We start from the raw sequence: 44,498 nt of genomic DNA, 5'->3' as shown, positions 1-44,498 counted from the left end.
GACCCGGCTGGCGCACGCGGTGTGGGTGCGCGCGTCCGGCCCGGTGCAGGCGGCCGAGGCGCTGACCGCGGTGGCTGCCGGCTCGGACCACCCGGACGTGCGGATGCTCGACGCGGACGACCCGGTGCCGACGCCGAAGGGCCGGGTGGTGGCCCCGCTGCCGACCTACCCGTGGCAGCGGCGCACCCACGTGGTGGACCGCCCGGACTGAACCGCCCGGCGCCCCGGCCGCCGGATCAACCGGTCGGCTGACCGGTGGGTCAGCTACCGGCCCGGACGGCGTGCTCGGCGCGCAGGGCGGCCCGGGTGGCCCGCGACGGCAGCGCGAAGTGCAGGGTGGACGCGGCCACCAGGGTGCCCCGGCGGTCACTGGCCCGGGCGTCGACCACCGCCGACCGGCTGGCCAGTTTGATCACCTCGGCGGTGACCCGCAGCTCACCGGGCTCGGCGGGTTCGAGGAAGCTGATGCTGCTGTGCGCCAGCACCATCGCCGGTGTCGGGCCGAGCAGCACGGTGACCGCGACGAAGCCGGTCAGGTCCATCGCCCAGAACATGGCCGGCCCGGAGATCGTGCCGTCGAGGCGGAGTTCGAGGCAGTCGGGGCCGGTCACCGAGACGACCCGGTCGTCGTCGACCGACTCCAGGCGCAGGCGCTCGGCGCCGGAGATGACCTCGGCGAGCCAGGCCCGCGCCTCATCGACCGACATCACAGCTCGGCTAGGCATGGACGCCACTATAGGCGATGACCGGGTAGCGCTCCGTCCCTGAACGATCACCCCGTCCCTGCCCGCCGGGCCTGGCAGACGTCCACGTCGGACGCAGCCGCCGGGCCGCCCGGATCGGACGGCCCGGCGGGCGGCGGTCACTCCAGCACGAACGTGGCCTCGGCGTTGCCGGTGGCGTCGGTGACGGTCCGCAGGTAGAGCAGGCCGTTGCTGTGCCGCAGGTACTGGCCGGGATAGTTGACCGCCTCGTACGACACCCCGGCGGCGTTGGACAGGCCGGGCCGCTGCACGAAGCTGGCGTCGGCGCGGTACGTCGACGAGGCGTCGTCCCGCTCGACCCACACCTCCCAGTTGCGGTGCCGCAGGTGGTAGCCGGGGAAGTTGGTGGACTCCAGGGAGACCGTGTTGCCGCCGGCCAGGCCGGGCACCAGGCGGAACTGCGAGTCGGCGAGGTTGGTCACGTTCGCCTCCAGCCGGGCCCGGTACTCCCAGTGGCGGACGAACCGGTCGGGCTGGTTGTCCGACCGCAGCCGGACCGGGGTGGCCCCGTCGGGCACCGGGATGCCGAAGTTCGGGGTGCCGTCGGCGTTCCAGTAGACCTTCTGGATGCGGGTGCGCCGGTTGGGGTCGCGCAGCGGGTCACCGCTGATGTCCCGGTAGTTGCGGTCGTGGTAGACGAGGATGTCGCTCTGCCCGTCCTCGGAGACGGTGAACGAGTTGTGGCCCGGCCCCCACTGGCCGGTCGCGGCGTTGCTGGTGAAGACCGGCTGTGGCGACTTGACCCAGGACGACGGGTTGAGCAGGTCGCTGCCGGCCGAGGCGGTGAGCAGGCCGAGGCAGTAGTTGGCGTCGGTGGCGCTGGCCGAGTAGGTGAGGAAGATCCGGCCGTTGCGTTGCAGCACGGTCGGTCCCTCGTTGACCTTCACCCCGCCGCGCATCTCCCAGTCCAGGGTGGGTACGGCGATCCGGGTGGGGGAGCCGCTGAGCGTCCACGGGTTGGCCATCCGGGCGATGTAGAGGTTGGAGTTCGTGGCGATGCCCGGCTCGGCCTGGGCCCAGATCAGGTAGCGCACCCCGTTGGTGACGAACGTCGACGCGTCCAGCGCGAAGGTCTCCCAGGGGGTACGGATCTGCCCCTTCTCGGCCCAGCTCGCGGTCAGCGGGTTCGCCCCGGTGCCCTCCAGCACGTACATCCGGATCGCCCAGACGTTGTCGGTGGCCCCGGCGGCGAAGTAGACGTACCAGCGGCCGTCGATGAAGTGGATCTCCGGGGCCCAGATGTGCGCGCCCATGATGCCGCTGGTGTGCCGCCGCCAGATGACGGTCTCCGGGGCGGTGGACAGGCCCTGGAGGGTGGTGGCCCGGCGCAGCACGATCCGGTCGTACTCGGGGGCGGTGGCGGTCATGTAGTAGTAGCCGTCGGTGTGCCGGACGATGTGCGGGTCGGCCCGCTGCGCGACGAGGGGGTTGCTGGCCCGCAGGGCGGGGGCGGCTCCGGCCGGGGCGGCGGCGCTCAGCAGGCTGGTCAGCAGGGCCAGCACGAGCAGCGCCGCCGTCCGGGTGCGCCCGGGGCGGTGGCCGGACGGCGGGGCGGTGCGGGGTGCGGTGGCGGGCGGGACCGGATGCGGCGGGAGCGCCGACCGGGGGTGGGGTGAGGCGGACATGCGGTGCTCCTGTCGGGGGCGGGGATACGCCTCGCCGGCCGACCACGGGGGTGGTCGGCCGGCGAGGAGGGACGGGCCCTACGACTTGGCCAGGTCGAACTTCCGGACGGTCACCGCGCCACCGAGGGAGCTGGTGGCGTAGTTGAACATGGCGAACCGGTAGCCCATGAAGAACTGCCAGGCGTTGTTGAGGGTGAACGCGGGGCCGAGCGAGGTGAAGTTCACCCCGTCGGTGCTGTACGAGAAGCGGGCCTGCCGGCCGGAGCCGGGACTGATGTCCGCGTTGATCCGCAACCAGATCCTGCCGCCGGAGATGCCGGCCCCGGCGACCTCGGTGCCGGTGCTTGTGGTGTTCCAGTTGCTGTCCATGGTCAGGTTGTTGACCACGGCGACCCGGGTCGCGCCGTTGTCCCGGCGGACGCCGATCCAGGCCGACTGGTCGCGCAGCATCGCCAGGCCGCTGCGGTCACCGTCGCGCATGGTGGAGTAGTCGAGTTCGATGGTGGCGGTGGACCGGGGGCCCTGGATGCGGTGGGTCAGCGTGTTGCGCGCGGAGTACAGGTCGTTGGTCACGGTCGCGGTCGACAGTCGCAGCCCGTTGTTGACCGACCACTTCGAGTTGTCCGGGTTGTGGTTCCACTCGTACTGCGGGCCGAGGGTGGTGCCGGCGAAGGTGTCGGTGCCGATCATGGGTTTGACCTGGCGTGGCGGCCGGGGCACGTTCGGGTACGGGTACGAGCCGCCCCAGGTGTTGTTGACCAGTTGCAGGACGGGCCAGCCGCTGGAGTTCCAGGTGACCGGGGCGAGCACCGGCACCCGGCCGCCGGGGTAGGCGTCCTGGAAGCCCATGTAGTACCAGTCGCCGTTCTGCGTCTGCACCAGGCCACCCTGGTGCGGCACGCCGCCGCCGGAGATCGGTCCGGGCAGGTTGAGCAGCACCTGTTGCATGGTGTACGGCCCGAACGGGCTGGACGCCTTGAGGATGTACTGACCGTTGGCCGGCCGGGTGAGGAAGATGTAGTAGCTGCCGTTGCGCTTGTAGAACCGGGCCCCCTCCAGGGTGCCCACGCTCGACGGGGTGGTGAACACCTGCTGCGAGCGGACCTGGGTCTTCCCGTCGGCGGAGAGCTGGGCGACGCTGATGTTCGTGTTGCCGTACGCGACGTACATCGTGTCGTCGTCGTCGACCAGCAGGCCGGCGTCGTAGTAGCAGCCGTTGATGGTGGTGTGCCGGCTCCAGGGGCCCTCGGCCGACGACGCGGTGTAGATGTAGGTCTTGTCGAAGTCGATGCAGCCGCCCCAGTAGAACGTCTTGTTGCTCTTGCGGTAGCCCAGGAACGACGCCCAGATGCCCCGGACGTAGCCGCGCCCGCCGGTCATGTCGTACTTCTGGCCGAAGTCCAGTCGGGGCACCGAGTGGCCGGCGAACTCCCAGTTGACCAGGTCGTAGGAGCGCAGCACGGGGGCGCCGGGGGAGTAGTGCATGGTCGACGCCGAGTAGTAGTAGGTGTCGTCGACCCGCAGGATGTCGATGTCGGCGAAGTCCTGCCAGATCACCGGGTTGCTGAAGGTGGACGACGGCGGCCACGGGCCCGTCGTGGGTGGCGGGGTGGTCGGCGGCGGCGTTGTGGGCGGTGGGGTGGTCGGCGGGGGTGTGGTGGGCGGTGGGGTGGTCGGTGGCGGGGTGGTCGGTGGTGGCGTGGTGGGCGGCGGGGTGGTGGTGCCGCCGGTGCAGGCGGTGCCGTTGAGGCTGAAGCTCGTCGGCTTCGGGTTGCTGCCGTTCCACGAGCCGTTGAAGCCGAACGACACGGTGGCGCCGGTGCCGATCGTGGCGTTGTAGCTGACGTTGCGGGCGGTGACCTGGGCGCCGGACTGGGTGACGGTGGCGTTCCACGCCTGGGTGACCTGCTGCCCGGCCCCGTACGACCAGGTCAGGGTCCAGCCGTCGACCGGGTCGCCCAGGTTGGTGACGGCGACGTTCGCGCCGAAGCCGCCGCCCCACTCGGACGAGACGGTGTAGTCGACCGCGCAGCCGGCCGCCGCGGCCTGGGCCGGTAGGGCGACCGCCGTTCCGGCGGCGATCAGGCCGGCGGCCAGGAACACCCGGCCCGGCAACGTTCTGGTGAGTCGCATTCGGTACTCCTACTGGGGGTGGCGGGAGTCGGTGGTGGGAAGACGTCCGGCACCGGTGCGCACGCACACCGGTGCCGGACGGGTGGGTCAGGCGACCGTGCAGGCGGTGCCGTTGAGCGCGAACCCGGCCGGTCGGGCCGTGTTGCCGGTGTGTTCGGCCTGGAAGCCGACGTCGACCGAGGTGTTCGGCGCGATCGTGCCGTTGTAGGAGACGTTGCGGGCGGTGACCGCCCCGCTGGTCGGCGTGTAGGTGGCGTTCCAGCCGCTGGTGATGGTCTGCCCGCCGGGCAGGGTGAACGCCAGCGACCAGCCGTTGACCGCCGTGCTGCTGGTGTTGGTGATGCTGATCGAGGCGGTCAGGCCGGAGTTCCAGGCGTTGACCGTGTACGCGACCCGGCAGCCCGCCGACGGCGGCGGCGTGGTGGGCGGGGGCGTGGTGGGTGGCGGCGTGGTCGGCGGTGGGGTGGTCGGCGGCGGCGTGGTGGGCGGGGCGGTGGTCGGCGGGGTGGTCGGCGTGTTGCCGCCGAGGCTGCCGGGCACCGCCCGCAGGGCGTTGTACCAGGTGGTGGCCATCTTGCGGTAGCCGGTGGCGTTGGGGTGGATGCCGTCGGCCAGGTCGGCCGTGCCCACCGCGCTGAACATGTCCACCAGGTGCACCCGCTTGCCGGCGTTGACCTTGCTCTGCACGATTCCGGGGATCGCCGCGTTGAACGTGCGGACCGCCGACTCGGTGCCGTTGCGCGGGATGATCGTGGCGACGAAGACGTCCGCGTTCGGCGCGGTGCTGGTGATCTTGTCGATCAGGGTGGAGAGCCGGGTCGGCGCGCCGGAGGCGTTGTACATGTCGTTGGTGCCGATGTGCAGCAGCACCGTGCGCGGGGTGGTGTTGCGCAGCCAGTTCACCACGTTGGCGTCGATCTGGGCGATGGTCCAGCCGGAGTGGCCCTCGTGGTCGTGGTCGCCCAGGTTGGACGGCCCGTTGAACATCGAACCGACGAAGTCGACCCGGTAGCCGTCGGCGACCATCCGCTGCCACAGCTCGATGCGGTAGCCGCCGGGGACGTTGAAGCCGTCGGTGATCGAGTCGCCGAGGGGCATCACCCGTACCCCGCCGTTGGACTCGGCGCTGGCGGGTGCGGTCACCACCGACCCGGTGGCGACCGCGGCCACCAGGGCGGCGGTGGCCAGGCCCAGCAGGCGCAGGCCGCGCCGCATGGTGGGCCGGCGGCGGCCGGCGGGTGCGGGGCGGGCGGGGTGGGGGCGGTCGGACGGGGGTGGCCCGGCGTTCGGGCAGCTCGTGCCGCTCATGGAAACTCCCTGGGGTGGCGCGCGGAGCGCGGTGCGGACGTGCAGCACGGCGACCGTCCCGGGATGTCGCCGTCTCGTCCGGCTCGTGGACAAGGGGGTGTGCCGGCACGGGCCCGGACGTCGCCGCGCGCACGGACCGACCGCCGTGTCCCCGGCGGGTTCCCCTGGAGCTGACGGGCGGAGGTGCGCCACGCGCGTCGACCGGGAACCCGGACCGCGTCACCGGCGGTGGACGCCGTGTGTGCCGGTGGCCACCGACCCCCGCAGGGGGACGAACTCCCGCAGGTGGACGAACCGGTGACCACGGCCGGAGCGTGCCCTGCGCTCCTGCCGCGATGCACCATATCGTGTTATCGCTAACATCGGCAACAGATCGGTGCGCGACGATGCCCGGGTGACCTACCGGCCGGCTCCCCGACGACGCCGGGTGGCGTGGACCGCCCTTCCGCCGGGCGGCGTCGCGTCCGCCGGCCGCGTCGGCGGCCCCGTCCCCGGCACGTCGGTCACCGCCCGCCGGTCACCGGGTCCCGTGGTCGGTGGCCGGGCGCAGCACCGGGTCGAGCCAGCGCAGTTGCCGCTCGACCTGCCACGCCTCGCCGCCCTCGTGACCGTTGAACGGGTAGGTGTGCAGCGTGCGCGGGGGAGTTCCGGGCCGGCCGTTGGCCGCGCCGTACTGGTTGTAGGCGGCGAAGCCGGTGCTCGGCGGGCAGACGTCGTCGCGCAGGCCGATGCCGAAGTGCGCGGGTGCGGTGGCCCGCCGGGCGAAGGTCACCCCGTCGACATAGGACAGCGTGTGCCGGACGGCCTCCTCGACCTGCCGGTGCACCGCCAGGTACCGGGCGATCTCGCCGTACGGGGCGGCGTCGGTCAGCTCGATCCCGCGCTGGACGTCACAGAGGAACGGCGCGGTGCTCAGCAGCGCCGCGAGGTCGTCGCACAGGCCGGCGACGGCCAGGGCGAGCCCGCCGCCCTGGCTGTTGCCGACGGCGGCCACCCGGGCCGGGTCCACCCCGGGCAGCGCGCGGACGGCGTCGACCGCGCGGACCGCGTCGGTGATCAGCCGGCGGTAGTGGTAGTCGTGCGGGGCGAGGATGCCCCAGGTGGCGGGCCACGGGCCGCCGGCCGCGCCGTGCGGGTCGGGGGTGTCGCCCGCGCCGTGCAGCCCGGACTGGCCCCGGTTGTCCATCAGCAGGTGCGCGTACCCGGCCGCCGGCCAGGTGAGCCGCTCGTGCGGCAGGCCCCGGCCACGCCCGTAGCCGGCGTACTCGACCACGGCGGGCAGCGCGGTGTCGACCCCGGCCGGGCGGGTGTACCAGGCCCGCACCGGGTCACCGGCGAAACCGGCGAAGGTGACGTCCCAGGTGTCGACCAGTCGCAGGTCGGTGCGGTGCGGGCGGACGTCGACCAGCACCGGCCGGTCCCGCGCCGCGCCGAGTGTGTCCCGCCAGAACCGGTCGAAGTCGGCCGGTTCGACGACGGTCGGCGTGTACCGCCGCAGGTCCTCGTTGGATGTCATGGGTTCCTCGGCTGCTCAGGGACGGGTGGTGGCGGGCGGGGCGGTGCTCTCCCGGACGACCAGCTCGGTCACCAGGTCGATCCGGCTGGTCGCCACCGTCGCGCCCCGGGCCAGCTCCAGCAGCATCTGGGTGGCGGTGCCGGCCATGTCCCGCAGGGGCTGGTGCACGGTGGTCAGCGGCGGGTCGGTCCAGCCGGCGACCGGCAGGTCGTCGTACCCGATCACCGAGAGGTCGTCGGGGACCCGCAGGCCGAGCCGCCGGGCGGCCCGGAGCACGCCGATGGCCTGCAGGTCGGAGCCGGCGAAGATCGCGGTCGGCCGGTCGGGCCCGGCGAGCAGTTCCAGGCCGTGGGTGTGCCCGCCGTCGACGTAGAAGCTGCCGTAGCGCACCAGGTCGGCGTCCACGGGCAGGCCGATCTCGTCGTGCGCGGAGCGGAAGCCGGCGGCGCGGGCCTGGCTGCACAGCACGTCGCGGGGCCCGGAGATGACGGCGATCCGGCGGTGCCCCAGCTCCAGCAGGTGCCGGGTGGCCAGCAGGCCGCCGTTCCAGTTGTTGGAGCCGACCGTCGGCACCGACGCCGAGGTGGCGCTGTCGGTGTCGACGACCACGAACGGGATGCGGTGTTCGGCCAGCATGAGCTGCTGCGGCGGGGTCGGGTGGCAGAGCACGAAGAGCAGGCCCAGCGGACGCCGGGCGACCAGGGCGTCCAGCCGGCGGGGCGCGGGCCGGTGTGCCCCGTCGAGCTGGGAGATGGCGATGCCCAGCCCGGCGGCGGAGGCCACCGCCTCGACCCCGCTCATGATCTCCATCGCCCAGCCGGAGTTGAACTCGTGGAAGACCAGGTCGATCTGGTCGATCCCGGGCGACTGCCGGCGGATGCGGCGGCGGTACCGGTGGCGTTCCAGGCTCTCCTCGACCCGCGCCCGGGTCTCGGCGGCGACGTCCGCCCGCCCGTTGAGCACCTTCGAGACGGTCGCCACGGAGACGCCGACCTCCTCGGCGATGGTGGCGATCGTGGCCGAGGCCTGTGGGGTGAGCGGGCGGGACGCGGTCATCGAAGCCTCACCAGGCACGTCCGAAAGTTTCGGAGAACTCTAGCACGTTCGGTTCGAAACCGGGATTCGACAGTGCCCGAGGATTTTGACGGGGGTGAATGTCCTTTCCGGGAGTAGTGCGGTCACATATCCCAATTGAGGCCCTTGACATGCGCCGGCAATGCCTCCTAAGTTGCCCGAAAAAGGTAACGCGCTGTTTACGAAATTTTCGATCCCCCCGCCGTCGCGTGCTGCCTGTCCCGGCGGGCGCGGGAGGGGGAGTGTCGAAGGTGAGGGGTGTGGCATGAGAAGTCAGGTGCCCGTCGACGACGGCCCGGCACCCCGCGGAACCCAACCGTGGCGGGACCCCCGACGCTCACCCGCGCAACGGGCCGACGCACTGGTCCCGCTCATGTCGCTGGAGGAGAAGATCGCCCAGCTCGTCGGCGTCTGGGTCGGCGCGGAAGCCTCCGGCGAGGGGGTCGCCCCGCACCAGGCCGACATGATCGACGGCGCGCCACCGTGGAGCACGATCATCCGGCACGGGCTCGGCCAGCTGACCCGCCCGTTCGGCACCGCACCCGTCGACCCCGTGGTCGGGGCCCGCTCGCTGGCCGCCTCCCAGGCGCAGATCGCCGCCGCGAGCCGGTTCGGCATCCCCGCCCAGGTGCACGAGGAGTGCCTCACCGGCTTCGCCGCCTGGCGGGCCACGGTCTACCCCACCCCGCTGGGCTGGGGCGCCTCATTCGACCCGGAACTGGTCGAGGAGATGGCCGGCCGGATCGGACGCTCGATGCGGGCCGCCGGGGTCCACCAGGGACTCGCCCCGGTGCTCGACGTCACCCGCGACTACCGCTGGGGGCGCACCGAGGAGACCATCGGCGAGGACCCGTACCTGGTCGGGACCACCGGGGCGGCGTACGTGCGGGGCCTGGAACGCGCCGGCATCGTCGCCACCCTCAAACACTTCGCCGGTTACTCCGTCTCCCGGGGCGGCCGCAACCTCGCCCCGGTGTCGATGGGCCCCCGGGAACTGGCCGACGTCATCCTGCCGCCGTTCGAGATGGCCCTGCGCCTCGGCGGGGCCCGCTCGGTGATGAACTCGTACGCCGAGATCGACGGCCTGCCCGCCGCGGCCGACGAGGGGCTGCTGACCGGGCTGCTGCGCGACGAGTGGGGCTTCACCGGCACCGTCGTCGCCGACTACTTCGCGGTGCGCTTCCTGGAGACCCTGCACGGGGTGGCCGCCGACGCCGCCGACGCCGCCCGGCTCGCCCTGCACGCCGGCATCGACGTGGAACTGCCCACCGTGGACGCGTTCGGCGAACCGCTGGTCGCCGCCGTGCGGGCCGGCGAGATCGACGAGGCGCTGATCGACCGGGCGCTGCGCCGGGTGCTGATCCAGAAGATCGAACTCGGGCTGCTCGACGAGGACTGGCAGGAACTGCCCGAGGACGCGGCGGACCTGCGGCTCGACGACGAGACCAGCCGCGACGTCGCCCTGCGGCTGGCCCGCGAGTCGGTGGTGCTGCTGCGCAACGACGGCGTGCTGCCACTGGCCCCCGGCCGGCGGGTCGCCCTGGTCGGTCCGGTCGCCGACGACCCGATGGCCCTGCTCGGCTGCTACTCCTTCCCCAACCACGTCGGGGTCCGCCACCCCGAGCACGGGCTGGGTCTGGAGATCCCCTCGCTGCGCGACGAACTCACCCGGCTGGTTCCCGGCCTCGTGCACGAGCCGGGCTGCGCGATCACCGGCGACGACACCTCGGGCATCGCGGCGGCGGTCACCGCCGCCACGCAGGCCGACGTCTGCGTGCTCGCCGTCGGCGACCGCGCCGGCATGTTCGGCCGGGGCACCTCCGGCGAGGGCTGCGACGCGCCCGACCTGCGGCTGCCCGGCGTCCAGGCCGACCTGGTCCGGGCCGTGCTCGACACCGGCACCCCGGTGGTGCTGGTGCTGATGACCGGCCGGCCCTACGCGCTCGGCCCCGACCACGAGCGTGCCGCGGCCGTCGTCCAGGCGTTCTTCCTCGGCCAGCGCGGCGGGCAGGCGCTCGCCGAGGTGCTCACCGGCGCGGTGAACCCGTCCGGCCGGCTGCCGGTCAGCGTCCCGCGTGACGCCGGTGGCCTGCCCGGCACCTACCTGACCCCGCCGCTGGGCCGTCGCTCCGAGGTGTCCTCGATCGACCCCACCCCGGCGTACCCGTTCGGCCACGGGCTGGGCTACACCACCTTCACCTGGTCCGACCCGGTGGCCTCGGGCGCGGGGGAGACCGGCGGACCGCCGGCCTGGCCGGTCGACGGCGAGACGACGGTACGGATCACCGTGCGCAACACCGGCGACCGGCCCGGCACCGAGGTGGTGCAGCTCTACCTGCACGACCCGGTGGCGCAGACCACCCGACCCGTGGTCCGGCTGGTCGGCTACGCCCGGGTGCCGCTGGACCCCGGCACGGCGGCGCGGGTCAGCTTCACCGTGCCCGCCGACGTCGCCTCGTTCACCGGGCGCGACGGCCGGCGCATCGTCGAACCCGGCGACGTCGAGCTGCGCTTCGGTCGCTCCAGCGGCGACACCGCGGCGACCCTGCCGCTGCGCCTGACCGGCGGGCAACGGCAGGTCGGCGCACGACGACACCTGCTCACGGCGGTACGGGTCGAGTCCGCCGGCACCGACCCGCAGGCCGGATAGGAGGCCGAGGATGACATCCCCGACGCTACGGCCGCCACCGGCCCCGGCGACGCCCGCCCCGGTCCGGCGTCGCCGGCACCCCTGGCGACGGGCCCTGCGCCGGGACTGGCAGCTCTACTCGCTGGCCGTCCTGCCGCTGCTGTTCTTCCTGGTCTTCCGCTACCTGCCGATGATCGGCAACGTGATCGCGTTCCGCCGGTTCAGCCCCGGCGGCAGCATCCTCGGCGAGTACTGGGTGGGCCTGCGGTATTTCCGGCTGTTCCTGGCCGACCCCACCTTCTGGCAGGTGTTCACCAACACCCTGGTGCTGGGCACGCTGACCCTGCTGTTCTGCTTCCCGCTGCCGATCGTGCTGGCGCTGCTGCTCAACGAGGTCCGGGCCCGCCGGCTCAAGCGGTTCGTCCAGTCGGTGTCCTACCTGCCGCACTTCCTGTCCATCGTGATCGTGGCGGCGATGGTGATGCAGCTGCTGTCGATGGACGGCTCGGTCAACCAGGTGATCCGGGGGGTGGGCGGGGAGGCCGTGCCGTTCCTGCAACAGCCCGGCTGGTTCCGCGCCGTCTACGTCTCCTCGGAGGTCTGGCAGACCGTCGGCTGGGGGACGATCCTCTACCTGGCGGCGCTCACCACCATCGACGAGAACCTCTACGAGGCGGCCCGGATCGACGGGGCCAACCGGTGGCGGCAGACCTGGCATGTCACGCTGCCCGGGATCAGGCCGACGATGGTGACCCTGCTGATCCTCAACATCGGCACCTTCATGGCGGTCGGGTTCGAGAAGATCCTGCTGCTGTACAACCCGCTGACCTACCCGACCGCCGACGTGATCTCCACGTACCTGTTCCGGATGGGCTTCGAGTCCAGCAACTTCAGCTATGCCGCCGCGATCGGCCTGTTCGAGGCGGTGATCGGGTTGGTCCTGGTGCTGGGCGCCAACACCATCTCCCGCCGTACGGTGGGGACGAGCCTGTGGTGACCGTGGCCCCCGGCACGGCCGGCCCGAAGACCCCGGCGCCCCGCCCCGCGTCCCGCCGCCGCCGGGGCATCCGCCCGACCCGGGGCTACCGGATCTTCCAGGCGGTCAACGCGGTGGTGCTGACCCTCGTGGTGGTCGTGACGCTCTACCCGTTCGTCAACATCGTGGCCCGGTCGCTCAGCGACGAGGCGCCGATCATCGCCGGGAAGGTCAACCTCGTCCCGCAGGGCTTCAACCTCACCGCCTACCGGCTGGTGATGTCCGACCCGATGTTCTGGACGAACTACCGCAACACCGTGGTCTACACCGTCGTCGCCACCGCGATCTCGATCGTGCTGACCACCTGCTACGCGTACGTGTTGTCCAAGCACCAGCTCAAGGGGCGGGGGGTGCTCGTCGGGATCGCCGTGTTCACCATGTTCTTCTCCGGCGGGCTGATCCCCAACTACGTGCTGGTCACCAGCCTGGGCATGAAGAACAGCATCTGGGCGGTGGTCCTGCCCAACGCGATCAACGTGTTCAACCTGCTGGTGATGAAGGCGTTCTTCGAGAGCCTGCCGGTGGAGTTGGAGGAGGCCGCCGCCGTCGACGGGCTCAGCACGTACGGCACCCTGCTGCGGATCGTGCTGCCGCTGTCCAAGGCGATCATCGCCACGATGGTGCTGTTCTACGCGGTGTCCTTCTGGAACTCCTGGTTCACCGCGTTCCTCTACCTCGACCAGCAGGAGTTGTTCCCGGTCACGGTCTACCTGCGCAACCTCATCGCCGGGGCGACCGGGGCGCAGTCCGCCGGCGGGGTCGCCGAGTCCGACGCGGTGCAGGCGGCGGCCACCATCCAGTCCGTGACCATCGTGCTCACCACCCTGCCGATCCTCGCGGTCTACCCCTTCATCCAGCGGTTCTTCGTGTCCGGCGTGATGCTCGGCGCGGTCAAGGGGTAGCCCGGCCGACCGCTCCACCCACTGCACCCCACACCCCACCTGACCGAAAGGACGAGCCATGTTCCACAGGACGTGGCGCCGCGTGGCGATAGCCGCTGCCGGGCTGCTCACCCTCACCCTCGTCGGGGCCTGCTCCGACGACGCCCCGGACGCCAAGAACCTCGACGGCAACCGGGCCGGCGCGATGGCCGACTACGCTCTCGGGACGCAGTTCAAGGCCACCGAGCCGCTCTCCTTCTCCATCCTCTACAACAACCACCCGAACTACCCGCTCAAGGACGACTGGCTGTTCTGGTCGGAGCTGACCAAGCGGACCAACGTCAAGCTCGAACCGGTGGCCGTGCCGCTGAGCGACTACGAGCAGAAGCGCAGCCTGCTGATCGGTGCCGGCGACGCCCCGCTGATCATCCCGAAGACGTACCACCCGGCGGAGAACGCCTTCGTCTCCTCCGGCGCGATCCTCCCGGTGAGCGACTACCTGGACCTGATGCCCAACCTCAAGGACAAGATCGCCAAGTGGAACCTCCAACCGGAGTTCGACACGCTGCGGCAGTCCGACGGCAAGTTCTACCTGCTCCCGGGCCTGCACGAGAAGCCGTGGGCGGAGTACTCGATCGCGGTGCGCACCGACATCCTCCAGCAGCTCAACCTCCAGATCCCCAAGACCTGGGACGAGCTGTACACCGTGCTCAAGGCGATGAAGGCGCGTTACCCCGACTCGTACCCGTACTCGGACCGGTGGAGCAAGCCGAACCCGGGCGGTGAGCTGCTGAGCATCGTCGGCGCCGCGCACGGCATCCGGACCGGCTGGAGCTGGAACCCCGCCACCTGGGACCCGGCGGCGAAGAAGTTCGTCTACACCGGCGCCACCGAGCAGTACAAGCAGGTGATCGTGTACCTCAACAAGCTGGTGGCCGAGAAGCTGCTCGACCCGGAGAGTTTCACCCAGACCGACGAGCAGGCCCGGCAGAAGCTCGCCAACGGCAAGTCCTTCGTCATCGGCAGCAACGCCCAGAGCCTGGTCAACGACTACCGCCCCGACCTGGCCAAGACCCTGCCGAACGCCAAGCTGACCAAGATCCCGCTGCTGGTCGGCCCGGCCGGCGAGATCAACCCGGCCAGCCGGCTGGAGAACGGCATCATGATCTCCAAGAAGGCCCGGGACAGCAAGAACTTCGTGGCGATGATGCAGTTCATCGACTGGCTGTACTACTCCGAGGCCGGCGAGGAATTCGCCAAGTGGGGCGTCGAGGGCACCACCTACACCAAGGACGCCGCCGGCAAGTACACCCTCAACCCCGACGTCGACATGATCGGGCTCAACCCCAAGGGCAGCAAGCACCTGCAGAAGGACTTCGGCTTCGGCAACGGGGTGTTCTCCTACGGCGGCAAGCTCGACCTGGTGCAGTCGTTCTTCTCCCCGGAGGAGATGGAGTTCCAGAAGGTGATGAACGCCCGGACGCCGTTGCCGGTCGACCCGCCGGCCCCGCTCACCGACTCCGAGCGGGAGCAGGCGTCGCTCTGGGAGACCCCGCTGAAGGACCACGTCGTCCAGAACACGCTGAAGTTCATCCTCGGCCAGCGGCCCCTCACCGAGTGGGACGCCTACGTCGGTGAGCTGAAGGCCAAGAACGCCGACCAGTACATCGGCCTGGTCAACAAGGCACACGAGCGGTTCGAGAAGGACAACGGCTGACCGACCCGGCCCGGCGAGCACCGGAGGACACCACGATGCGGATCACCGTTCCCGCCCGACCCGTGGGGCGGCTCACCGACGCCTGGCGGCAGTGCGTCGGCACCGGACGGTTCGAGTTGGCCCTGCGCCGCGACTACCAGGACTCGCTGGCCCTGATCCAGCAGGACATCGGGTTCCGGCACATCCGGGGGCACGGCCTGCTCAGCGACGGCGTCGGCGTGCACCGCCCCTACCGGCACGGCGACGAACGCCGGGTGCACCACTCCTTCACGTACGTCGACCAGGTCGTCGACGCCTACCTCGGGCTGGGCATCCGACCCTTCGTGGAGCTGGGCTTCATGCCCGAGGGGCTGGCCTCCGGCGAGCAGACGGTGTTCTGGTGGCAGGGCAACGTCACCCCGCCCCGCTGCTGGTCGGAGTGGGCCGACCTGGTCCGCGCCACGGTGGCCCACCTGGTCGACCGGTACGGCCTCGACGAGGTGCGCGGCTGGCCGATCGAGGTGTGGAACGAGCCGAACCTGCCGGACTTCTGGCAGGGCGCCGACCGCGACGCCTACCACCGCCTCTACGAGGTGACCGCGCACGCGGTCAAGGAGGTCGACGCCGGGTTGCAGGTCGGCGGCCCGGCCATCTCGCCCGGCGCGGACGACTGGTGGGAGCCCTTCGCCGACTTCGTCACCACGCACGACGTGCCTGTCGACTTCGTCAGCCGGCACGCCTACACCTCCGGCCCCGCCCAGCACGTGCCGTTCGGCACCCACCAGACGCTGTCCCCGGCGTCGTCTCTGCTGGAACAGTTCGCCGCCCCGCGCCGGCACCTGTACGGCACCGCGCTGGCCGACCTGCCGGTGCACATCACCGAGTTCAACTCCTCCTACCGGCCGGACAACCCGATCCACGACACGGCCTTCCACGCGGCCTACCTCGCGCCGGTGCTGGCGGCCGGCGGCGACCTGGTCGACTCCTTCTCGTACTGGACGTTCAGCGACGTGTTCGAGGAGGTGGGGGTGCCGACCGCGCTGTTCCACGGCGGGTTCGGCCTGCTCACCCACCGCCAGATCAAGAAGCCCACCTACCACCTGTACGCGTTCCTGGCCCGGCTCGGTGGCGACGTGCTCGCCCGGGGCGCGGACCACCTGGTCACCCGGCACCCCGACGGCCGCGTCGCCATCCTGGCCTGGGCCCCGGTGGACGTGACCGGCCTGCACCCGGTGCCCGACCGGCACCCGCTGGCCCTGTCGGTGCCGGTGGCGTCCGCCACGACGACGGGCGGGGAGGTCACCTCGGCCTTCCTGCTGCGCTCCTCGGTCAGCGAGGACGCCGGCAACGCCTGGACGGCCTGGAGCGAGATGGGGCGCCCCCGGTCCCCCCGCCCCGGGCAGCTCGACAGCCTGCGGGAGGCCGCCGAGCCGGCCCGCTCCCACCGCGCCCTGCCGATCACCGCCGGCCGGGTCGACCTCGACCTCGACCTGGCCCGGCACGAGGTCACCCTCGTCGAACTGGCGGCGGTACGCGACGAGACCCCGCCGTGGTGGGACGGCACCCGGCTGCTCGGCGGCCCTCCGTCGGCCGACCGGGACGAGCGGTCGTGAGCGCGCAGACCTGGCGGGAGGTCGGCGACGGCCCGTTGTCGCGGGCCGCCGCCACGGTGTACACCGTGCTCGTCGTCGGTTTCCTGCTGGTCCTCACCACCCTTCCCGGCCTGGTCCCGGTGCTCCTGCTCGGCCGCGACGCCAGCAACCTGCCGCTGGTGGCGCTCTGCCTGCTCCCGGTCGGTCCCGCCGTCTCCGCCGCCCTGTACGCCCTGCACCACCAGCGCCCCGACCTGACCGACCTGCGGCCCGCCGCCCGGTTCCGGCAGGGCTACCGGGCCAACCTCGCGCAGGTGCTCCGGATCTGGGTGCCGCTGCTGCTCTGGCTGACCGTCATCGCGGTCAACCTCACCCACCTGTCCGTCGCGGGCGTCCCCACCGGCTGGGCGGTGCCGCTGCTCGTGATCGGGGTCGCGGTCACCCTGGTCGGCGGCAACGCGCTGGTGATCGCCTCGCTGTTCACCTTCCGCACCCGCGACGTGCTCCGGCTGGCGCTGTACTTCCTGGTCCGCACGCCCGCCGTCACCATCGGCACCGCCCTGCTGCTGGCCGCCGCCGGGGCGCTCACCGTGCTCGTCTCCGAGGCGCTGCCGGTGCTGCTGGCCGGCCCGTTCGTCCTGGCGTACCTGCGGATCACCACCCCGATGACCGACCTCGTGCGGAAGGACTTCACCGGATGACCAGCCCCGCCACCGCCCCGGCCACCGGCACCGCCCCGGCCACCGGCACCGCCCCGGCCACCGCCACCGGGGCGGGGGAACCGCCGCCGCACCCGGCGTGGCTGCCGCCGGAGGCGTTCCGGGCGCTCGGCGCGCGTCGGGTGCTGGTGCACGGCGACGGCCCGCTCGTCGACACGGTCCACGACGAGGTGGCCCGCGCCTGCGCCCGGCACGGCGGGCGGGTGGAGCGGACCGCCGCCGGGACCGCGACGGCCGGGCCGGTCGACCTGGTGCTGGCCCTGCGTGGCGGGGGACCGCTGCCCCCGGCGGTGCCGCAGGCCGCGGACTCCGACGGCGGGCCGCTGGGCGACGAGGGTTTCCGGTCGGCCCGGGTCGACGACGTCACGGTGCTGCTGGCCGACGCGCCGGCCGGGCTGCTCTACGGGCTGTTCCACCTGGTCCGCCTCGGCGAGGCCGCGTTCACCGGGGAACAGCCGGCGCGTACCCACCGGCCCGCGCTGCGCCGCCGGATGCTCGACCACTGGGACAACGTGGCGGTGCACCCGGTGATGGGGCAGGTGGAGCGGGGCTACGCCGGTGGGTCGATCTTCTGGCGGGACGGCGGGCCGCGCGGCGACCGGGACCGGCTGCGGGCGTACGGGCGGCTGCTCGCCTCGACGGGGGTCAACGCGATCTCGGTGAACAACGTCAACGTCGGCCCCACCGAGGCGCTGCTGCTGACCGACCGGCTCGACGACGTGGCCGGCATCGCCGACCTGCTGCGCCCGTACGGCGTGCGGGTGCACCTGTCGGTGACCTTCGCCGCCCCCGTCGTCCTCGGCGGCCTGCCCACCGCCGACCCGCTCGACGAGCAGGTGCGCGACTGGTGGGAAACCACCACCCGCCGGGTCTACGCGCGCATCCCCGACTTCGGCGGGTACGTGGTGAAGGCCGACTCGGAGGGGCAGCCCGGCCCGTTCAGCTACGGCCGCGACCACGCCGACGGGGCGAACCTGCTGGCCGCCGCGCTCGCCCCGCACGGGGGAGTGGTGCACTGGCGGGCGTTCGTCTACGACCACCGGCAGGACTGGCGGGACCGGACGACCGACCGGGCCCGCGCCGCGTACGACCACTTCGCCCCGCTGGACGGGCGGTTCGCCGACAACGTCGTCCTCCAGGTGAAGTTCGGCCCGGTCGACTTCCAGCCCCGCGAGCCGGTCTCGCCGGTGATCGCCGCCATGCCGGCCACCCGGCTGGCGGTGGAGTTGCAGGTGACCCAGGAGTACACCGGCCAGCAGTGGCACGCCTGCTACCTGGCCCCCTGGTGGCACGAGGTGCTGGCGTTCCGGCCGTGGGGGCCGGCCGAACGCAGCGTCGCCGACGTGCTGGCCGACGTGCCCGGCCCGGGACCCCGCCGGGGCGGCGACCTGGTGGCCGTGGCCAACGTGGGCGACGACCCGTTCTGGTGCGGGCACCCGCTGGCCCAGGCCAACCTGTACGCCTTCGGCCGGCTGGCCTGGGACCCCCAGCTCGACCCGGCGGCGCTCCTCGACGAGTGGATCGACCTGACCTTCCCGGCGTCGACCCTCGGCGACCCGGCGCTGGTCCGCGAGACGCTGCACGCGGTGCTGGACGACTCGTGGCGCACCTACGAGCGGTACACCGCCCCGCTGGGCGTCGGCTTCATGGTGAACCCGGCCGGCCACTACGGGCCCGGCGTCGACGGCTACGAGTACAGCCGGTGGGGCACCTACCACTTCGCCGACCGCGACGGCGTCGGGGTGGACCGGACCCGGGCGACCGGCACCGGCTTCGCCGGCCAGTACCCGCCGCCCTGGTCGCAGCTGTACGAGTCGCTGGAGCGGTGCCCGGACGAGCTGCTGCTCTTCTTCCACCACGTGCCGTACTCCCACGTGCTGCACAGCGGCGTCACGGTCATCCAGCACATCTACGACACCCACTTCGCCGGGGTGGCGGAGGTGGAGGCGATGCGGGAGCGGTGGGCCGGGCTGGCCGGGATGATCGACCCGGCGGTGCACGACCGGGTCACCGAACGCCTCGCCGAGCAGCTGCGCTGCGCGACCGAGTGGCGGGACCAGGTCAACACGTACTTCTTCCGCAAGTCCGGGGTGCCCGACGCCCGGGGCCGCCGCATCCACTGACTCCCCGTGCCCGACCCGCCCCGGGGTGGCCGACGTCGGCCGGCGGGACCTGGCACGATCACGGGATGACCGGCAGATCCGCCCCCGACCAGCAGCTACGTGACCTGGCCCGGCTGCGCCGGGTGCGGGACCGGATCGACCGCGAGTACGCCCAACCGCTGGACGTCGAGGCGCTCGCCCGGGGCGTGCACATGTCGGCCGGTCACCTGAGCCGGCAGTTCCGCCGCGCCTACGGCGAGTCACCGTACTCCTATCTGATGACCCGGCGGATCGAGCGGGCGATGGCACTGCTGCGCCGGGGCGACCTCAGCGTCACCGAGGTCTGCTTCGCGGTCGGCTGCTCGTCGCTGGGCACCTTCAGCACCCGCTTCGCCGAGCTGGTCGGCATGCCACCGAGCAGCTACCGGGCGCTGGCGGCGCAGGGGTCGGCGCAGTTGCCGCCGTGCCTGACCAGACAGGTGACCCGGCCGGTCAGGAATCGAGAAGCACCCGCCCCGGTCATCACCTAGCGTGATCGGCATGGATCTCACCATCGACACCTGCGTCCTGCCGCACGACGACCCGGACGCCTCGCTGGCCTTCTACCGCGACATCCTCGGCTTCGAGGTCCGCAACGACGTGGGGACGGGACGGATGCGCTGGATCACCGTCGGCCCGCCCGGCCAGCCCGGCACGTCCGTCCTGCTGGCCCCGCCGGCGGTCGACCCGGGGGTCACCGACGAGGAACGCCGCACCATCGCCGAGATGATGGCCAAGGGCACCTACGGCTGGCTCATGCTGGCCACCGGCGACCTCGACGGCACCTTCGAGAAGGTGCAGGCCGGCGCCGCCGAGGTCGTGCAGGAGCCGATCGACCAGCCGTACGGGGTACGCGACTGCGCCTTCCGCGACCCGGCCGGCAACCTGATCCGGGTCAAGGAGCTGCGCTGACCCCCGGGCGGCCCGGTGTCGCCCCGGCTCACCAGGGGTGGACGGTGCCGTCCTCCAGCCGGTTGACCGGCAGGTACGCCGGGGCGTACGGGTAGCGGGCCGCAGCCTGTTCGTCGATGTCCACGCCGAGGCCGGGGGTCTCCGCCGGGTGCAGGTAGCCGTCGGCGTAGTGGTAGCCGTGCGGGAAGACCTCGTCGGTGGCGTCGGTGTGCCGCATGTACTCCTGGAGGCCGAAGTTGGGGATGGCGATGTCCAGGTGCAGGGCGGCGGCCATGCAGACGGGCGAGAGGTCGGTGGCCCCGTGCGAGCCGCTGCGCACGTGGTGCAGCGCCGCCAGGTCGAAGATGCGCCGCAGGTGGGTGATGCCACCGGCGTGCACCACCGTGGTGCGGATGTAGTCGATGAGCTGTTCCCGGATGAGCTGGGCGGCGTCCCAGATGGTGTTGAACACCTCGCCGACGGCGACCGGGGTGGTGGTGTGCTGGCGGATCAGCCGGAACCCCTCCGGCAGTTCGGCGGGGACCGGGTCCTCCATCCAGGTCAGCGCGTACGGCTCCAGGCTCCTGCCGAGCCGGGCGGCCTCGATCGGGCTGAGCCGGTGGTGCACGTCGTGCAGCAGCCGCAGGGTGGGGCCGAACTCGTCGCGTACCCGGGCGAAGACCGTCGGGACGTGCGCCAGGTAGCGCGCGGTGGACCAGGTGGCCTCGCTGGGCAGGGCCGCGTCGGCCGGCTCGTAGAACAGCTTGTCGGCGCTGACCCCGTAGGTCTTCGGCAGGCCGGGCACGCCGCACTGCACCCGGACCGCCCGGTAGCCGAGGTCCACGTAGCGGGCGACCTCGACCAGCACGTCCTCGACGGTCTCGCCGTTGGCGTGCCCGTAGACGGTGACCCCGTCCCGGGACCGGCCGCCGAGCAGCTGGTAGACCGGCAGGCCGGCGACCTTGCCCTTGATGTCCCACAGGGCGGTGTCCACGGCGGCGATCGCGCTCATCGTCACCGGCCCGCGTCGCCAGTAGGCGCCCTGGTAGAGGTACTGCCAGGTGTCCTCGATCCGGGCCGGGTCGCGCCCGATCAGCAGGGGCACGACGTGGTCGCGCAGGTAGGACGCGACGGCCAGCTCCCGGCCGTTGAGGGTGGCGTCCCCGACGCCGGTGACCCCCTCGTCGGTGACGATCTTCAGGGTGACGAAGTTGCGACCCGGACAGGTCACGATGACCCGGGCGTCGACGATCCTCATGCGGCCTCCTCCGGGTGGCGACGAAGGCCGTGTGGTCCGTCTCGGGCGGACGAGGGCCGTGGTCCGTCGCGCGGGCACGGCAGGTGGACGCGACGACGCCGGTGGGACCGGTCGTCGCCCGTCCGGCCCGGCTCCGGGCCCGCCGCGCGGTCGCCCCGAAGTCTGGAACCGTCCGCGCAGGCGTGTCAAGGGCCGGCCCGGCCGAACGGATGTGACCGCTCACCTGTTCGGCGTATGTCGGCTGCTCGATGGCTGGTCGGAGCGGTGATCGTGGATGCCGTGCCGGGGCCGCTCAGGATGGTTACGGCAGTGTTACATGGATGCGCCTTGACGGATTCCATGTGAGCGCTAACACTTGCCCCCAACGATTGAACGGAGAACGGCATGGATGCAGGCGCGAGGCCGCAGGACCGGTACGTCGTCGGCGTCGACTACGGCACGCTGTCGGGTCGGGCGCTGGTGGTGCGGGTCGGCGACGGCGCCGAGCTGGGCACGGCGGTGCACGAGTACCGCCACGGCGTGATGGACACGACGCTCGCCGTCGACGGCCGGACCCTGCCGGCCGACTGGGCGCTGCAGGACCCGGACGACTACCGCGAGGTGCTGCGCCGGGCGGTGCCCGCCGCGCTCGCCGAGAGCGGCGTCGACCCGGCCCAGGTGGTCGCCATCGGCATCGACTTCACCGCCTGCACCGTGCTGCCCACCCTGGCCGACGGCACCCCGCTGTGCGAGCTGCCCGACCTGCGTACCCGCCCGCACGCCTGGGTGAAGCTGTGGAAGCACCACGCCGCCCAACCGCAGGCCGACCGGATCAACGCGCTGGCCCACTCCCGGGGCGAGTCCTGGATCGGCCGCTACGGCGGCAAGATCTCCGCCGAGTGGCAGTACGCCAAGGGGCTGCAACTGCTGGAGGAGGACCCGGAGGTCTACGCCCGCGCCGAGCGCTGGATCGAGGCCGCCGACTGGATCGTCTGGCAGCTGTGCGGCGTCGAGACCCGCAACGTCTGCACCGCCGGCTACAAGGGGCTGCTCCAGGACGGCCACTACCCGTCCCCGGCGTACCTGTCCGCGTTGAACCCCGGCTTCGCCGACTTCGTCGCCAAGATCGACGGGCCGCTGGCGCAGCTCGGCGCACGGGCCGGCGGGCTCACCGCGCAGGCCGCCGCCTGGACCGGGCTGCCGGAGGGGATCGCGGTCGCCGTCGGCAACGTCGACGCCCACGTCACCGCCGCCGCCGCGCAGGCGCTGACCCCCGGCCGGCTGGTCGCCATCATGGGCACCTCCACCTGCCACGTGGTCAACGGTACCGAGCGGGCCGAGGTGGCCGGCATGTGCGGCGTGGTCGACGGCGGGATCAGCGCCGGCTCCTGGGGCTACGAGGCCGGCCAGAGCGGCGTCGGCGACATCTTCGGCTGGTACGTCAAGCACGCCGCCCCCGCCGGATTCGCCTCCCACGAGGAGCTCACCGAGGCCGCCGCCGCGCAGCCCGTCGGCGCCCACGGCCTGGTCGCCCTGGACTGGTGGAACGGCAACCGCTCGCTGCTGGTCAACCACGACCTCAGCGGGGTGCTCGTCGGCCTCACCCTGGCCACCCGGCCGCCGGACGTCTACCGGGCGCTGCTGGAGTCCACCGCGTACGGCACCCGCATGATCATCGAGGCTTTCGCCGAGGCGGGCGTCCCGGTCGACGAGCTGATCGTGGCCGGCGGGCTGACCGGCAACAGCCTGCTGATGCAGATCTACGCCGACGTGACCCGCCGTCCGCTGGGCATCATCGGCTCGGCGCAGGGCCCGGCCCTGGGCTCGGCGATCCACGCGGCGGTCGCGGCCGGCGCGTACCCCGACGTGCTGACCGCCTCGACGGCGATGGGCCGGGTCGACCGTGAGGTCTACCGGCCCGACCCGGAGCGCGCCGACGCCTACGACGCGCTCTACGCCGAGTACCGCCGGCTGCACGACCACTTCGGCCGGGGCGGCGACGACGTGCTGCTGCGGCTGCGGGCGATCCGCAACGCCGCCCGCCGTCCGGCCGTCGCCGAACCGACCACCGACCCCCTGGAGGTGCCGGCATGACCCTCGACCTCGACGCCGAGGTGGCCCGGCTACGCGCGCAGGTGGCCACCCTGCACGGCGAGCTGGTGCGCTACAACCTGGTGGCCTGGACGGCCGGCAACGTCTCGGCCCGGGTGCCCGGCCGGGAGCTGATGGTGATCAAGCCGAGCGGGGTGTCCTACGACGACCTGCGGCCCGACAACATGATCGTCTGCGACCTCGACGGGGTCGTGGTCGACGGTGACCTCTCGCCGTCCAGCGACACCGCCGCCCACGCCTACGTCTACCGGGCGATGCCCGAGGTCGGCGGCGTGGTGCACACCCACAGCGGGTACGCCACCGCCTGGGCCGCCTGCGGCGAGGCGATCCCGTGCAACCTCACCGCCCAGGCCGACGAGTTCGGCGGCGAGATCCCGGTCGGTCCGTTCGCGCTCATCGGCGGGGACGACATCGGCAAGGGCATCGTGGCGACCCTGTCCGGGCACCGCTCACCGGCGGTGCTGATGCGCAACCACGGCGTGTTCACCATCGGCCGGGACGCCCGCGCGGCGGTGAAGGCCGCCGTGATGTGCGAGGACGTGGCCCGCACCGCCCACCTGGCCCGGACGCTCGGCACCCCGGTGCCGATGGCCCAGGCCGACATCGACTCCCTCTACGACCGCTACCAGAACGTCTACGGGCAGTCGGGGCCGTAACGCCCGACCGCCCGTCCTCGCCACCGGCCCGCCCCGGCGGACCGGTCGATCCACCGCAACCCGATGCACCACCCCTGGAAGGTCCGTCCGTCCGGCGTGCCGAGCCGGCCGGCCCTTCCGCGCACGCACCATCCCCCACCTCATCCCCGTACAAGGAGTCTTCACATGGCGAAGACCGGCATTACCCTCACCCGGCGCGGCCTCGGCGCGATGCTCGCCGTCGGTCTGCTGGCCGGCGGACTCGCCGGCTGCGGCAACAGCGACACCGGCGGTGACAGCGACGGCAGCAGCGGCGGTGGCAACAGCAAGCTGGTCATCGGCTTCTCGCAGGTCGGTGCGGAGAGCGGCTGGCGCACGGCGAACACCAACTCGATCAAGGAGTCGGCCGCCGAGGCCGGCTACGACCTGAAGTTCGACGACGCGCAGGGCAAGCAGGAGAACCAGATCAAGGCGATCCGCAACTTCATCCAGCAGAAGGTCGACGTGATCGCCTTCTCGCCGGTGGTGGAGTCGGGTTGGGACACCGTGCTCAAGGAGGCCAAGGACGCCAAGATCCCGGTGATCCTGACCGACCGGGCCGTGGACTCGGCCGACAAGAGCCTCTACAAGACCTTCATCGGCTCGGACTTCGTCAAGGAGGGCCGGCTCGCCGGCGAGTGGCTGGTCAAGGAGAAGTCGGCCGCGAGCGGTCCGGTTAACATCGTCGAGCTGCAGGGCACCACCGGTTCGGCCCCGGCCAACGACCGCAAGAAGGGCTTCGCCGAGGCGATCGCCGCCAACCCCAACCTGAAGGTCGTCGCCTCGCAGAGCGGTGACTTCACCCGGGCCGGCGGCAAGCAGGTCATGGAGCAGTTCCTCAAGGCCAACCCGAAGATCGACGTGCTCTTCGCGCACAACGACGACATGGGCCTGGGCGCGCTGGAGGCGATCACCGCGGCGGGCAAGACGCCCGGCAAGGACATCACCATCATCACCATCGACGCGGTCAAGGACGGCATGCAGGCGCTGGCCGACGGCAAGTTCAACTTCATCGCGGAGTGCAGCCCGCTGCTCGGCCCGCAGCTGATGGACCTGGCCAAGAAGGTCAAGGCCGGCGAGGAGGTCCCGGCCCGGGTCGAGACCGAGGAGACCACCTTCACCCAGGAGCAGGCCAAGGCGGCCCTGCCCAACCGGAAGTACTGATCCGACCGGAGGCCGCCGCGTTCGGCGCGGCGGCCTCCGCTTCCGAGGAAAGGTTCGGTGGGATGTCGGAGAGGCATCCGGTCCTGACGATGACCGCGATCAGCAAGATCTTCCCCGGGGTCCGCGCCCTCGACGGCGTCGACCTCCGGCTCTTTCCCGGTGAGGTGCACGCCCTGATGGGCGAGAACGGCGCCGGGAAGTCAACCCTCATCAAAGTGCTGACCGGCGTCTACGGCACCGATTCCGGCACCATCACCCTCGACGGCGCCGAGGTCTCCTTCTCCGGCCCGATGCAGGCCACCGCCGCCGGGGTGAGCACCGTCTACCAGGAGGTCAACCTCCTGCCCAACCTGTCGGTGGCGGAGAACATCTACATCGGCCGGGAGCCGCGCCGCCTCGGCGCGGTCAACTGGCGCGAGATGCGTCGCCGGGCCAAGGACCTGCTCGCCCGTATCGACCTGCACATCGACGTCACCGAACTGCTCGGCAACTACTCGCTGGCCGTGCAGCAGATGGTCGCCATCGCCCGCGCCGTCGACATCCGGGCCCGGGTGCTGATCCTCGACGAGCCCACCTCCAGCCTGGACGCCGACGAGGTGGCCCAGCTGATGCGGATCATGCGGCAGCTGCGCGACGACGGCATCGCGATCATCTTCGTGACCCACTTCCTCGACCAGGTCTACGCCATCGCCGACCGGATCACCGTGCTGCGCAACGGCCGGCTCGTCGGCGAGTACCTGACCAGCGAACTGCCGCAGATCGCGCTGGTGGAGAAGATGATCGGCAAGGAGCTGGACGCCCTGGAACGCCTCGACGAGGCGACCAGTGGCGAGGACCGGGCGGCCCTGGAGTCGGGCACCCCGCTGGTGGCGGCCGACGGGCTCGGCCGGTCCGGTTCCGTCGCCCCGTTCAGCCTCACCATCCACCAGGGCGAGGTGGTCGGCCTGGCCGGGCTGCTCGGCTCGGGGCGTACCGAGGTGGCCCGCCTGTTCTTCGGCGCGGACCGCGCCGACGCCGGCCGGCTCGCCGTGGACGGCACCCCGGTGACGATCCGCAACCCGGTGGCCGCCATCGACCGGGACATCGCGTTCTGCTCCGAGAACCGCCGCACCGAGGGACTGGTCGGCGAGCTGTCGGTGCGGGAGAACATCATCCTGGCCATGCAGGCGGCCCGGGGCTGGCTGCGCCCGCTGCCCCGCCGCCGGCAGGACGAACTGGTCCAGCACTGGATCAAGGCGTTGAGCATCCGGCCGGCCGACCCGGAGATGCCGGTACGCAACCTGTCCGGCGGCAACCAGCAGAAGGTGCTGCTGGCCCGCTGGCTGATCACCGAGCCCCGGCTGCTGATCCTCGACGAACCGACCCGGGGCATCGACATCGGCGCCAAGACCGAGATCCAGCGCCTGGTCGCGCAGCTCTCCGACGGCGGGATGGCGGTGCTGTTCATCTCCGCCGAGCTGGAGGAGGTGCTCCGGCTCAGCCACAAGGTCGCCGTCATGCGGGACCGGCAGCTGGTCACCGAACTCACCAACGACGACACCCTCGATGCCGCCCGCGTCATGCAGGTCATCGCCAGCGGCAGCTCCCAGGAAGGGTCGGTGCCGGCATGAGCACCGTACGAACCCGCGTCGCGGGGGTCACCGGCCACCGGCTGTTCTGGCCGCTCGTGGTGCTGGTGCTGCTGCTGGTGGCGAACGCGATCTACCGGCCGAGTTTCCTGTCGGTGGAGCTGAAGAACGGCCACCTCTACGGCAGCCTGATCGACATCGTCCGGCTCAGCGCGCCGCTGATCCTGGTCGCCCTGGGCATGTCCCTGGTCATCGCCACCGGCGGCATCGACCTGTCGGTGGGCGCGGTGGCGGCGGTCGCCGGCGCGGTCGCCTGCCTCTACATCAGTGAGCAGCCCGACCAGAACAGCCTGGGCGTGGTGCTCACCGCGGTGGCGCTCGGCTTCGGGGTGGCCCTGCTGCTCGGGGCCTGGAACGGCATCCTGGTCGCCGGCATCGGCATCCAACCGATCATCGCCACGCTGATCCTGATGGTGGCCGGCCGGGGGCTGGCCCAGCTGATCGCCGAGGGGCAGATCATCACCATCAACAGCGGGCCGTACAAGGTGATCGGGGTGGGGCACCTGCTGACCCTGCCGTTCGCCATCGTCATCGCGCTCGCGGTGACCGTGCTGGTGGCGGTGCTGACCCGGCGTACCGCGCTCGGCATGATCATCGAGTCGGTCGGCGGGAACGCCGAGGCCAGCCGGCTGGCCGGCATCCGCTCCCGCCGGATCACCTTCCTGGTGTACGTGGTGAGCGCCGCCTGCGCCGCCATCGCCGGGTTCATGATGACGGCGAACGTCTCCAGCGCCGACGGCAACGCGGTCGGTCTCTGGGTCGAGCTGGACGCCATCCTGGCCGTGGTCATCGGCGGCACCGCGCTGGCCGGCGGCCGGTTCTACCTCGGTGGCACCGTGGTCGGCGCGCTGCTCATCCAGACCCTGACCACCTCGGTCTACGCCATGAACATCGACCCGCAGACGTCCCTGCTGTTCAAGGCGGTCGTGGTGATCGTGGTCTGTCTCATCCAGGCCCCGGCCTTCCGGGCGCGGTTCCGCCGTCGGCGCAGCGTCCCGGTGACTCCGGTGGAGCCGGTCGGCACAGAGAAGGAGCAGGTTCCGGCATGACCACGACCCCGTTGGCCGCCCGTCCGGGGCGTGCCTGGTGGCGGGTGCCACCCCGGCACGTACCGGTGCTCGCCACCGCAGCCCTGCTGCTGGTGATGTACGCCATCGGCGTCTCCCAGTACCGCGCGTTCTCCAACATCCAGGTCGTCTTCAACGTCTTCATCGACAACGGCTTCCTGCTGGTCGTCGCGGTCGGGATGACCTTCGTGATCCTCACCGGCGGAATCGACCTGTCGGTCGGGTCGGTGGTGGCGATGACCGCGATGGTGTCGGCGTCGCTGCTCGGCAACGGGCTGCACCCCGCCGTGGTGCTGGTGATCGCGCTGCTGATCGGCCCGATCCTCGGGTTCGCGATGGGCTGTGTGATCCACTTCTTCGACATCCAACCCTTCATCGTCACCCTCGCCGGGATGTTCTTCGCCCGGGGCGTGTGCACCTGGATCAGCACCACCTCGATCCCGATCACCGACGGCTTCTGGACCAGCACCGCCCAGCACCGCATCCACCTCGGCGAGAACTTCGTCTCGGTCGGCGCGCTGATCGCCGTCGCGGTGGTGGCCGTGGCGGCGGCCGTGCTGGCGTACACCCGGCTGGGCCGCAACGTGTACGCCATCGGCGGCAACCAGCAGTCCGCGCTGCTGATGGGCCTGCCGGTGGGCCGTACGAAGATCGCGGTCTACACGATCAGCGGGCTCTGCTCGGCGATCGGCGGCATCCTGCTCTCCTTCTACACCCTGTCCGGCGCCCCGCTGATCGCGGTGGGCATGGAGCTGGACGTGATCGCCGCGGTCGTCATCGGCGGCACCCTGCTCACCGGCGGGTCCGGCTACATCTTCGGCACCCTGCTCGGGGTGCTGGTGCTCAGCATCATCCAGACGTTGATCACCTTCGACGGCACCCTCAACTCGTGGTGGACCAAGATCGTCATTGGTGGCCTGCTGTTCGTGTTCATCCTGCTCCAACGCCTCGTCGGCATCCGCACCAAGTAACCCTCGCCAGCCCCACCGGAAGGCAACGCCCATGACCAACCCATCCCCGGTCGCCGAGGTCTGGTTCCTCACCGGCAGCCAGGGCCTGTACGGCCCGGAGACCCTGCGCCAGGTGGCCGAGCAGTCCCGGCGGATCGCCGAACGACTCGACGCCGACCCGGCCGTCCCGGCCCGGGTGGTCTGGAAGCCGGTGCTGACCTCCAGCGCCGAGATCCTCGCCGTCTGCCGCGACGCCGCCGTGCAGGGCGCGGTCGGGGTGATCGCCTGGATGCACACGTTCTCCCCGGCCAAGATGTGGATCTCCGGGCTGGATGCGCTGCGCACCCCGCTGCTGCACCTGCACACCCAGGCCAACGTGGAACTGCCCTGGTCCGAGATCGACATGGACTTCATGAACCTCAACCAGGCCGCCCACGGCGACCGGGAGTTCGGGTACGTCCAGACCCGGCTCGGCGTCGCCCGTAAGACCGTCGCCGGGCACGTGAGCGACCCCCGGGTCGCCGCCCGGATCGGCGCGTGGACCCGGGCCGCGATCGGGCACGCCGAGATGCGGTCGCTGCGGCTGGCCCGCTTCGGCGACAACATGCGCGACGTGGCGGTGACCGAGGGCGACAAGGTCGAGGCCGAGCTGCGCTTCGGCGTCTCGGTGAACACCTACGGGGTCAACGACCTGGTCGACGCCGTCGACGCGGTCGCCGACGCCCGCATCGACGACCTGGTCAAGGAGTACGACGACAGCTACCGGCTGGTCGACGCGCTGCGCCCCGGCGGGGACCGGCACGACTCGCTGCGCTACGCCGCCCGGATCGAGGCGGGGCTGCGCGACTTCCTCGACGCCGGCGGGTTCCGCGCCTTCACCACCAACTTCGAGGACCTGGGCGGGTTGCGGCAGCTGCCCGGCCTCGCCGTGCAGCGGCTGATGGCCGACGGGTACGGCTTCGGCGGCGAGGGCGACTGGAAGACCTCGGTGCTGGTGCGCACGCTCAAGTCGATGTCCGTGGGCACCACCGGCGGCACCTCGTTCATGGAGGACTACACCTACGACCTCACCCCCGGCCGGGAGCTGGTGCTCGGGGCGCACATGCTGGAGGTCTGCCCGACCATCGCGGCGGCCACCCCGAATGTCGAGATCCACCCGCTGGGCATCGGCGGCCGGGAGGACCCGGTCCGGTTGGTCTTCGACGCCCAGCCCGGCCCGGCCGTGGTGCTCGGCCTGGCCGACATGGGGGAGCGGTTCCGGCTGGTCGCCAACGAGATCGACGTGGTCGCCCCGCCGTACCCGCTGCCGAAGCTGCCGGTGGCGCGGGCGGTGTGGCGGCCCCGGCCGGACCTCGCCGCGTCGGCGGAGGCCTGGCTCACCGCCGGCGCCCCGCACCACACGGTGCTGTCCCAGGCCGTCGGCGTCGAGGAGCTGCACGACCTCGCCGAGATGGTCAGCACCGAGCTGGTCGTCATCGACGCCGACACGACCCCCCGCCGGTTCGCCGACGAGCTGCGCTGGAACCAGGCCTACTACCGCCTGGCCCGGGGTTTCTGAGCCGCCATGGGCCAGCAGCGGCCCGAACGCGCCGCGGTGATGAGCGACGTCGCGCAACTCGCCGGGGTGTCGCACCAGACCGTGTCCCGGGTGCTCAACAACCACCCGAGCGTTCGGCCGGAGACCCGGGAACGGGTGCTGCGTGCCGTGCACCAGCTCAACTACCGGCCCAACGCCCTGGCCCGGGGGTTGGCCGGCCGACGTTCCCGGGTCATCGGCGTGGTCAGTTTCGACACCATCCTGTTCGGGCCGGCGGCCACGCTGCTGGGCATCGAGCGGGCGGCCCGCGCCGCCGGGTACGGCATCAGCATCGTCACCCTGGAACGGCTGGACCGTAGCGGGATGCGCTCGGCCATCGACGCGCTGACCGAGCAGTCGGTGGCCGGCGTCGTCGTCATCACCCCGATGATGACGGCGTCGGTCGCCGTGCACGGCCTGCCCACCGGGGTGCCCGCCGTGGTGGTCGAGGCCAGCGGGGAGCGCGGCGAGCTGCCCAGCATCTCGGTCGACCAGGTGGCCGGTGCCCGGCTGGCGGTCCGGCACCTGCTCGACCTCGGCCACGAGACGGTCTGGCACATCGCCGGCCCCCGGGACTGGCTGGAGGCCCGGGACCGGGTCGACGGGTGGCGGCAGACCCTGGAACAGGCGGGCCGCCGCGTCCCGCCGGTCATCGTCGGCGACTGGAGCCCCCGGGCCGGCTACGAGCTGGGGCAGTCCCTGGTCGAACGCCCCGACGTGACGGCGGTGTTCTGCGCCAACGACCACCAGGCGCTCGGCCTGCTGCGCGCCCTGCACCAGCGGGGAGCGCGGATTCCCGAGGACGTCAGCGTGGTCGGCTTCGACGACATCCCCGAGGCCGAATACCTCTCCCCGCCGCTGACCACCGTGCGGCAGGACTTCGACGAGGTCGGCCGCCGGTGCGTGGCGGCGCTGCTGGAACTCTTCGACGGCACCGGCGCGGGCACCCCCCGCCCCCAGGTCGAGCCGGTGCTCGTGGTCCGCGCGAGCAGCGGCAACCGCCGCCCCTGACCCGCCCGGCGGCAGCCCGGCCCGCCGGTACGCTGTGTGCGACGGCGTCGGGGCCGGGTCGCGCGCCGGCCTCCCGGCGCGCGGGTATCCCCGGACGGCCCGCGTCGGCGGGACCCTCGGCCGCGCGGTGCGCCCTCCCGCGCGACGCTCTCCCGCGTTGGCGACGACCGCCGGCCGCGCGGTTTCGCCTCCCGTTCCGTACCGGCGGGGGCGGTGCGCCCCTGACCCGGGGCGGCGGGTCGTCCCGGTGGCGTCAACGGGCGGCGACCCGCCCCGGCCCGCCGGTGACGCCGGGGTGACGTGCGCTGCGACAGGGTCGGACGGCGACGGCCGGTGCGGGTACCGGCGGTCGGGACCTCGTCTCGGGCAGGCCGTCAAGGGAGACCCCATGATCAGGACAATGCTCCGGGTCCGCGCGCGTCCCGGTGCCGAACAGCACGTCCGGTCGGCGTGGCGGACCGCCGCGGCGCAGCTCGGCGCCCTGCCCGGCAACCTGCGTCGGGAGCTGTTCCTCGACGCCAACGACCCGCACACGTTCGTGCTCGCCACCGAGTGGGCCGACGACGAAGCCCTGCGCGACTACGAGGACGGCCCGGTGGCCGCCCGCCTCGCCGCCGCCCTGCGTGACGGGTGCGAACCGGCCACCGCCGACGACCACCGGGTGATGCGGGACGAGCCGGACGGGGACCCGACGATCCTGGTGGACGTCGAGGTCACCGTGCCCGCCGACCGGCTCGCCGAGTTCCACCGGGGGCACGCCGAGGTGACCGCCCGGATGGCCGGTGTCCCCGGTTACCTGCGCGAGGACCTGCTGCGCGAGCCCGACTCGGACGTCCACCACATCTTCGCCGAATGGCGTACCGAGGCGGAGTTCCACCGCTGGGTCGCCAACCCGGCCCACGCGCGGGAGGAGGCCGGGCCGATCGCGCCGTTCCTGCTCGACTTCCGCCGCCGACTGTTCCACCTCGCGACCCGTCCCGGCGTCGACCGGGCCACCAGCACCGGTAGGGAGACCGACGTGCACACGACAACGGACGTACTCATCGTCGGGGCGGGGCCGACCGGGCTGACCGCCGCCGTCGAACTGGCCCGGCGCGGCATCGACTGCCGGGTGGTGGAGAAACGGGTGGCTCCGCCCGCCCACGCCGACAAGGCGATCGGGGTGCACTGCCGCACCATGGAGATCTGGGAAGAGCAGGGCATCGTGCGGGAGGCGATGGACGCCGGCAGCTGGCTCACCGGCAACGTGGTGTTCGTCAACGGCACGCAGACCCACCGGATGAGCTGGGAGCTGCCCGGCCTGCCGTACGCGCACCTGGGCCTGCCCCAGTACGAGACCGAGCGCATCCTCACCGATCGGCTGGCCACCCTCGGCGTCCGGCCGCAGCGTGGCGCGGAGCTGACCGGGTTCACCCAGGGCTCGGACGGCGTGCTGGCCACCCTCACCCTCGCCGACGGCAGCCTCCGCACCGTCCGGGCGCAGTACCTGATCGGCGCCGACGGCGCGCACAGCCGGGTCCGTGACCTGCTCGGGTTGACGTTCTCCGGCGGCTTGGGCCGGTTCCCGCAGCTGTTCATGCTCGCCGACGTCGACGTGAACTGGGACATGCCGCCGGGGCACCTGCTGCGGTTCCTGCACGAGACCGACGGCCGGATGGACGGCATGCTGGTCTGCGTGCCGCTGCGCGGCGAGGGCCGGTACCGGATCGCCACCCTCGCGCCGCCCCGGTTCTTCGCCCAGACCGGCGGCCGGGACGCCCCGCCCGGGTTCAGCGAGGAGTTGGCCGAGCCGACCCTCGACGACGTGCAGGCCGCGCTGGACCGGTTGGCCCCGCCGGGCACCCGGGCGGCGAACCTGCGCTGGTCGTCGGTGTTCCGGATCAGCCACGGCATCGTCGACCGGTACGGCCACGGCCGGGTCTTCGTCGCCGGTGACGCGGCGCACCTGCACCCGCCGGCCGGGGGACAGGGGATGAACACCGGCATCCAGGACGCCTGGAATCTGGCCTGGAAGGTGGCGCTGGCGGTGCGCGGGCTCGCCGCCCCCGGCCTGCTCGACAGCTACGAGGCCGAACGTCGCCCGGAGGGGGAGGAGATCGTCGGCCGCGCGGTACGGCTGGCGTTCACCGACGAACTGGACCGCGCCGACCTGGAACGGCAGTTCCTCCAGGAGATGTCCCTGCTGCTCAGCTACGCCGACAGTCCACTGGTCGGCGAGTGCGTCACCGATCCGGACGGGCTGCGGTCAGGCCCGCGCCCCGGCGACCGCGCCCCCGACCTGGGTGGGTTGCGGCGGCAGGGGGTGGGGCATCCGCTGCGGCTGCGCGACCTGACCGCCGGCACCCGGCACACCCTGCTGCTCTACGCCGACGCTTCGGCCGATCCGGCGGCGGTGGCGGCCGTGCCGGGGCTCTGCGCCGACGTCCGTGCCCTGACCCGGGGTGAGGTCGACGCGTACCTGCTGCTCAGCCCGGATGCCGGGGAGCCGGGGTCGTCCGCGCCGCCGGTGGTGCGCGACGCCGGGGGCGAGTTCCGCACCCGGTACGGGGTGACCGGCACCGCCCTGTACCTGGTCCGCCCGGACGGGCACGTCGGCTTCCGCAGCCAGCCGGTCGACGCCGACGCGCTGCGCAAGAACCTGCACCTGGTCTTCGGCGGTGCGCGATGACGCCCGTGCGCACGGTGCTCGCCATGCGTACCCGGGAGGGCTGCGCGGAGCGGTTCGAGGCGGAGTGGCTCTCGGCGGCGGAGCAGATCCGGCAGCTCGACGGGTGCCTGCGCCAGGACCTCGTCCGCGACGCCGACGACCCGCGCAGCTACCTGATCATCAGCGACTGGGCGGACCGGGAACGGCTCGACGCCTTCGGCCGCAGCGAGCACCGCGACCGGCTGCTGCGGGTGGTACGTGACCTGCGGGAATCCGCCGAACGACACACCTACCAGGTGCTGCACAGCATGCCCAGCGCGCCCGAGGAGACGAGATGACCGAGCCGGTGCCCGCAGCACAGCTCTACACCGAGCAGTTCGCCGCCGACCCCTACCCGTCCTTCGCCCGGCTGCGCGCGGACGCGCCGGTCTGCCCGGTCAGCTCACCCCGGTTCGACTCGTACCTGCTGACCCGGTTCGACGACGCGCGTACGGCGCTGACCGACCCCCGGCTGTCCAAGGACCTCTACGGCCCCGGGCAGCACTACCTGCAGATATTCGGCCCGAACTCCGAAGCGCTGAACCGGAACATGCTCAACTCGGACCCGCCGGAGCACACCCGGCTGCGCCGGTTGGTGTCGCAGGCGTTCGCGCCCCGCCGGATCGAGGCGCTGCGTCCCCGGGTACGGCAGATCGTCGACGACCTGATCGACGGGTTCGTCGCGCAGGGGCGGGCCGAGCTGATGCACGACTTCGCGATCCCGCTGCCGATGGTGGTGATCTGCGAACTGCTCGGGGTGCCCCGGGCCGACCAGGAGCGGGTGCTGGAGTGGACGCAGGTGATCCGTACCTCCGGGTCGTCGCGGCGACCGCCGGCGCAGGAGCGGGCGGCGGTCGGCGAGGCGCAGGTGCGGCTGCACCACTACCTGGCGGAGTTGGTGGCCGCCAAGCGGGCCGGCCCGGCCGACGACATGATCAGCGCGCTGATCGACGCCTGCGACCAGGACGGCAGCCTGTCCGAGGCGGAACTGGTCACCACCACCTTCCTGCTGCTGTTCGCCGGGCACCAGACCACCGCCGACTTCCTGGGCAACGCGACGGTGGCCCTGCTGACCCATCCCGACCAGCTCGACCTGCTGCGGAACACCCCGGAGCTGCTGCCCTCGGCGATCGAGGAGCTGCTGCGCTTCGACGGCCCGCTGCCGGTGGCCAGTCCCCGGGTCGCCACCGAGGACGTCGAGTACGGCGGGGTGCGCATCCCGGCCGGGTCGATCGTCGGTGTCGTGCTCAACGCGGCCAACCACGATCCGGCGCACTTCGTCGACCCGGACCGGCTGGACCTGCGCCGGGTCCGTGGCCCGCACCTGGGTTTCGGCCACGGCGTGCACTACTGCCTCGGCGTCTCGCTGGCCCGGATGGAGGCCCAGATCGGCCTGGCGGCGCTGCTGCGCCGGTTGCCCGGGTTGCGCCTCGCCGTGCCGCCGGCCGAGCTGCGCCGGTTGCCGGCGGCGTCACCGTTCCGGGGCCTGCTGGAGCTGCCGGTCCGGTTCGCCGCCTCCGCCCCGCCGGTGTCGCACCCGCCGGCCAGCCGTCCCCGCCCCACCGAGCCGACCCGTACCGTCTGATCCCCGAGGAGTTTCCGATGACCTTCCGCAACGTGATCGTCTGCCGCATGGTGCCGGGCAGCGAGCAGACCGTCGCCGACGTGTTCGGGTACTACGACCGGACCACCCGCCCGCAGGACCTGGGCGTGGTCGGGCGGACCCTGCTGTCCTTCCACGGCCTCTACATCCACCTGATCGAGCGGAACGCGGACCCGAGGGTGACCGGGCAGACCCGGGGCCTGCCGGCCTTCCAGCAGATCGCCGAGCAGATCGCCCCGTACGTGACGCCCTACCCGAGGGACTGGAAGAACCCGTCGGACTCGGTGGCGAAGGAGTTCTACTCCTGGACGCCGGCCGAGCCGCCGACCGCCGGGGGCGAGCCGAGCCGGACGGTCATCGTGGCCCGGATCAAGCCGGGTGCGGAACCCACCGTGGCGCAGATCTTCGCCGAGTCCGATGCCGGCCCGCTGCCCGCCATGATGGGGGTCACCGGGCGTTGGCTGTACGCGATCGACGACGTCTACCTGCACGTGCTGGAGCGTGTCGGCGAACCGTTCGACGGTGCCGTCGAGGAGCGGCACGACCAGCCGGCGTTCGCCAAGATCATGGACGATCTCAGCCCGTACATCAGCCCGTTCGACCCGGACACCTGGGGCAGCCCGCTGGACGCGGTGGCGACGGAGTTCTACCGGTGGCGGGCCGGGGACTGAGCCGGTCGACCGGCGGGGGCCCGGTGGTGCGGGCCCCCGCCGGTGTGCCCGTCAGCCGGTGGGCAGGGTCGCCCAGCCCCGGTTGAAGGTCAAGCTGTCGTTGTCCGGCCGGTAGTTGCGTTCGATGTTGCCGGCCGCGTCCACCGAGAACCAGTGGATCTTGGTGCCGGCCGGGACGGTCAGCGTCTCGGCCCCCTCCCGGATGCCCGCCGAGGCGTACAGGGTGGACCCGAACGTCGGCCGGCTGCCGTCGAGGGTGTAGAACACCGCCGCCGGCTCGCTGACGTCGAACCGGACGCTGACCGCGCCCTCGGTCGGGCTCGGCGTGACCGACAGGGTGCTGGTCGGGCGCTTCTTGTCCTTGTCGTAGTCCCGGGCCACCCGCAGCAGCTCGACCAGGCCGTTGCTGAACTCCATGGTCTCCTGGTGCGCCTCCTCCCAGGTCGGCTGGAAGCTGGTGCCGACCTCGAAGTTCCAGGCGTAGATGCCGTACTTGTACCAGAGCATGTCGCCGGAGTTGCCGGCCGCCGAGTACAGCACGTCGGAGATCGGGCCGGTCCGCGCCGGGGTGACCGCCATGTTGCGGTGCCGCTTGATGGCGGTGAGGATGCGCGACGACGCGCCCCAGAAGAACGACTCCTCGGCCAGCGTCGGCCGGGGCGCGGAGATCCGGCCCGGGGTGGCGTACGCGCCCGGCGACCACATGAAGTAGTTGCCGGAGGAGTGCAGGTTCATCGAGAACTTCATGTTCGGCCGCTGGGCCAGCCAGTCGACGTTGCGGTTCTCCGGCTCGGACAGCTCGCTCGGCCCGGCGTAGGTGTCGCCGGTGCAGCTCGCCGACGCCCCCGAGTAGCCGTCGAAGAGGCTGTACTCGGTGTAGTTGCGGTTGTTGTCCACGCCCCACGAGTTGCGGGCCAGCGCGTCGGTGGCACCCCCCGGCGCGCAGTGGTTGGTCATGTTGCGGCGCTGCGAGGCGTAGTCGTAGAACGAGTAGTGCCCGCCGTCCGGGTTGATCGACGGCACGATCCAGATGTCCAGGGTGCGCAGCAACTGCTTGGTGTTCTCGTCGGTGGCGTGGTTGCGCAGCAGCCGCTCGGCGGTCTCGATGGTGACCAGCGGCGGCACCCACTCCCGGGCGTGTTCCTGCGCGTAGGCCAGCACGCCGGTACGGGAGCCGTCCCGGTACTTGCCGATCCGGATGGCGTACACCGGGTGCGGGTCGCGGGAGACCCCCGCCGGGGCCTTGAGGTTGTCCGACAGCGGCGTCGACGCGACCGGCGCGACCACCCCGGCACCGGCGTCACCCCGGTAGGTGTACGCCTTGACCAGCGCACCCGCCTCGGCGGTCAGCGCGGCGGCGACCTGGGCGGCGGTGCTGGTCACCGCGCCGTCGGCGTTGGTGGCCAGGCTGACCCGGATGGCCTTGCCGGTCACCGTGACCGCGAGCGGCCGGTCGGCCGCGCCCGGGTCGGCCAGTTCGACGGTGATGTCGTTGCCGCCCTCGTGCCCCCAGGCGAGCGAGTCGACCGCGACCCGGGTGGCGTTGGTCCCGCCGAGCACCACCTGCGCCTTACGCCGGTACCCGTTGGTCTGGTACGGCAGCTTCACCACCTCGGCGAGCTGCGGGTAGGCGTCGGCCAGCCGCTTGATCCGGTCGTACAGCTCGGTCGGGGTGAGGTAGCTGGTGACGAAGTCCTTCTGGTAGCCGGGGCCCTCCGGGCTGTCGGCCGGGATCGGCAGCCACTCCTTGACCTCGGCGACCGCCACGTCCCCGGTGGGGCTGGTGATCTGGATGCGCTGCGGCCGGGCGGTGACGGCGGCGGCGCCCCGGTGGTAGAGGTAGACCCCGGCGTCGACGAACCGGGAGATGTTCTGGGTGCCGCCGGAGCCGATCTCGGTGCCGGGGCCGCTGTCCCGGGCCACGGTCAACGTGCTGGTGGAGGTCTGCCCCTGGGCCCACTTCGCCTCCACCGAGAGCACCTGGTTGGTGCCGGAGGTGTAGTAGTCGGCCCGGATGATCTTCACGTCGGAGGTGGCGGCGCTGCGTTCCAGGGTCGCCGTGTACGCCCGGTTCTCGGCCCGGTGGGCGGCGATCGTGGCGTCCCGCTCGCTGACCCGCTGCGCGGAGTCGGCGGCGTCGTGCAGCACGGCGCCGACCCGGTAGCCCATCCGCTTCAGCGCGGCGACCTCGGTCGGGGTGACCACGGCGTGCACCACGATGCCCGCCTCGGTGGGGGTGACGTGGTGGTCGAGGTCGACGCCGGTGGCGACCAGCGCGTCGAGCTGGGCGGTGCCGTCGACGGTCACCTCCACCACGTCGGCCTGCTCGTCGGCGGAGCGTTCGAGCACGATCGGGGCGTCGGCCTCCCGGTCGGACGGTGCGGCGGTGACGGCGGTCGCCGGGCCGGCGAGCAGGAGCAGAGCCACACCTGCGGCTGTCGCGGCGGGCAACCGCCGCCAGCGGGGTGGGAACGCGGAACGGTACATCTCGGGCCACCTTTCCTGGGGGTGCGAGACGGGCCGACGGCGCGCGGCAGCGCCCGCCGTCGGGCGGGGTGCAAAACGGGGAGGTCGGACGCCGACAGTCGGGCGACGGTGGGCGGCCGAATCGCGACGTCGACCCGCCGACGACGGGGGACACGGGGTGTCTCCCGGACGCGCGGGGCGACGGACCGGCGCCGATCCGGTCTGCGTGACGGGCGTGGGGACGTACCTGGTTACGGTCGGTCGTGGGGGCATTGCCGATCGGTGCGCCCATCCTGGCCGTACCCGCTCGGATCTGTCAATGATCTGTCCGGACGGACACGGGCTGTCACAGCACGGGTGACGCCGGTGTCCTCTCCCGACGGTCGACGCGGGGACCCCGCGACGCCTCAGGACGCCGACCGGTAGTGACCGGTGAGCCGGCCCAGCTTCATCGCCAGGTGCAGGCACAACCGCTCGTTGCCGTCCTTGAGGTCGGTGTCGGCGAGCTGCTCGACCCGTTGCAGCCGGTAGTAGAGGGTGGTCCGGTGCAGCCGCAGCTTCTCGGCGGTGGCGTGGGCGTTGCCGGCCAGGTCGAGGTACGCCTCCAGGGTCTCCAGCAGCACCTGGTGGGCGTCGTCGCGCAGCAACCGCTCCAACCCGGGATGCACCCCGGCGACGTCGAGGTGCCGGCCGTCGAGCTGGGACAACACCCGGTAGATGCCCAGGCCGGCCCAGGAGACCACCGGACCCAGCGCCGGCAGCTGCACCCCCACCCGGGCCGCCTGCACCGCCTCCCGGTAGGACTGCACCGCGTCGACCAGCCCCGGGCGGGGCTGACCGATCCCGGTCACCGTCCGCTCCACCGAGGACAACCCCCGGGTCGCCTGCCGCAACGCCTCGTCGAGATACCCGGCGGCGGCCTCCGGGGCGGGCCGGCCGGCGATCCGGCCGCCGCAGATCAGCAGCACCCCGTGGTCGGGCCAGACCATGTGCAGCGACTCCCGGACGCCGAGCCACCGGCGGGTCGCCACCAGCGCCTGCTCCAGCGCGATCCGGGCCACCTCGTCGGGGTGCCGCCCGTCGGCGGGGGCGAGTTGGGCCACCACCGCCGTGGTGGGGCCGTCACCGGCGACCGTGCCCTCCTCCAGCAGCGCCCGGACGGCGTGCGCGCGGGCCTGCGGGCTCTCCACCAGCAGCGTCCGGGTGGCCTCGGACTCCCGCTGCGAGGCCAGCTCGCCGAGCAGGTTCTCCCGGTAGAGGGCCAGCGACAGGTCGGTGAACGCGCCGGTCGCGGTGGCGATGTCGGCGTCGGTCATCGACCCGTCGTCGTCGATGAACCAGACGAAACCGAGCAGCAGGTCGTCGTGCCAGATCGGCACGCAGACCCGGGGGAGCAGGTCGAGGTCGACGTCGGCCGGGGTACGCACCGGCTCACGGGCGGTGAGCACGCCCATCCGGCGGAACCAGGCGATCACCTCCGGGGTGGTCTGCCGGCGCAGGATCGACATCCGGCGCACCTCGTCCATCGGACCGTCGTGTTCGCTGTAGACGACCACCCGCTGCCGCCGGTCCTCGATGAGGGCGGGACGCCCCACCCGCGCGGCGACGGCGTCGACTATGCGCTGAAGCTCACCATGCATGGATCTCCCCTGGTTGGCTGCGCGGCAGGGGGTGCGGCAGCCGGTGCCCTACCCTGTGCGGCCGGTGGGCCTGTGCGCAAGGTCCACCGGGGATCTACCGACAAAAGGACGGCCCCCACGGCGACTGTTCCGGCAATTGTCCGAAGCACCGTGGTGATCGACGATCGTAAGGTTCCGGTGCGGTGGGCAGCGGGCCGCCGGCGCGCAGGAGGGAACGCCCGAGTGACAGCTGGTAGGCCCTGGCGGGGGGTGCTGGTCGCCATCACGACGCCGTTCCGCGACGACCTCGGCGTCGACTTCGACCGCCTGCAGGAGCACGTGCGCTGGTTGGCCGAGGCGGGCTGTCACGGGGTGACCCCGTGCGCGTCGGTGGGGGAGTACCGGGCCCTGTCCGACGACGAACGTGCCGACGTGGTGCGGGCGACGGTGCAGGCCGCGCCGCCCGGCTGCGCGGTGCTGCCCGGGGTCGGCGGGTACGGCAGCCGGCAGTCCCGCCGTTGGGCGGAGCAGGCCGCCGCCGCCGGGGCCCACGGGGTACTCGCCCCACCCCCGGACGGCTATCCCGCCGGCGACGCCGACGTGGTCGCCCACTACCGGGAGGTGACCGCCGTCGGCCTGCCGGTGGTGGCCCACAACGACCCGTACGACACCCGGGTGGACCTCACCCCGGAACTGCTGGCCCGGGTCGCCGAGACCGACGGGATCGTCGCGGTCGAGGAGTTCTCCGGCGACGTGCGCCGGGTGCACCGGATCAGGGACCTCTGCCCGCACGTGGACGTGCTGGCCGGAGCGGACGACGTACTGCTGGAACTGGTGCTGTGCGGGGCCCGGGGCTGGGTGTCCGGCCTGTCCAACGCGCTGCCCCGGCCGGCCCTGCGGCTGTACGACCTGTGCGCCGCCGGTGACCTGGCCCGCGCGTTGCCGCTCTACGCCGAGCTGCACCCGGCCTTCGGCTGGGGCTCCCGGCCGGAGGCGGTGCAGGCGATCAAACTGGCGATGGACTGCGCCGGGCGGTTCGGTGGCCGGTGCCGCCCGCCGCGTGGTCCGCTGCCGCCGCCGGCCGCCGCCCGGCTGCGCCGGGACCTGGTCCGGGCCCTGTCGGTCACCGTCGATCCGGTCACCGACGGTCGTCCCCGCTGAACGCCGTGGCCGGCCGCGACCCGGCGCGGGTCCTTCAGGTGTCGGAAGCCGCCGGGCCACCTGCCGACATCTGCACGGTGACCGGCCCCGGCCCGTCCTCCTAGATTCGCTGCGCGGCCCGGTGTGCGGGCGTCCCGGCAGCCACCCCTCGGGACTCCGGTCACCGGCGGCCGCGTCCCTCCCGACGAGAGGTGAACCCGTGCACCGTGCTCCCCGCAACACCCCCCGACTGCGGCGTCGCGTACTGGCCGCGGTCCTGGCCGGCACGCTCGTGGCGACCGCCGCGACGCAGGCCGCCGCGGCCCCGGCCAACCCGGCCGGCGGCACCGCGCCGTTCCAGGTCCTCGACCCGCAGGCCTGGCAGAACCCCGACACCATGACCTGGGACGACTATCAGGCGGTGCCCGGCAAGAACTGGGCCGACCCGAGCGTGCGGGGCTCCCTCCGCAACTTCAAGATCGCCCTGGTCGCGCTCGACTATCCGGACCAGACGTTCGCGGTGACCCAACGGGCCCGCTCGACGGTCTTCGGCAACCCCCAGTCGGTCGCGGCCAACATCCCCCGCGCCGACGTGCCGAAGTTCTACCAGGACTTCCTCAACACCCCGAACACCCTGAACAAGGGGCACACCCTGCACGAGTACTGGATGCAGGACTCCAACGGGCGCTACGGCGTGGACCTGGCCGGGTTCGGGCCGTACCAGATGCCGGCGAAGTCCTACCAGTACGGGCTGGACAACAGCTTCAACCCCGGCGCCTGCCCGAGCGGGGAGGCCTGCAACAAGAACATCCGCACCGACGGGCTGGGCGCGTGGCGGGCGGCGGTCGGTGACGCGGTCGCCAACCAGTACGAGCTGGTCTTCATCCTCAGCGCCGGGCAGGACGAGTCGTCCACCTGGCAGGAGTTCGGGCAGATGATCTTCCAGAACAAGGAGGACGTGCCGGACTCCTGGGGCCCGCCGGACCCCAACCTGCCGAACTGGGCGAAGACCCGCTACGTGGAGTGGACCTCGTGGAAGGCTGCGGCGACGCTGTGGCCAAACGCCGGCGGCGGCTCCTCCACCCAGGGGGAGAGTTCCGGCATGGGGGTGTACGCCCACGAGCTGACCCACCTGCTCGGCATCGGCGACAACTACAACAACCCGTACGGCGAACCGTTACGCCGGGCGTACACCGGCATCTGGAGCATGATGTCGCGCGGGTCGTTCAACGGGCCCGGCGGCCCGCACACCCGCTGGCAGATCCCGCCGACCAACGGCGGCTCGATGGGTTCGCTGCACACGGTGCGGGACAAGCTCAAGATCGGTCTGCTCGGTGAGGAACACGTGCTGCGGCTGTCCCGGGAGGCGCTGGCCTCATCCGGGCTGGTCACCGCCCAGGTGACCGCCCGCGCGGTCGACGCCGGCCCGAAGGGGCTGACCGGGGTGAACATCGCCCTGAACAAGGACCTCTCGCCGGCCTGCACGGTCGCCACGAACCCGCTGTGCGACGGCGGGAGCTTCAACAACTACACCGTCGAGGTCGTCGACCGGATGGGGGCGGACTCGTTCACCCCGGACCGGGGCGTGCTGCTGAGCAAGACCAAGAACGCCGACAGCGCGCCGTTCCAGTGGGTGGTGGACGCCAACCCGCAGGACATCGACATGATCGACTTCTACCGGCCGGACGGCACCCCGCAGAAGATCACCATGGGTGACTACCGGCAGCTCTCCGACGCGCTGTTCCACGCCGGGGCGGACACCGGCAGCCAGTACGAGTACGTCGACGAGGCCAACCGCCTGCACTTCTACATCATCGACCTCAAGCGGGACGCGGCCGGCTCGCTGTCGTACACGGTGGCGGTGCGGTCGCTGGACGGCACCGGGGGGCCGAGCACCCACGGCGTGACCCTGGGCAAGGGTGAGGTGACCAGCACCGGCAAGCCCACCAACCGGGGCGTGACCTGCTCGTTCGAGCTGACCAACAGCGGCACGTACTCGGCCGGCGGCCAGCAGCACCCGGAGGACGCCACCGCGTACCTGAAGTCGGACGTCTACCGGCTCTCGGCGGAGGTGGCCGGCAAGGGCTGGCGGACCTGGCTGCCCAACCGGCTGGCCACCGCCCAGTTCGGCAAGTCCACCACCGTCCGGGTGTCGGTGGGGGCCACCGCCGCCGCGGCGGACACCGGCTTCGTCAAGCTCACCGCGACCTCGGAGAGCGACCCGTCGAAGACGGTGACCAAGCAGTGCCGGGTGGAGAAGTCCTGACCGGATTCGACCGACGCCGTGGGTCCGTGGTGGCGCAGGCCGCCACGGACCCACGGCACGGGTGGGGAGGAGACCACGTGCGGCTGACCACGAGCGCCCGCCACGGCGTCGGCGCGCTGGCGATCCTGCTGCTGGCCGGGGCCGCCGGCTGCGGTGGCCCCGACGCCGAACCGGAGGCGGTCACCCCGACCACCGTCCGGGTCCTGGTCCGCGACATCAACATCCGGGCCGAGGGGGTGGACTGCGCCGGCACCGGACCGTACCTCTACTTCCACCACCGGGCGCCGTTCCGGGTGCTCGACCCCGACGGGGCGGCCCTGGCGACCGGGACGCTGCCGGCGGGTACGGCGGTGGCCGCGTTCGCCGAGGACCTCGAGGTGGAGCGGGTGCCGACCTACTGCGAGTTCGCGGTGCCGGTGCGGGTGCCGCAGCGCGCCGGGTACCGGCTGGAGGTGGCCGGGCGGCCGGCGCTCGACCTGACCCCGGACACCAGTGAGGGTCCGGCGCTGGTCGCGGTGGTGCCGGCGTGAGGAGGCTGCTCGCGCCGCTGCTGGCGGTGCTGGTGCTGGCCGGCTGCACCGCCCGACCGGCCGACGGGCCGGCACCGGCGGCGCTCGCCGGGG

General features: G+C 72.3%; 33 protein-coding genes and 1 pseudogene. 25 read left to right on the top strand and 9 right to left on the bottom strand.

What is annotated here, in order from left to right:
• Nucleotides 1–211: pseudogene (locus tag H1A17_RS17705) on the top strand (polyketide synthase); the annotation flags it as partial.
• A 49-nt stretch (nucleotides 212–260) separates the two neighbouring features.
• Here the strand turns inward: H1A17_RS17705 and H1A17_RS17700 are convergent.
• From H1A17_RS17700 to H1A17_RS17675, 6 genes are all read right to left on the bottom strand, one after another.
• A complete protein-coding gene (locus H1A17_RS17700; RefSeq protein WP_145919593.1) occupies nucleotides 261–725 on the bottom strand; it encodes a PaaI family thioesterase in 465 nt (154 codons plus the stop codon).
• A gap of 137 nt (nucleotides 726–862) precedes the next feature.
• Nucleotides 863–2,389 carry a family 43 glycosylhydrolase gene (locus tag H1A17_RS17695; RefSeq protein WP_194822371.1) on the bottom strand — a complete coding sequence of 509 codons (1,527 nt, stop codon included), beginning with the start codon at nucleotides 2,387–2,389 and terminating at the stop codon, nucleotides 863–865.
• 78 nt (nucleotides 2,390–2,467) lie between these two features.
• The gene (locus H1A17_RS17690) at nucleotides 2,468–4,522 is read right to left on the bottom strand and encodes a family 43 glycosylhydrolase (protein ID WP_194822370.1); all 2,055 of its coding nucleotides are present in this window, start codon (nucleotides 4,520–4,522) and stop codon (nucleotides 2,468–2,470) included.
• A gap of 87 nt (nucleotides 4,523–4,609) precedes the next feature.
• Nucleotides 4,610–5,737, bottom strand: coding sequence for a cellulose binding domain-containing protein (locus H1A17_RS17685; protein WP_194822372.1), 1,128 nt, complete (start codon nucleotides 5,735–5,737; stop codon nucleotides 4,610–4,612).
• Nucleotides 5,738–6,347: 610 nt separating this feature from the next.
• Nucleotides 6,348–7,346, bottom strand: a complete 999-nt coding sequence (locus H1A17_RS17680; RefSeq protein WP_194822369.1) for an acetylxylan esterase — start codon at nucleotides 7,344–7,346, stop codon at nucleotides 6,348–6,350.
• Nucleotides 7,347–7,361: 15 nt separating this feature from the next.
• A complete protein-coding gene (locus H1A17_RS17675) occupies nucleotides 7,362–8,402 on the bottom strand; it encodes a LacI family DNA-binding transcriptional regulator (RefSeq protein WP_194822368.1) in 1,041 nt (346 codons plus the stop codon).
• Nucleotides 8,403–8,685: 283 nt separating this feature from the next.
• Between H1A17_RS17675 and H1A17_RS17670 the strand changes: the two genes are divergently transcribed.
• The 9 genes from H1A17_RS17670 (at nucleotide 8,686) to H1A17_RS17630 (ending at nucleotide 20,026) form a co-directional block, all read left to right on the top strand.
• Nucleotides 8,686–11,070, top strand: a complete 2,385-nt coding sequence (locus H1A17_RS17670; RefSeq protein ID WP_194822367.1) for a glycoside hydrolase family 3 N-terminal domain-containing protein — start codon at nucleotides 8,686–8,688, stop codon at nucleotides 11,068–11,070.
• A gap of 10 nt (nucleotides 11,071–11,080) precedes the next feature.
• Complete coding sequence (locus H1A17_RS17665) at nucleotides 11,081–12,046, top strand: sugar ABC transporter permease (protein WP_145919599.1); 966 nt, start codon at nucleotides 11,081–11,083, stop codon at nucleotides 12,044–12,046.
• Nucleotides 12,043–12,987, top strand: a complete 945-nt coding sequence (locus H1A17_RS17660) for a carbohydrate ABC transporter permease (RefSeq protein ID WP_228543734.1) — start codon at nucleotides 12,043–12,045, stop codon at nucleotides 12,985–12,987. Before H1A17_RS17665 ends, H1A17_RS17660 begins: the two co-directional genes overlap by 4 nt.
• A 58-nt stretch (nucleotides 12,988–13,045) precedes the next feature.
• The gene (locus H1A17_RS17655; protein ID WP_145919601.1) at nucleotides 13,046–14,683 is read left to right on the top strand and encodes an extracellular solute-binding protein; all 1,638 of its coding nucleotides are present in this window, start codon (nucleotides 13,046–13,048) and stop codon (nucleotides 14,681–14,683) included.
• A gap of 35 nt (nucleotides 14,684–14,718) precedes the next feature.
• Nucleotides 14,719–16,275 carry a xylan 1,4-beta-xylosidase gene (locus tag H1A17_RS17650; RefSeq protein ID WP_145919602.1) on the top strand — a complete coding sequence of 519 codons (1,557 nt, stop codon included), beginning with the start codon at nucleotides 14,719–14,721 and terminating at the stop codon, nucleotides 16,273–16,275.
• Nucleotides 16,272–16,955, top strand: coding sequence for a DUF624 domain-containing protein (locus H1A17_RS17645; RefSeq protein WP_145919603.1), 684 nt, complete (start codon nucleotides 16,272–16,274; stop codon nucleotides 16,953–16,955). The genes H1A17_RS17650 and H1A17_RS17645 overlap by 4 nt, the downstream gene beginning before the upstream one ends.
• Nucleotides 16,952–19,096 carry an alpha-glucuronidase gene (locus tag H1A17_RS17640; protein WP_145919604.1) on the top strand — a complete coding sequence of 715 codons (2,145 nt, stop codon included), beginning with the start codon at nucleotides 16,952–16,954 and terminating at the stop codon, nucleotides 19,094–19,096. The genes H1A17_RS17645 and H1A17_RS17640 overlap by 4 nt, the downstream gene beginning before the upstream one ends.
• 65 nt (nucleotides 19,097–19,161) lie before the next feature.
• Nucleotides 19,162–19,605 (top strand): helix-turn-helix transcriptional regulator, encoded by a 444-nt coding sequence (locus tag H1A17_RS17635; RefSeq protein WP_145919605.1) that lies wholly within the window; start codon nucleotides 19,162–19,164, stop codon nucleotides 19,603–19,605.
• A gap of 10 nt (nucleotides 19,606–19,615) precedes the next feature.
• Complete coding sequence (locus tag H1A17_RS17630; RefSeq protein WP_145919606.1) at nucleotides 19,616–20,026, top strand: VOC family protein; 411 nt, start codon at nucleotides 19,616–19,618, stop codon at nucleotides 20,024–20,026.
• Nucleotides 20,027–20,054: 28 nt separating this feature from the next.
• Here H1A17_RS17630 and manD read toward each other — a convergent pair whose 3' ends face one another.
• The gene (gene manD / locus H1A17_RS17625) at nucleotides 20,055–21,263 is read right to left on the bottom strand and encodes a D-mannonate dehydratase ManD (RefSeq protein WP_145919607.1); all 1,209 of its coding nucleotides are present in this window, start codon (nucleotides 21,261–21,263) and stop codon (nucleotides 20,055–20,057) included.
• Nucleotides 21,264–21,647: 384 nt separating this feature from the next.
• Between manD and araB the strand changes: the two genes are divergently transcribed.
• The 12 genes from araB to H1A17_RS17565 all read left to right on the top strand — a co-directional run bounded on the left by araB (nucleotide 21,648) and on the right by H1A17_RS17565 (nucleotide 36,384).
• Entirely contained in the window at nucleotides 21,648–23,336 is a 1,689-nt protein-coding gene (araB, locus tag H1A17_RS17620; RefSeq protein WP_194822366.1) for a ribulokinase, read from the top strand.
• Entirely contained in the window at nucleotides 23,333–24,010 is a 678-nt protein-coding gene (locus tag H1A17_RS17615) for an L-ribulose-5-phosphate 4-epimerase (protein WP_145919609.1), read from the top strand. Before araB ends, H1A17_RS17615 begins: the two co-directional genes overlap by 4 nt.
• A 165-nt stretch (nucleotides 24,011–24,175) precedes the next feature.
• Nucleotides 24,176–25,192 carry an ABC transporter substrate-binding protein gene (locus H1A17_RS17610; RefSeq protein WP_194822365.1) on the top strand — a complete coding sequence of 339 codons (1,017 nt, stop codon included), beginning with the start codon at nucleotides 24,176–24,178 and terminating at the stop codon, nucleotides 25,190–25,192.
• A 62-nt stretch (nucleotides 25,193–25,254) separates the two neighbouring features.
• Nucleotides 25,255–26,802, top strand: a complete 1,548-nt coding sequence (locus H1A17_RS17605) for a sugar ABC transporter ATP-binding protein (RefSeq protein ID WP_194822364.1) — start codon at nucleotides 25,255–25,257, stop codon at nucleotides 26,800–26,802.
• Nucleotides 26,799–27,869 (top strand): ABC transporter permease, encoded by a 1,071-nt coding sequence (locus H1A17_RS17600; protein WP_194822363.1) that lies wholly within the window; start codon nucleotides 26,799–26,801, stop codon nucleotides 27,867–27,869. The genes H1A17_RS17605 and H1A17_RS17600 overlap by 4 nt, the downstream gene beginning before the upstream one ends.
• Entirely contained in the window at nucleotides 27,866–28,858 is a 993-nt protein-coding gene (yjfF, locus tag H1A17_RS17595) for a galactofuranose ABC transporter, permease protein YjfF (protein ID WP_194822362.1), read from the top strand. The genes H1A17_RS17600 and yjfF overlap by 4 nt, the downstream gene beginning before the upstream one ends.
• A 31-nt stretch (nucleotides 28,859–28,889) precedes the next feature.
• Nucleotides 28,890–30,395, top strand: a complete 1,506-nt coding sequence (gene araA / locus H1A17_RS17590) for an L-arabinose isomerase (RefSeq protein WP_145919613.1) — start codon at nucleotides 28,890–28,892, stop codon at nucleotides 30,393–30,395.
• Nucleotides 30,396–30,401: 6 nt separating this feature from the next.
• On the top strand, nucleotides 30,402–31,424 hold the full coding sequence (locus H1A17_RS17585) for a LacI family DNA-binding transcriptional regulator (RefSeq protein ID WP_228543733.1): 1,023 nt from the start codon (nucleotides 30,402–30,404) through the stop codon (nucleotides 31,422–31,424).
• A 388-nt stretch (nucleotides 31,425–31,812) separates the two neighbouring features.
• On the top strand, nucleotides 31,813–34,092 hold the full coding sequence (locus tag H1A17_RS17580; RefSeq protein ID WP_194822361.1) for an FAD-dependent oxidoreductase: 2,280 nt from the start codon (nucleotides 31,813–31,815) through the stop codon (nucleotides 34,090–34,092).
• Nucleotides 34,089–34,409: a putative quinol monooxygenase gene (locus tag H1A17_RS17575; RefSeq protein WP_088644175.1), complete on the top strand. Its 321-nt coding sequence runs from the start codon at nucleotides 34,089–34,091 to the stop codon at nucleotides 34,407–34,409. The genes H1A17_RS17580 and H1A17_RS17575 overlap by 4 nt, the downstream gene beginning before the upstream one ends.
• Nucleotides 34,406–35,695: a cytochrome P450 gene (locus H1A17_RS17570; protein WP_145919615.1), complete on the top strand. Its 1,290-nt coding sequence runs from the start codon at nucleotides 34,406–34,408 to the stop codon at nucleotides 35,693–35,695. Before H1A17_RS17575 ends, H1A17_RS17570 begins: the two co-directional genes overlap by 4 nt.
• 17 nt (nucleotides 35,696–35,712) lie before the next feature.
• Entirely contained in the window at nucleotides 35,713–36,384 is a 672-nt protein-coding gene (locus H1A17_RS17565; protein WP_194822360.1) for a TcmI family type II polyketide cyclase, read from the top strand.
• A 51-nt stretch (nucleotides 36,385–36,435) separates the two neighbouring features.
• Here H1A17_RS17565 and H1A17_RS17560 read toward each other — a convergent pair whose 3' ends face one another.
• Nucleotides 36,436–38,871: a M14 family metallopeptidase gene (locus H1A17_RS17560; RefSeq protein ID WP_194822359.1), complete on the bottom strand. Its 2,436-nt coding sequence runs from the start codon at nucleotides 38,869–38,871 to the stop codon at nucleotides 36,436–36,438.
• A 386-nt stretch (nucleotides 38,872–39,257) separates the two neighbouring features.
• Nucleotides 39,258–40,490, bottom strand: coding sequence for a CdaR family transcriptional regulator (locus H1A17_RS17555; RefSeq protein ID WP_145919618.1), 1,233 nt, complete (start codon nucleotides 40,488–40,490; stop codon nucleotides 39,258–39,260).
• Nucleotides 40,491–40,712: 222 nt separating this feature from the next.
• Between H1A17_RS17555 and H1A17_RS17550 the strand changes: the two genes are divergently transcribed.
• The 3 genes from H1A17_RS17550 to H1A17_RS17540 all read left to right on the top strand — a co-directional run bounded on the left by H1A17_RS17550 (nucleotide 40,713) and on the right by H1A17_RS17540 (nucleotide 44,405).
• Nucleotides 40,713–41,630: a dihydrodipicolinate synthase family protein gene (locus tag H1A17_RS17550; protein WP_145919619.1), complete on the top strand. Its 918-nt coding sequence runs from the start codon at nucleotides 40,713–40,715 to the stop codon at nucleotides 41,628–41,630.
• A gap of 199 nt (nucleotides 41,631–41,829) precedes the next feature.
• On the top strand, nucleotides 41,830–43,875 hold the full coding sequence (locus tag H1A17_RS17545) for a M6 family metalloprotease domain-containing protein (RefSeq protein ID WP_240762870.1): 2,046 nt from the start codon (nucleotides 41,830–41,832) through the stop codon (nucleotides 43,873–43,875).
• A gap of 77 nt (nucleotides 43,876–43,952) precedes the next feature.
• Nucleotides 43,953–44,405, top strand: coding sequence for a hypothetical protein (locus H1A17_RS17540; protein ID WP_194822358.1), 453 nt, complete (start codon nucleotides 43,953–43,955; stop codon nucleotides 44,403–44,405).
• Nucleotides 44,406–44,498 lie beyond the last annotated feature (93 nt).

The sequence above is a fragment of the Micromonospora sp. S-DT3-3-22 genome, assembly GCF_015354745.1.
In the GTDB taxonomy this organism is placed as follows: Bacteria; Actinomycetota; Actinomycetes; order Mycobacteriales; family Micromonosporaceae; genus Micromonospora; species Micromonospora wenchangensis.
The sequence above is the reverse complement of the archived record's forward strand: the minus strand, read 5'-3'. Positions and strand labels throughout refer to the sequence as shown.

Bases quoted from the DNA above. Each gene is read 5' to 3' on its own strand.
- H1A17_RS17640 (WP_145919604.1), top strand. From the start codon at position 16,952: ATGACCAGCCCCGCCACCGCCCCGGCCACCGGCACCGCCCCGGCCACC.
- araB (WP_194822366.1), top strand. From the start codon at position 21,648: ATGGATGCAGGCGCGAGGCCGCAGGACCGGTACGTCGTCGGCGTCGAC.
- araA (WP_145919613.1), top strand. From the start codon at position 28,890: ATGACCAACCCATCCCCGGTCGCCGAGGTCTGGTTCCTCACCGGCAGC.
- H1A17_RS17700 (WP_145919593.1), bottom strand. From the start codon at position 725: ATGCCTAGCCGAGCTGTGATGTCGGTCGATGAGGCGCGGGCCTGGCTC.
- H1A17_RS17605 (WP_194822364.1), top strand. From the start codon at position 25,255: ATGTCGGAGAGGCATCCGGTCCTGACGATGACCGCGATCAGCAAGATC.
- H1A17_RS17555 (WP_145919618.1), bottom strand. From the start codon at position 40,490: ATGCATGGTGAGCTTCAGCGCATAGTCGACGCCGTCGCCGCGCGGGTG.
- H1A17_RS17570 (WP_145919615.1), top strand. From the start codon at position 34,406: ATGACCGAGCCGGTGCCCGCAGCACAGCTCTACACCGAGCAGTTCGCC.
- H1A17_RS17610 (WP_194822365.1), top strand. From the start codon at position 24,176: ATGGCGAAGACCGGCATTACCCTCACCCGGCGCGGCCTCGGCGCGATG.
- H1A17_RS17580 (WP_194822361.1), top strand. From the start codon at position 31,813: ATGATCAGGACAATGCTCCGGGTCCGCGCGCGTCCCGGTGCCGAACAG.
- H1A17_RS17565 (WP_194822360.1), top strand. From the start codon at position 35,713: ATGACCTTCCGCAACGTGATCGTCTGCCGCATGGTGCCGGGCAGCGAG.
- H1A17_RS17600 (WP_194822363.1), top strand. From the start codon at position 26,799: ATGAGCACCGTACGAACCCGCGTCGCGGGGGTCACCGGCCACCGGCTG.
- H1A17_RS17685 (WP_194822372.1), bottom strand. From the start codon at position 5,737: ATGCGGCGCGGCCTGCGCCTGCTGGGCCTGGCCACCGCCGCCCTGGTG.
- H1A17_RS17575 (WP_088644175.1), top strand. From the start codon at position 34,089: ATGACGCCCGTGCGCACGGTGCTCGCCATGCGTACCCGGGAGGGCTGC.
- H1A17_RS17650 (WP_145919602.1), top strand. From the start codon at position 14,719: ATGCGGATCACCGTTCCCGCCCGACCCGTGGGGCGGCTCACCGACGCC.
- yjfF (WP_194822362.1), top strand. From the start codon at position 27,866: ATGACCACGACCCCGTTGGCCGCCCGTCCGGGGCGTGCCTGGTGGCGG.
- manD (WP_145919607.1), bottom strand. From the start codon at position 21,263: ATGAGGATCGTCGACGCCCGGGTCATCGTGACCTGTCCGGGTCGCAAC.
- H1A17_RS17585 (WP_228543733.1), top strand. From the start codon at position 30,402: ATGGGCCAGCAGCGGCCCGAACGCGCCGCGGTGATGAGCGACGTCGCG.
- H1A17_RS17690 (WP_194822370.1), bottom strand. From the start codon at position 4,522: ATGCGACTCACCAGAACGTTGCCGGGCCGGGTGTTCCTGGCCGCCGGC.
- H1A17_RS17670 (WP_194822367.1), top strand. From the start codon at position 8,686: ATGAGAAGTCAGGTGCCCGTCGACGACGGCCCGGCACCCCGCGGAACC.
- H1A17_RS17560 (WP_194822359.1), bottom strand. From the start codon at position 38,871: ATGTACCGTTCCGCGTTCCCACCCCGCTGGCGGCGGTTGCCCGCCGCG.
- H1A17_RS17655 (WP_145919601.1), top strand. From the start codon at position 13,046: ATGTTCCACAGGACGTGGCGCCGCGTGGCGATAGCCGCTGCCGGGCTG.
- H1A17_RS17630 (WP_145919606.1), top strand. From the start codon at position 19,616: ATGGATCTCACCATCGACACCTGCGTCCTGCCGCACGACGACCCGGAC.
- H1A17_RS17675 (WP_194822368.1), bottom strand. From the start codon at position 8,402: ATGACCGCGTCCCGCCCGCTCACCCCACAGGCCTCGGCCACGATCGCC.
- H1A17_RS17635 (WP_145919605.1), top strand. From the start codon at position 19,162: ATGACCGGCAGATCCGCCCCCGACCAGCAGCTACGTGACCTGGCCCGG.
- H1A17_RS17695 (WP_194822371.1), bottom strand. From the start codon at position 2,389: ATGTCCGCCTCACCCCACCCCCGGTCGGCGCTCCCGCCGCATCCGGTC.
- H1A17_RS17680 (WP_194822369.1), bottom strand. From the start codon at position 7,346: ATGACATCCAACGAGGACCTGCGGCGGTACACGCCGACCGTCGTCGAA.
- H1A17_RS17615 (WP_145919609.1), top strand. From the start codon at position 23,333: ATGACCCTCGACCTCGACGCCGAGGTGGCCCGGCTACGCGCGCAGGTG.
- H1A17_RS17665 (WP_145919599.1), top strand. From the start codon at position 11,081: ATGACATCCCCGACGCTACGGCCGCCACCGGCCCCGGCGACGCCCGCC.